The 57218-nt window shown below is 74.2% G+C and carries 57 protein-coding genes, 1 tRNA gene and 1 pseudogene (2 of these 59 only partly in view); 44 read left to right on the forward strand and 15 right to left on the reverse strand.

The window, feature by feature from the left end; all coding sequences use genetic code 11:
- From fdh to serA, 4 genes are all read right to left on the reverse strand, one after another.
- On the reverse strand, window positions 1-2498 hold the 5' portion of the coding sequence (gene fdh, locus H7K62_RS05090) for a formate dehydrogenase (protein WP_255479675.1). 898 nt of this gene lie to the left of the window's left edge; only the first 2498 of its 3396 coding nucleotides appear in the window; it begins with the start codon at window positions 2496-2498; the stop codon falls past the left edge of the window.
- Between the two features lie 339 nt (window positions 2499-2837).
- Window positions 2838-3647, reverse strand: a complete 810-nt coding sequence (locus tag H7K62_RS05100; protein WP_186716842.1) for an ABC transporter permease — start codon at window positions 3645-3647, stop codon at window positions 2838-2840.
- Entirely contained in the window at window positions 3644-6724 is a 3081-nt protein-coding gene (locus H7K62_RS05105; RefSeq protein ID WP_186716843.1) for an alpha/beta fold hydrolase, read from the reverse strand. Before H7K62_RS05105 ends, H7K62_RS05100 begins: the two co-directional genes overlap by 4 nt.
- A 655-nt stretch (window positions 6725-7379) precedes the next feature.
- On the reverse strand, window positions 7380-8606 hold the full coding sequence (serA, locus tag H7K62_RS05110; protein ID WP_370591612.1) for a phosphoglycerate dehydrogenase: 1227 nt from the start codon (window positions 8604-8606) through the stop codon (window positions 7380-7382).
- Between the two features lie 66 nt (window positions 8607-8672).
- On the opposite strand from serA, the gene H7K62_RS05115 reads away from it, so the two are divergent.
- From H7K62_RS05115 to H7K62_RS05130, 4 genes are all read left to right on the forward strand, one after another.
- On the forward strand, window positions 8673-9242 hold the full coding sequence (locus H7K62_RS05115) for a metallophosphoesterase family protein (RefSeq protein ID WP_186716844.1): 570 nt from the start codon (window positions 8673-8675) through the stop codon (window positions 9240-9242).
- Window positions 9243-9365: 123 nt separating this feature from the next.
- A complete protein-coding gene (locus tag H7K62_RS05120) occupies window positions 9366-9746 on the forward strand; it encodes an HNH endonuclease (RefSeq protein ID WP_370591635.1) in 381 nt (126 codons plus the stop codon).
- A complete protein-coding gene (locus H7K62_RS23570) occupies window positions 9743-10978 on the forward strand; it encodes an App1 family protein (protein WP_186716846.1) in 1236 nt (411 codons plus the stop codon). Before H7K62_RS05120 ends, H7K62_RS23570 begins: the two co-directional genes overlap by 4 nt.
- Before the next feature lie 43 nt (window positions 10979-11021).
- Complete coding sequence (locus H7K62_RS05130; RefSeq protein ID WP_370591613.1) at window positions 11022-11669, forward strand: DUF1684 domain-containing protein; 648 nt, start codon at window positions 11022-11024, stop codon at window positions 11667-11669.
- Window positions 11670-11772: 103 nt separating this feature from the next.
- Here H7K62_RS05130 and H7K62_RS05135 read toward each other — a convergent pair whose 3' ends face one another.
- On the reverse strand, window positions 11773-12126 hold the full coding sequence (locus tag H7K62_RS05135; protein WP_186716847.1) for a uracil-DNA glycosylase family protein: 354 nt from the start codon (window positions 12124-12126) through the stop codon (window positions 11773-11775).
- 55 nt (window positions 12127-12181) lie between these two features.
- Here H7K62_RS05135 and H7K62_RS05140 point away from each other — a divergent pair, with 55 nt between their 5' ends.
- From H7K62_RS05140 to H7K62_RS05195, 13 genes are all read left to right on the forward strand, one after another.
- Complete coding sequence (locus H7K62_RS05140; RefSeq protein ID WP_186716848.1) at window positions 12182-13630, forward strand: recombinase family protein; 1449 nt, start codon at window positions 12182-12184, stop codon at window positions 13628-13630.
- Window positions 13631-14254: 624 nt separating this feature from the next.
- The gene (locus H7K62_RS22045) at window positions 14255-14383 is read left to right on the forward strand and encodes a hypothetical protein (RefSeq protein ID WP_255479551.1); all 129 of its coding nucleotides are present in this window, start codon (window positions 14255-14257) and stop codon (window positions 14381-14383) included.
- 790 nt (window positions 14384-15173) lie between these two features.
- Window positions 15174-15371: a hypothetical protein gene (locus H7K62_RS05145; RefSeq protein ID WP_186716849.1), complete on the forward strand. Its 198-nt coding sequence runs from the start codon at window positions 15174-15176 to the stop codon at window positions 15369-15371.
- Window positions 15372-15574: 203 nt separating this feature from the next.
- Complete coding sequence (locus tag H7K62_RS05150; RefSeq protein WP_186716850.1) at window positions 15575-16366, forward strand: hypothetical protein; 792 nt, start codon at window positions 15575-15577, stop codon at window positions 16364-16366.
- Between the two features lie 680 nt (window positions 16367-17046).
- On the forward strand, window positions 17047-17454 hold the full coding sequence (locus H7K62_RS05155; protein WP_186716851.1) for a hypothetical protein: 408 nt from the start codon (window positions 17047-17049) through the stop codon (window positions 17452-17454).
- Complete coding sequence (locus H7K62_RS05160) at window positions 17451-17831, forward strand: hypothetical protein (protein ID WP_186716852.1); 381 nt, start codon at window positions 17451-17453, stop codon at window positions 17829-17831. The genes H7K62_RS05155 and H7K62_RS05160 overlap by 4 nt, the downstream gene beginning before the upstream one ends.
- On the forward strand, window positions 17828-18037 hold the full coding sequence (locus tag H7K62_RS05165; RefSeq protein ID WP_186716853.1) for a hypothetical protein: 210 nt from the start codon (window positions 17828-17830) through the stop codon (window positions 18035-18037). Before H7K62_RS05160 ends, H7K62_RS05165 begins: the two co-directional genes overlap by 4 nt.
- A 103-nt stretch (window positions 18038-18140) precedes the next feature.
- Window positions 18141-18290 (forward strand): hypothetical protein, encoded by a 150-nt coding sequence (locus H7K62_RS05170; RefSeq protein ID WP_186716854.1) that lies wholly within the window; start codon window positions 18141-18143, stop codon window positions 18288-18290.
- 32 nt (window positions 18291-18322) lie between these two features.
- A complete protein-coding gene (locus tag H7K62_RS05175) occupies window positions 18323-19075 on the forward strand; it encodes a hypothetical protein (RefSeq protein WP_186716855.1) in 753 nt (250 codons plus the stop codon).
- Between the two features lie 198 nt (window positions 19076-19273).
- Complete coding sequence (locus H7K62_RS05180) at window positions 19274-19954, forward strand: hypothetical protein (RefSeq protein WP_186716856.1); 681 nt, start codon at window positions 19274-19276, stop codon at window positions 19952-19954.
- A 308-nt stretch (window positions 19955-20262) separates the two neighbouring features.
- Window positions 20263-20514, forward strand: a complete 252-nt coding sequence (locus tag H7K62_RS05185) for a hypothetical protein (protein WP_186716857.1) — start codon at window positions 20263-20265, stop codon at window positions 20512-20514.
- Window positions 20495-21580: an MBL fold metallo-hydrolase gene (locus H7K62_RS05190; protein ID WP_255479552.1), complete on the forward strand. Its 1086-nt coding sequence runs from the start codon at window positions 20495-20497 to the stop codon at window positions 21578-21580. Before H7K62_RS05185 ends, H7K62_RS05190 begins: the two co-directional genes overlap by 20 nt.
- 255 nt (window positions 21581-21835) lie before the next feature.
- Window positions 21836-22186, forward strand: coding sequence for a hypothetical protein (locus tag H7K62_RS05195; protein ID WP_186716859.1), 351 nt, complete (start codon window positions 21836-21838; stop codon window positions 22184-22186).
- A gap of 72 nt (window positions 22187-22258) precedes the next feature.
- On the opposite strand, the gene H7K62_RS05200 is transcribed toward H7K62_RS05195, so the two are convergent.
- The 3 genes and pseudogenes from H7K62_RS05200 to H7K62_RS05210 form a co-directional block, all read right to left on the reverse strand.
- Window positions 22259-22597 carry a hypothetical protein gene (locus H7K62_RS05200; protein ID WP_186716860.1) on the reverse strand — a complete coding sequence of 113 codons (339 nt, stop codon included), beginning with the start codon at window positions 22595-22597 and terminating at the stop codon, window positions 22259-22261.
- A 326-nt stretch (window positions 22598-22923) separates the two neighbouring features.
- Window positions 22924-23602, reverse strand: a pseudogene (locus H7K62_RS05205) (UdgX family uracil-DNA binding protein).
- Window positions 23602-24711 (reverse strand): NAD-dependent epimerase/dehydratase family protein, encoded by a 1110-nt coding sequence (locus tag H7K62_RS05210; RefSeq protein ID WP_186716862.1) that lies wholly within the window; start codon window positions 24709-24711, stop codon window positions 23602-23604. Before H7K62_RS05210 ends, H7K62_RS05205 begins: the two are co-directional and overlap by 1 nt.
- Before the next feature lie 59 nt (window positions 24712-24770).
- Here H7K62_RS05210 and H7K62_RS05215 point away from each other — a divergent pair, with 59 nt between their 5' ends.
- Together H7K62_RS05215 and H7K62_RS05220 are read left to right on the forward strand one after the other, a co-directional pair.
- On the forward strand, window positions 24771-25034 hold the full coding sequence (locus H7K62_RS05215; RefSeq protein ID WP_186716863.1) for a DUF3072 domain-containing protein: 264 nt from the start codon (window positions 24771-24773) through the stop codon (window positions 25032-25034).
- 22 nt (window positions 25035-25056) lie between these two features.
- Window positions 25057-25983, forward strand: a complete 927-nt coding sequence (locus H7K62_RS05220) for a hypothetical protein (RefSeq protein ID WP_186716864.1) — start codon at window positions 25057-25059, stop codon at window positions 25981-25983.
- A 19-nt stretch (window positions 25984-26002) separates the two neighbouring features.
- Here the strand turns inward: H7K62_RS05220 and H7K62_RS05225 are convergent, their stop codons facing one another.
- Window positions 26003-27286, reverse strand: a complete 1284-nt coding sequence (locus H7K62_RS05225) for an ROK family protein (protein ID WP_370591614.1) — start codon at window positions 27284-27286, stop codon at window positions 26003-26005.
- Window positions 27287-27587: 301 nt separating this feature from the next.
- On the opposite strand from H7K62_RS05225, the gene H7K62_RS05230 reads away from it, so the two are divergent.
- The 4 genes from H7K62_RS05230 (at window position 27588) to H7K62_RS05245 (ending at window position 33377) form a co-directional block, all read left to right on the forward strand.
- Window positions 27588-28913, forward strand: coding sequence for an ABC transporter substrate-binding protein (locus tag H7K62_RS05230; protein ID WP_186716865.1), 1326 nt, complete (start codon window positions 27588-27590; stop codon window positions 28911-28913).
- Window positions 28914-29052: 139 nt separating this feature from the next.
- Window positions 29053-30045, forward strand: coding sequence for a carbohydrate ABC transporter permease (locus H7K62_RS05235; RefSeq protein WP_222437103.1), 993 nt, complete (start codon window positions 29053-29055; stop codon window positions 30043-30045).
- Window positions 30042-30998, forward strand: coding sequence for a carbohydrate ABC transporter permease (locus tag H7K62_RS05240; protein ID WP_186716866.1), 957 nt, complete (start codon window positions 30042-30044; stop codon window positions 30996-30998). The genes H7K62_RS05235 and H7K62_RS05240 overlap by 4 nt, the downstream gene beginning before the upstream one ends.
- Window positions 30999-31103: 105 nt before the next feature.
- Entirely contained in the window at window positions 31104-33377 is a 2274-nt protein-coding gene (locus H7K62_RS05245) for an alpha-galactosidase (RefSeq protein ID WP_222437104.1), read from the forward strand.
- 93 nt (window positions 33378-33470) lie between these two features.
- Here H7K62_RS05245 and H7K62_RS05250 read toward each other — a convergent pair whose 3' ends face one another.
- Window positions 33471-34349, reverse strand: coding sequence for a spermidine synthase (locus tag H7K62_RS05250; RefSeq protein WP_222437105.1), 879 nt, complete (start codon window positions 34347-34349; stop codon window positions 33471-33473).
- A gap of 155 nt (window positions 34350-34504) precedes the next feature.
- On the opposite strand from H7K62_RS05250, the gene H7K62_RS05255 reads away from it, so the two are divergent.
- The 7 genes from H7K62_RS05255 (at window position 34505) to H7K62_RS05285 (ending at window position 40765) form a co-directional block, all read left to right on the forward strand.
- Window positions 34505-35578, forward strand: a complete 1074-nt coding sequence (locus H7K62_RS05255) for a site-specific tyrosine recombinase XerD (protein ID WP_370591636.1) — start codon at window positions 34505-34507, stop codon at window positions 35576-35578.
- A 93-nt stretch (window positions 35579-35671) separates the two neighbouring features.
- A complete protein-coding gene (locus H7K62_RS05260) occupies window positions 35672-36559 on the forward strand; it encodes a ParA family protein (protein WP_186716867.1) in 888 nt (295 codons plus the stop codon).
- Window positions 36560-36562: 3 nt separating this feature from the next.
- Window positions 36563-37606 (forward strand): segregation and condensation protein A, encoded by a 1044-nt coding sequence (locus H7K62_RS05265; protein ID WP_222437106.1) that lies wholly within the window; start codon window positions 36563-36565, stop codon window positions 37604-37606.
- Complete coding sequence (scpB, locus tag H7K62_RS05270) at window positions 37603-38178, forward strand: SMC-Scp complex subunit ScpB (protein WP_186716868.1); 576 nt, start codon at window positions 37603-37605, stop codon at window positions 38176-38178. Before H7K62_RS05265 ends, scpB begins: the two co-directional genes overlap by 4 nt.
- Window positions 38179-38203: 25 nt before the next feature.
- A complete protein-coding gene (locus tag H7K62_RS05275) occupies window positions 38204-39208 on the forward strand; it encodes a pseudouridine synthase (RefSeq protein WP_186716869.1) in 1005 nt (334 codons plus the stop codon).
- An 8-nt stretch (window positions 39209-39216) separates the two neighbouring features.
- Complete coding sequence (aroH, locus tag H7K62_RS05280) at window positions 39217-39579, forward strand: chorismate mutase (protein ID WP_186717067.1); 363 nt, start codon at window positions 39217-39219, stop codon at window positions 39577-39579.
- Between the two features lie 49 nt (window positions 39580-39628).
- Window positions 39629-40765, forward strand: a complete 1137-nt coding sequence (locus H7K62_RS05285; RefSeq protein WP_186716870.1) for a prephenate dehydrogenase — start codon at window positions 39629-39631, stop codon at window positions 40763-40765.
- Between the two features lie 72 nt (window positions 40766-40837).
- Here the strand turns inward: H7K62_RS05285 and H7K62_RS05290 are convergent, their stop codons facing one another.
- Window positions 40838-41725, reverse strand: coding sequence for an inositol monophosphatase family protein (locus tag H7K62_RS05290; RefSeq protein ID WP_186716871.1), 888 nt, complete (start codon window positions 41723-41725; stop codon window positions 40838-40840).
- A gap of 63 nt (window positions 41726-41788) precedes the next feature.
- Here H7K62_RS05290 and H7K62_RS05295 point away from each other — a divergent pair, with 63 nt between their 5' ends.
- From H7K62_RS05295 to H7K62_RS05310, 4 genes are all read left to right on the forward strand, one after another.
- Window positions 41789-42613 (forward strand): (d)CMP kinase, encoded by an 825-nt coding sequence (locus tag H7K62_RS05295; protein ID WP_186716872.1) that lies wholly within the window; start codon window positions 41789-41791, stop codon window positions 42611-42613.
- Window positions 42610-44046 (forward strand): ribosome biogenesis GTPase Der, encoded by a 1437-nt coding sequence (der, locus tag H7K62_RS05300; protein WP_186716873.1) that lies wholly within the window; start codon window positions 42610-42612, stop codon window positions 44044-44046. The genes H7K62_RS05295 and der overlap by 4 nt, the downstream gene beginning before the upstream one ends.
- Before the next feature lie 110 nt (window positions 44047-44156).
- A complete protein-coding gene (locus H7K62_RS23575) occupies window positions 44157-45434 on the forward strand; it encodes a tyrosine-type recombinase/integrase (RefSeq protein ID WP_186716874.1) in 1278 nt (425 codons plus the stop codon).
- 46 nt (window positions 45435-45480) lie between these two features.
- Window positions 45481-45554 (forward strand) — tRNA-Pro (locus H7K62_RS05310).
- A gap of 180 nt (window positions 45555-45734) precedes the next feature.
- On the opposite strand, the gene H7K62_RS05315 is transcribed toward H7K62_RS05310, so the two are convergent.
- On the reverse strand, window positions 45735-46787 hold the full coding sequence (locus H7K62_RS05315) for an NADP-dependent oxidoreductase (protein ID WP_186716875.1): 1053 nt from the start codon (window positions 46785-46787) through the stop codon (window positions 45735-45737).
- A gap of 84 nt (window positions 46788-46871) precedes the next feature.
- A complete protein-coding gene (locus H7K62_RS05320; RefSeq protein ID WP_186716876.1) occupies window positions 46872-47264 on the reverse strand; it encodes a DUF1304 domain-containing protein in 393 nt (130 codons plus the stop codon).
- A 91-nt stretch (window positions 47265-47355) separates the two neighbouring features.
- On the opposite strand from H7K62_RS05320, the gene H7K62_RS05325 reads away from it, so the two are divergent.
- The 10 genes from H7K62_RS05325 (at window position 47356) to H7K62_RS05370 (ending at window position 54190) form a co-directional block, all read left to right on the forward strand.
- The gene (locus H7K62_RS05325) at window positions 47356-48021 is read left to right on the forward strand and encodes a TetR/AcrR family transcriptional regulator (RefSeq protein ID WP_186716877.1); all 666 of its coding nucleotides are present in this window, start codon (window positions 47356-47358) and stop codon (window positions 48019-48021) included.
- Window positions 48022-48057: 36 nt separating this feature from the next.
- Window positions 48058-48684: a CDP-alcohol phosphatidyltransferase family protein gene (locus H7K62_RS05330; protein ID WP_370591615.1), complete on the forward strand. Its 627-nt coding sequence runs from the start codon at window positions 48058-48060 to the stop codon at window positions 48682-48684.
- A complete protein-coding gene (locus H7K62_RS05335; RefSeq protein ID WP_186716879.1) occupies window positions 48681-49640 on the forward strand; it encodes a DUF881 domain-containing protein in 960 nt (319 codons plus the stop codon). The genes H7K62_RS05330 and H7K62_RS05335 overlap by 4 nt, the downstream gene beginning before the upstream one ends.
- A 7-nt stretch (window positions 49641-49647) precedes the next feature.
- Window positions 49648-49980, forward strand: coding sequence for a small basic family protein (locus H7K62_RS05340; protein WP_186716880.1), 333 nt, complete (start codon window positions 49648-49650; stop codon window positions 49978-49980).
- Window positions 49977-51041 (forward strand): DUF881 domain-containing protein, encoded by a 1065-nt coding sequence (locus tag H7K62_RS05345; protein ID WP_186716881.1) that lies wholly within the window; start codon window positions 49977-49979, stop codon window positions 51039-51041. The genes H7K62_RS05340 and H7K62_RS05345 overlap by 4 nt, the downstream gene beginning before the upstream one ends.
- 72 nt (window positions 51042-51113) lie before the next feature.
- Complete coding sequence (gcvH, locus tag H7K62_RS05350) at window positions 51114-51503, forward strand: glycine cleavage system protein GcvH (RefSeq protein ID WP_186716882.1); 390 nt, start codon at window positions 51114-51116, stop codon at window positions 51501-51503.
- Window positions 51504-51618: 115 nt separating this feature from the next.
- A complete protein-coding gene (locus H7K62_RS05355) occupies window positions 51619-52020 on the forward strand; it encodes an FHA domain-containing protein (RefSeq protein ID WP_186717068.1) in 402 nt (133 codons plus the stop codon).
- Entirely contained in the window at window positions 52017-52919 is a 903-nt protein-coding gene (gene ftsR, locus H7K62_RS05360) for a transcriptional regulator FtsR (RefSeq protein WP_186716883.1), read from the forward strand. Before H7K62_RS05355 ends, ftsR begins: the two co-directional genes overlap by 4 nt.
- 43 nt (window positions 52920-52962) lie before the next feature.
- Window positions 52963-53481, forward strand: a complete 519-nt coding sequence (locus tag H7K62_RS05365) for a bifunctional nuclease family protein (protein WP_186716884.1) — start codon at window positions 52963-52965, stop codon at window positions 53479-53481.
- A 139-nt stretch (window positions 53482-53620) separates the two neighbouring features.
- Complete coding sequence (locus H7K62_RS05370) at window positions 53621-54190, forward strand: MerR family transcriptional regulator (RefSeq protein ID WP_186716885.1); 570 nt, start codon at window positions 53621-53623, stop codon at window positions 54188-54190.
- Window positions 54191-54193: 3 nt separating this feature from the next.
- Here the strand turns inward: H7K62_RS05370 and H7K62_RS05375 are convergent, their stop codons facing one another.
- Together H7K62_RS05375 and H7K62_RS05380 are read right to left on the reverse strand one after the other, a co-directional pair.
- The gene (locus H7K62_RS05375; protein WP_186716886.1) at window positions 54194-55258 is read right to left on the reverse strand and encodes an aminoglycoside phosphotransferase family protein; all 1065 of its coding nucleotides are present in this window, start codon (window positions 55256-55258) and stop codon (window positions 54194-54196) included.
- A 28-nt stretch (window positions 55259-55286) separates the two neighbouring features.
- Window positions 55287-57218, reverse strand: partial view of an AAA family ATPase gene (locus H7K62_RS05380; protein WP_186716887.1) — the 3' portion only. The gene runs 1251 nt beyond the window's last position; only the last 1932 of its 3183 coding nucleotides appear in the window; its start codon lies beyond the right edge, outside the window; it ends in the stop codon at window positions 55287-55289.

Below are 57218 nucleotides of genomic sequence, written 5' to 3' on the forward strand. Positions count from 1 at the left end.
CGGTTGTACAGCTGGCGCCGGTTGGCGGGCCACGCCCAGCCCCACTCCGCCGCCACCCAGTCCTGCTCGGACCCGGGCTTGCGGCGCGCGGTCTGGTTCACCTCGTCCGCGAAGGCGCCGCAGTAGATCCAGCAGCCCGAGCGCGTGGTCCCGTCGGACTTCAGCTCCGTGTAGGACGACAGGGCGCGGTCGACCACGGTGCCGTCGTCGTCGACGTGGGTCTCGGTGCCGCTGATCTCGCGCAGCACCGCCTCGCCGTCGGGCTCCCAGCTGAGCGGGTCCGACGCCGGGCCGAAGGCCTCCTCCTCCACCGGGTAGTCCCAGGTGAGGTCGAGCAGCGGCCTGTCGCGCGGGTCCGTGGAGGCCGCGAGCTTCTCCCGCAGGATCCGCCCGAGGTGCCAGTAGAACCACAGCTCGCTGCGCGACTCACCCGGCGGCGAGACCGCCTGGTGGCGCCACTGCAGCAGCCGCTGGGTCTGCGTGAACGTGCCGGCCTTCTCGACGTGGCTGGCCGCGGGCAGGAAGAAGACCTCGGTGCCGATGTCCTCGGTGCGCAGCTCACCGGTCTCGATCTCCGGCCCGTCCTTCCAGAACGTGGCCGACTCGATCATCTGCAGGTCGCGCACCACGAGCCACTTGAGGTTGGCCATGCCCAGGCGCTGCAGCCGGGCGTTCGCCGAGCCCACCGCCGGGTTCTGCCCCAGCAGGAAGTACCCGTCGACCTTCCCGTCCACCATGTCCATCACCGTGCGGTACGTGCCGTGGTCGCCGGAGATGCGCGGCAGGTAGTCGAAGGCGAAGTCGTTCTCGGGCTGCGCGGCGTCGCCCCACCACGACTTCAGCAGGCTGACCGAGTAGTCGCGGATGTTGCCCCAGAACCCGGCCAGGTCCTCCGACGTGGCCACGTAGGAGTCGACGTCGTCCTGACCGACCTTGGGCATCGGCAGGTAGCCCGACCACAGGTTGAACAGCGTCGGGATGTCGGTGGAGCCCTGGATGCTCGCGTGCCCGCGCAGCGCCAGGATCCCGCCGCCGGGGCGGCCGATGTTGCCCAGCAGCGTCTGCAGGATCGCCGAGGTGCGGATGTACTGCGCGCCCTGGGAGTGGTGGGTCCAGCCCACCGCGTACGCCAGCGCCGTGGTGCGCTCCCGCCCGGAGTTCTCCACCAGCGCCCGGGCGACCTGGAGGAACGCGTCCTGCGGGGTGCCGCAGATGCGCTCCACCATCTCCGGGGTGTACCGGGCGAAGTGCCGCTTGAGGATCTGGAACACCGTGCGCGGGTGCTGCAGGGTCTCGTCGCGCTCGGGCTTGGACCCGATGGTCGCGCCGCCGCTGCCGTACTGGTCCGCACCCGCTGTCGCCCGGTGCTGAGCGCCGCCGTCGGACGCGTCGTCGTCGTGACGGTCGGACGGGGAGCCCACCGCCTGCGAGCGGTCCCCGGCGGCGGCCGCGTCCTGCGCGCCCTGGTAGGCCCAGCTGGCCGGGTCGTAGCTGCGGGTCTCCTCGTCCCAGCCGGAGAACAGCCCGGTGGGGTCGGTGGACAGCCCGTCCTCGCCGGGGTCCTCGGTGTCGCGGTAGTCCTCGCCGACGATCGAGGCGGCGTTGGTGTACGCCACCACGTAGTCGTGGAAGTACGCGTCGTTGGCGAGCACGTGGTTGACCAGGCCGCCCAGGAAGGCGATGTCCGTGCCCGCGCGCAGCGGCACGTGCAGGTCGGCCACGGCCGAGGTGCGCGTGAACCGCGGGTCGACGTGGATGACCTTCGCGCCGCGGCGCTTGGCCTCCATCACCCACTGGAAGCCCACCGGGTGCGCCTCGGCCATGTTGCTGCCCTGGATGAGGATGCAGTCAGCGTGGACGAGGTCCTGGAGGAAGGTGGTGGCCCCTCCGCGGCCGAACGAGGTCCCCAGACCGGGGACGGTGGAGGAGTGTCATATCCGGGCCTGGTTCTCGATCTGCACAGCGCCCAGGGCGGTGTACAGCTTCTTCATGAGGTAGTTCTCTTCGTTGTCGAGCGTCGCGCCGCCCAGGCTCGCGAAGCCCAGCGTCCGGCGGAGCTTGCGGCCCTTCTCGTCCAGCTCCTGCCAGCCGTCGCGGCGGGCCTGCAGGACGCGGTCGGCGATCATGTCCATCGCCGTCGCCAGCGGCAGGTCCTCCCAGTCGGTGCCGCCCGGGCGCCGGTAGCGCACCGTGGTGACGCGGGTGGGGGAGGTGACCAGGCTCTTGCTGGCGCTGCCCTTGGGGCACAGCCGGCCGCGGCTGATGGGGGAGTCGGGGTCGCCCTCGATCTGGACGACCTTCTCGTCCTTGACGTACACGTCCTGGCCGCAGCCCACCGCGCAGAAGGGGCAGACGCTCTTGACCACGCGGTCGGCGGTCTCGGTGCGGGCGGTGGTCGCGTCGGTGTGCGCCGTGCGGACCGCGGCGCCGTGAGCGGTCTTGTCGCTGCCCGTCACCTGGCGCAGCACGGGCCACAGCCCGGTCACGCGCTGTCCCAGCGAGCGCGCCCGTCCTTGCGGCGGAGTGCTCGCCCGACGTCCCTCGTCGATGGCCACGCGCACAGCAGAACACGCGTCCGCCCGCGCGGCAACGCCACCCCCCCCCACCTGACGCGCGACGATCAAGCACCACCGCGCCACATCCCGACCGCGGCGACCCCGGGTGAGACGCTCAGGTCCTTGATCGTCGTGCTGAGTGGGCAGGCCCAGTTCCGGTGGGCAGGCTGACGTCCGGGTCAGGGCCTTGAAGCGGACGCCAGCCTGCCCAGCGGGTGCCAGCTTCCCGACCGGCCGCTGCGTGGTGGCGCGGAGGTGCTTGACCGTGGCTGGGGCTCGGGATCAGCTGGTGATGTCCTTGCGCTCGAAGCCGACCACCGCGAGCACCCCGAACACCACGGTGAGGACCAGCGAGGTCGCCAGCCCGCGCACCATGTCGTCCCACACCACGCCCGGCTGCAGCAGCGCCGTCCAGGCGCCGGCGTCGTAGGTGGGCAGCCACGTGCGCAGGTCACCGAGCGCCGTGATGGACGCCAGGATCGCCGAGAGGATGTTGGCCAGCACCGCCCCGCCCACCGCGCCCAGCGGGGCGTCGGTGCGGGTGCCCAGCCAGAACGCCAGCGCCCCCACCCAGGACAGCTGGACGACGACGTACGCCGTGGCCAGTCCCAGCCGCCCCAGCGCCTCCCAGGCGCCCAGGGCGTCGCCCAGCGGGCTGGTCAGCGGGCCCCAGCCGTAGGCGACCGCGCCGACCGCCAGGCACACGAGGATGAAGGCGACGATCCCCAGCGTCGCCGACGCCGACGCCACCACCGCCTTGACCGCCAGCAGACGCCGCCGCCCCACGGGCGCCGCGAGCAGGTAGCGCAGCGAGGACCAGCTGGCCTCGGCCGCCACGGTGTCACCCGCGAACAGCGCCACGAGGACGACGAAGAGGAAGCCCGAGGCCGCCAGCAGCGCGAACACCGCGAAGTTCACCGCGCTGGAGGTGGCCAGGTCAACGAAGGAGGTGCCGCCGCCGTCGTCGCTGCCCAGCGCGAACGCTCCGACCAGCAGCAGCGGCAGCGCCACCACCAGCACGCCCACCCAGCGGGTGCGCCGCCGCGAGAGCTGGCGCGCCACCTCCACGCGCAGCGGCAGCGCCCCGCTCACGGGGCGGCCACCAGCTCGAGGAAGACCTCCTCCAGGTGCCGCTGCGGCACCACGAGGTCCACCTGCACGCCCTCGGCGACCAGCGCGGCCACCAGGGGGCCGGTCCCGGACGCCCCGGGCGCCACGAGCACGCCGCCGTCGCGCGCGCCGAGCACGCGCCCGCCGTCGTCGTCGCGACCCAGCACCTCGCGCAGCACCGCCGCGGCCCGGTCCACCTGTCCCTCGCCCACCCTGACCAGCACCTCTCCCGACCCGGCCACCAGCTCCGCCACGGACCCCGCCGCCAGCACCTTCCCGCGCGCCATGACCACCGCGTGGCTGCAGGTGGCCTCGACCTCCGAGAGCAGGTGGGAGGACACGAGCACGGTGCGGCCGGTGGCGGCGTAGTCGCGCAGCACCTGGCGCATGGCGGTGATCTGCGGCGGGTCGAGGCCGTTGGTCGGCTCGTCGAGCACGAGCAGGTCGGGGAACCCGAGCATCGCCTGGGCGATGCCGAGCCGCTGCCGCATGCCCTGGCTGTAGCCGCGCACGCGCCGGTGCACGGCGTCACCGAGCCCGGCGACCTCCAGGGCCTCCTCGAAGCGCGCGTCGGCCTCGGGTCGGCCGGTGGAGGCCCAGAACAGCCGCAGGTTGGCCATGCCCGACAGGTGCGGCAGGAAGCCCGGCCCCTCCACCAGCGCCCCCACCCGCGCCAGCACCGGCGACCCGGGCCGCACCCGCTGCCCCAGCACCTCCAGCGACCCGGCGCTCGGGCGCAGCAGCCCCATGAGCATGCGCAGCGTGGTGGTCTTGCCCGCGCCGTTGGGCCCGAGCAGGCCCACCACCTGCCCGCGGCGCACCGTGAACGACACCCCGTCCACCGCGCGGAACCCGTCGCCGTAGACCTTCTCCAGGTCCCTGACCTGCAGCACCACGTCGTCCGGTGCCGCCTGCGGCTCAGGGGCGGCAGCGGCGCCAGCAGCAGGAGGACGACGACGACGGCGGACCGCGTCGACCAGCGCCAGCGCCAGCGCCGCGAGCACCACACCGGCGAGGGTGAGCACGTGCGCCCAGGGGACGGCCACGGAGTCACCGGAGCGCTCGGCGGCCGCGGCGGGAGCGGCGGCCACCGACAGCTGCCCGCCGCCCGTGCCGCCCGTGCCGCCGGCCAGGCCGATCGCGTAGACGCGCGGGTCGGTGGGCACGGCGTAGGCGGAGTCGGTGGTGGCCACCACCAGGCGCAGCCGGTGCCCGGCCGCGACGTCGCGCACCACGGCGGGCAGCGTGACGTCCACGGAGGTGGGCCGCCCGGGCGTGGTGGACACCCGCACCGGCGCCACCAGCCCCGACGGCAGCGCGGAGCTGCCGTCGGGGCTGACGTCGGACAGGGAGGCGAAGAGCACGGCGTCGGTGGTGTTCGACGTCACCGACAGCCGCACCGACGAGGAGCCGAGCAGCGTCAGCGGCGCCGCCAGCGGCGCGGTCTCGAAGACGGCGGCCTGACCGGGCAGCACCGCGGTGCTGAACCCGCCGCCGGCGGCCAGGCCCACCAGGGAGGCGACGTCGCCGATGCCCGGCAGCGCCGTCATCGCCGCCGGACGCCCGCCGGCGGGGGAGAGCACCACCTGCTGGCCCTGCTGGGCGCTCTGCTGGCCCTGCTGGGCGTCCTGCTGCTGGCCGGACCGGTCACCCGAGGGGCTCGCCGGTGACAGCGCCAGCTGCTGGCCCGTGCCCCCGAGCGCGGGCACGGCGTCGAGCGTGCGCTCCGCGGGCGCCGACCCGCCGCTGCCCCCGCTGCCACCACCCTGTCCGCCGCCGCCGCGGCCGCCGAAGAGGCTCTGCTGGGGCACCGCCACCGAGAACGCCGCTGTCGTCGAGCCGGTGGAGCTGGTCCGCTCGCCCTCACCGCCGGCCTGCGGGCGCAGGTGCTGGTCGAACCAGGTCTTCGCGCGGGACTCGAAGGCCGCGCCGTCGAAGCCGCCGTCGTGGCCGCCGCCCACCCAGGCCACCGAGACCGGGGCGCCCGAGCGCTGCGCGGCCTGGGCGTTGGCCAGGGAGTCGCCCAGGCCGAAGAGGGAGTCGCCCTCGCCCTGCACGAGCAGCACCGCGGCGCGGCTGGACGGCAGCACGGCGGCCGGTGCCGAGCGCGCCAGCTGCGCGCGGAGCCCGTCCGGCACCACGCCGGTCTCGGCGGCCTGCAGGTAGCCGCGGCACAGGTCCGCGGCGAGGCGCCCGCACGCCGCCATCGACGCGTCGAGACCGCTGGCCGCGGAGCCGCTCGACGCGGAGCCGGTCGCCGAGGCACTCCCCGAGGCGCCGCCCGTCGTGCTCGAGCGGGCCCCCTGGAGGGCGCTGCCGGTGAGGCTGGTCAGCAGCTGCGAAGCCCATCCCGCCTTGAAGACCCCACCGGGCTGGCCCTGGGCGCCCTGCGGGTCGAGCGCCGAGGACAGGTCCGACCACGTGATGCCCGAGGCCACGGCGTCGACCCGCGGGTCCGTGCCCGCCAGCAGCAGGCCCACGGCGCCCCCGTAGGAGGCTCCGGCCACCCCGACGCGCGGGTCCCCGGGGCCGTCCTGCTCGACCTCGGGGCGCTGGGCGAGCAGGTCCACCAGGGCGCGGGCGTCGGCGACCTCGTAGTCGGGGTCGTCCAGGTGCACGGACCCGCCGGAGGCGCCGAACCCGCGCGCCGTGTACGCCAGAGCGACGTACCCCGCCTGCGCCAGCGAGCGGCCCTGCCCGGCGAGGTCGGCCTTGGAGCCTCCGAAGCCGTGCGCCAGGACCACGGCGGGCGCGGGTGAGGCCTGGCTGGCGGTGTCGGGCACGTAGAGCGTCGCGTCGAGGGAGACCTGCTGGCCGCCGGGCTCGGGGCCCACCGGCACCGAGAGCACGTCCTCGCGCACCCCCTCGGCGCTCGCGCTGCCGCTGGCGCGCGCGCTGCCGCTGGCGCTCGCGGAGGTGGCCGCCGCCGCGGGGGCGGTCACGGCGGAGGCGCCGAGCGCTCCCGCCAGCAGCCCGCCCACCGCGACCAGCGCCGCAGTCCGGGCGCGCACCTTCTCCAGGGGCCCGCGGACGCGGCCCCCGAGCGACGTTCGAGACACCTCGTGAGCATGCCCTGCGATCGCGGGTGCGGCGCGCAGGGCCCGCCGGGCGCTCACCCGCCCGCCGGGCGGCGTCCGGGGCCCGCGGGTGGGCTGCGGGCCAGGTCGTCGCCATGTGGTCACGCTGGGTCACTGGCTGTCACCGGATGCCTGTGACGTCTGCCACGTCCGGCCTGCTGCGGCCCCGGATCCGGCGCGGGGGGTGGCGGGTCGGTGCGATCACGGTCACGATGGGTCACCTGGCAGCACCGCCGGTCGGTCGACCGGGCGACAGGGGAACAACCGCTGGCGCGCAGGCGCTGTCCAGGCATCGGACCCACCGTGGAGCCGGCGAGACCCGCCGGCCCTGCGGCAGTCCCACCGAACCCGCCGCTGGACCACCCGCTCCCAGGAGGCACGACATGGCACCCACCACCGCCACCACCACCCCGGCTGACGAGACCCGCACCGACGAGGCCGCGGTCGAGCAGCACCCGGACTGGACGCCGCTGGCCAACCCCCGCCGCGTCCGCATCTGACACCCCCGCACACCCCCTGCGGCAGGTCCCACGACCGGCGGCAGGCGCCTCCACCGGCCCGGACGGGCCGGCGCTGACGAAGGGCCCCGAGCGCTGCTGCGCCCGGGGCCCTCGTCGTCGTCAGACCGCGCGGGGCGTCACGACAGCACCCGCAGGCGCACCGTCTCCGGCATCGCCTCCAGCTCGGCCAGCACCGCGGCCTCCACGGCGCTGCCGATGTCCGTCACCACGTAGCCCAGCTGGCCGCGGGTGGTGAGCGACTGCCCGACGATGTTCACGCCGTGGCGCGCCAGCACCGAGTTGACCGTGGCGAGCACGCCGGGGACGTTCTGGTGCAGGTGGCCCAGCCGGGTGCCGTGGCCCGCGTCGGTGATGACCTGCGGCAGGTTCACCGCCAGCGACGTGCTGCCGTGCGCGGCGTAGTCGCGCAGCTTGCCCGCCACGAACCTGCCGATGTCCTCCTGGGCCTCCTCGGTGGAGCCGCCGACGTGCGGCGTGAGGATCGTGTTGGGCAGGCCGCGCAGCCGGGAGTCGAACGGGTCGCCGTTGCGGCGCGGCTCGTTGGCGAACACGTCGACCGCCGCACCGGCCAGGTGCCCCGAGACCAGGTGGTCGCGCAGGGCGCCGTGGTCCACCACGAAGCCGCGGGAGAGGTTGAGGAAGATCGCGCCGGGCTTCATGGCCGCGAACTGCTCGGCGCCGAACAGGCCCCCGTTGCCGGCGCGCCCGTCCACGTGGAGGGTCACGACGTCGGCGACGGCGAGCACCTCCTCCATGCTCGACAGGCGCACGGCGTTGCCCATCGCCAGCTTCTCGGCGGTGTCGTAGAACACCACGCGCATGCCGAGGGCCTCGGCCACCACGGACAGCTGGCTGCCGATGTTGCCGTAGCCGACGATCCCCAGCGTCCGGCCGCGCACCTCGTGCGAGCCCGCTGCCGACTTCTGCCACACCCCGGCGTGCAGGGCGCTGTCGAACACCGTCAGCTGGCGGGTCAGCGCGATGACCTCCGCGATGACCAGCTCCACCACGGACCGGGTGTTGGAGAACGGGGCGTTGAACACCGCCACCCCGCGGGCGGCCGCCGCCTCGAGGTCGATCTGGTTGGTGCCGATGCAGAACGCCCCGATGGCCTCCAGGTCGGGGGCGGCGTCCAGCACGGCCTCGGTGACGTGGGTGGTGGAGCGGATGCCCAGCAGCTTCACGCCGGGCAGCGCCTGCACCAGCTCGGCCTCGGACAGCGCCCCGGGGCGCTGCTGCACCGAGACCCCGGCGCGCCCGAGGACGTCGACGGCGAGGGGGTGGATGTTCTCCAGCAGGAGCGCGCTGGCGGGGCTGCCGGGGCTGCCGGGGATGCTGCTCACGGGCGTCCATCCTGCCGCACCGGCGCCGGCGCCCCGTCGGGGAGAGCGTCGGGGAGAGCATGGCGGGTGCCCACCCGCCTGCTGCTGCTCGCCGACACCCACGTGCCGGTCCGCGCCCGCGCCCTGCCGCCGCAGGTCCTCGCGGCCCTCGACGAGGCCGACCTCGTGGTGCACGCGGGTGACTGGGTGGGCGAGGCCGTGCTCGACGAGCTGGCGGCCCGCTGCGCGTCCGCCGGCGCCCGCCTGCTCGGCGTGGCCGGCAACAACGACGGTCCCGCGCTGCACGCCCGGCTGCCCGAGGTGGCCCACCACGACGTCGAGGGGCTGCGCCTCACCGTGGTCCACGAGACCGGGCCGGCCAGCGGGCGCGAGCGCCGCTGCGCCGCCGCCCACGGCAGCGGCGACCGCCCCGCCGACGTCCTCGTCTTCGGGCACAGCCACGTCCCCTGGGACTCCACCACCACCCGTCCCGACGGCGGCGCGCTGCGGCTGCTCAACCCCGGCTCGCCCACGGACCGCCGCCGCCAGCCGGCCTGCACCTACCTGACCGCCGTCGTGGACGGCCGCCGCCCGGACCCGCTGCACGACGTGGTCCTGCACGCCCTCCCGCTGCGTGGGGCACCCGGCGCCGGGTAGGGACAGCCCGTGGGAGCACCGGCCCGGCGCGGCGAGCGGACCAGCGCCGGGGCGCAGCCGTCCCAGCAGCCGTCCCAGCAGCCGTCCCAGCAGCCCGGGCGCGCCGAGCGGCTCGCGCTCGCGGTGGACCGGCAGGGCGGGTGCTGCCTGTGGTGCGGGCGCTCCTTCGGCCCGCTGGTGCGGGCCACCACCGACCACCTGGTGCCGCGCGTCAAGGGCGGGCCGAGCTGGCCGGAGAACGAGGTGGCGGCGTGCTCGCGCTGCAACGGCCAGCGCGGCCACACCACGCCCGCCGACTGGTACGCCGAGTGCCGCGGGCGCGGCTGGGAGCCGGACGCCGGTGCGCTGCGGGCGGCCCTGGACTCCCTCGACGCCGCCGTCACCGCCCGCGGCGGCCAGCGCCGCGCCCGCCCCTACCTGGCCGCCCAGCGCCGCCGGCTGGCCCGAGCGGCCCCCGTCGACGCGCCCCGCGGGGGTGCGGGCTGGCAGACTCCCCGACCGTGAGCCCGGCACCCTCCCGCCCCGAGCACCGGCCGGAGCACGCCCGCACGCGCCACACCGCGGCCCGGGTTGAGGACCGCCTCAACAAGCTGCTCGCGGCGCACCTGCGGCGCCGCGGCTGGACGCCCCGGGTCCTGGGCTACGCCTCCTACGGCGGGCAGGGCTGGGTGCGCGTGCTGGGCCGCGTGCTGGCCACCCGTCCGCCCGAGCACGACGAGGACGACGCGGGCGCGCCCGTCCCGCAGGGCCCGTACGACCCGGTGGCCCTGCGCGACTGGGTGGGCCCGTACGACCGCGACCAGCTGAAGGAGCGCGCGCTGACGGCGCTGCGCGGGTGGCGGGCGTTCATCTCCGCGCCGGTGGAGGGCACGGCCGTGTGGGTCACGGTGGGCGAGCGGGTGCACCGGCTGGTCTCCGAGCGCGGCGGCTACCTCGACGCGCGCCTGCCCTCGGACCTGCCGCCCGGCGTGCACGACGTCACCTTCTCCACCGCGCCGCCCGGTGAGGACGACGCCGACGAGCGCACCGGGTCCCCGTCCACCGCCCGGATCACGGTGATCGGCGACGACCAGCGCGACGGCGTGGTCTCCGACATCGACGACACCGTCATGGTGACCTCGCTGCCGCGCCCGTTCATCGCGGCGTGGAACACCTTCGTGCTGCACGAGCAGGCGCGCAGCCCCGTGCCGGGCATGGCCGACCTGCTCACCGCGGCGGTCGAGGCCCACGAGGGCACCCCGGTGCTCTACCTGTCCACGGGGGCGTGGAACGCGGCGCCCACCATCACCCGCTTCATGCTGCGCCACGGCTACCCGGCCGGTCCGCTGCTGCTCACCGACTGGGGACCCACCAACACCGGGTGGTTCCGCAGCGGGCAGGAGCACAAGCGCGCGGCGCTGCGGCGCCTGGCCGAGGAGCTGCCGCACGTGCGGTGGCTGCTGGTCGGCGACGACGGCCAGCACGACCCGGAGATCTACGGCGAGTTCGCCCGGGAGCAGCCGACGCACGTGCGCGCCGTGGCCATCCGCCAGCTGACGGCCGCCGAGCAGGTGCTCTCGCACGTGCTGCCGGTGCCGGTGTCGGGGTCGGCGCGCTCGGGGCTGGTCGCCGCGGTGCCCGAGGTCCGCGCGCCCGACGGCGTGGGCCTGGCCCACCAGCTGCGCCAGGCCGGCGTGCCGCTGGCCCGCCAGGTGTGGCTGCCCCCAGGCGAGACGGCCCCGACCTCCTCGTCCTGACTCCGGTCGTGATCATGGGCGGTCGACCACCACAGTGGTCGGTGTGGGAACCGGATCGCTGAGCCTGCTCGACTACCGGCGGCGGGTGTCGCAGCTGTACGCCGACGTCCGGGAGGCGGCCGCGCGCCGCGGTCCCCGCGAGGCGCACGAGCTGTGGCGCACCGCGCGCGACGAGCTGTACGCCAGCCACGTCGACTCCCCGCTCCTGCTCGACGACCCCCGCCGGCGCACCGGCCTGCCGGTGGCCCCCTACGACCCGGACCTGCGCTTCACCGCACCCGTCGAGACCGCTGACCCGGACGAGCCCGGACACGAGCTGCGCGTCACCACGGGCACCGACGGCGAGGTCGTCTTCACGCGCCTCGGACGGGCCGCCACCCCGCTGGGGACCCTCGACCTGTGGTGGCTGTCCGGGTACGGCGGCGGCGTGTGGCTGCCCGTGCGGGACGGCTCCAGCGGCACCAGCAGCTACGGCGGCGGCAGGTACCTGCTCGACACGGTCAAGGGCGCTGACCTCGGCGCGGTGGACGCCGACGACGACGAGCAGCGCCAGCAGGGCCAGCAGCGCCTCGTGCTCGACCTCAACTTCCTCTACAACCCCTCGTGCGCGTACGACCCGGAGTGGGCCTGCCCGCTCGCCCCGCCGGGGAACCGCCTCGAGGCGCCCGTCGAGGCGGGCGAACTGGTGTGACCGGGTGGTGAGGTGCCCGCTGGGTGGCGTGGTGCCCGGGGACGCAGCCCCCACCCGGGCACCAGGGCACCCAGCGGGCACGGGGGCACCCACCCCGCTGCATTCAGGAGCCGCTGACCAGCCCCGCCACCGCGCGCAGGTCGGCCACGAGGGCCGCGTAGGCGGCGTCGCGGGCGTCCTCGGGGGTGCGCAGCACCGCCGAGGGGTGGGTGGTGACGAAGAAGGTCTTGGTGCCCCGGGTCGTCTCGCGCTCGATGGGGTGGCCGCGGTCCTTGCCGATGCGGACCGCGGGCCCCAGCAGCGCCTTCGCGGCCGTCGCCCCCAGCAGGACGACGACGCGCGGGTCCACCAGGCGCAGCTCCTCGGCCAGCCACGGCTTGCAGGCGGTGATGTGCGCGGCCTCGGGGGTCGCGTGGATGCGGCGGTTCCCGCGCGGGGTGAAGCGGAAGTGCTTCACCGCATAGTTCTAGATAGGTGGACACGGCGGCGTGGGCGCTCTACCGTCCCCGTCCATGAGCCCACGCAGCGCGTCTGCCCTGCCGACGACCCGTGCCGTGATCTACACGCGGGCATCGCTCGACGCCACGGGCGAGCGTGCGTCAGTGCTCAGGCAGGAGGAAGCGTGCCGCGGGCTCGCCCTCGCACGCGGCTGGACCGTGACGGAAGTGCTGACGGACAACTCGATTGGTGCACGTGGGGACCGCGAGCGTCCCGCGTGGCAAGCCGTGCTCGACCGCGTGGCAACGGGCGCCGCCGACGTCGTTGTGGCGTGGCACATGGACCGCTGTACGCGGAACATGGCCGACTTAGAGGAATTGATCTTACTCTGCAACGACACTGGCGTGGGCCTCGCTACCGCAACGGGCGACATCGACCTCACCACCGATACGGGTCGCATGGTTGCGCGCATTCTTGCGGCGGTCGCGGCGGCCGAGGTGGAGCGCAAGGCGGCCCGGCAGCGGCTGGCAAATCAGGACCGTGCCACGCAGGGGAAGCCAAACACGGGCGGCGCCCGCGCGTTCGGGTACGCGGCCAACCATGTTGACGTGGTGCCCGAGGAGGCCGACGCGATTCGGTGGGGTGCTGAGCAAGCGCTCGCCGGCGCGAGCATGCGGTCGATAGCCGAGGAGTGGACCGCCCGCGGGCTCGGGTCGAGCCGGTGGAAAGAGATGGGGGCGCGGCAGCAGTGGTCGGCGCGCGGAGTGCGCGGGGTGCTCACCTCGCCGCGCTACATCGGGGTGCGCGTCTACAACGGGGAGCGCATGGACGCGCCGGGCACGTGGCCGGCCATCCTTACGGCTGAGCAGCACGAGCAGTTGACGGCGCTGCTCAACGACGAGTCGCGAACCGCGGGGACCATCAAGTTGGGGCGCACCCCGTCTAACTTGCTCACGGCCATTGCGGAGTGTGGGTCGTGCGGCTGCACCGTGAACGCGTCAAAGTCCCGCGGCAGGGACGTGTACGTGTGCCGGTCGGAGTCGTGCACGTCGCGCGTGAAGGTGGAGCGCGCCCCGGCTGACGCGGCGGTGGCCGCTGCCGTCATCGCAAGGCTGACCATGCTCGCCGCCGGTACTGACCCGGCCGCCTCGGACGACGCGGACGCGGACGCGGCAGAGGCACGTAGGCGCGCGGCGGACGCACGGCAACGGAAGGCCGAGGCGGCGGCGCTGTTCGCGGAAGGGACCATCGACCGAGAGCAGTTGGGGACGATCAGCCGGCGCATGACCGCGGTTTTGGTGGAGTGCGAGGAGGTGACCCGGCGTGCACGGCGCTCTCCCGTCCTCGCGGACCTGCTAAGCGCACGCAACGTCGCGCACGCGTGGAGCGCTCTGCCGCTTGACCGGCAGCGCGCCGTGACGCAGGTGCTCTTCTCGGTGCAACTCCTGCGAGTGGGGGAGCGAGGGTGGGTTGCTGACTGGACTGCAGATGACGGGCTGAGCCTTGAGGCACTAGCCGCATAGCCTCTAGGCGGCGGCTGCAGGCACGGCGGTGGCCGTGAGAATCGTCTGCGCGGCGGGGCCCAGCGCGCGGCGCAGCGCTGCCTCTCGGGCCGGGCTGAGGGGCGGCGGCGCGGAGGCGAGGAGGCGCTGCAGCGCAGCAGCGATCAGGGAGTCCTCGGGCGCGGGTACGGACGTGGGTGTCATGCTCCGCACGTGGGGCGGTCGTGCGTCGGTTACCCGCGCCGTGTGGGCGATGCCGACGGCCGGCGGGCACGTCTGACGGACACTCTTGCTCCGCGAAATGCCGCGACGTCTCACATGCTGAGGCTGTGATGCACGTCATGGTCACAGCTCTGATCAGCACCGATGTCGGCGCCAAGACCGTCTGAGCGCGTGAGAACGGCTTCTAGTGGCTTCAGACGGCTGGCGCGGTGGAACGCCGCCCAACGTGTAGGTGACGGCGCAGCATGCGCCCATCGCCCACACCCGCGGAGGGACGCCGTGCCATCGACCACCACTGCGCGCTGCGACGTCTGCCGCGAGCCGTTCGACCGGCTCGACGGGCTGCCGCACCCGCGGCGCACGTGCTCTGAGCCGTGCCGGCGCGCGCGGGACGCTGCCTACATGGCCGCGTGGCGCAGGGGCGTGAGCCTCGGTCCCATCGCGCCGGCCGTGGGCGCCGCAGCAGCGCTGCAGCGCCTCGCGGACAGCCTCAGCGACGACGACGTGCGCGCCCTCGTGGAGCGCGCCGCATCCGTCGCTCTGCGCGCCTAGCGCGCCTCTCGTACCTCCCTCGCGCCCCGGTCGGCGTGAGGGCGCTGGTGCTCGCTCACGCCCGGTGCGGAGTAGGTCCCAGCACGCGGCGTGCCCTGACGCCGCGTTGCGGCTCCGGCGCCGCCGTCCTCTCCTACGCGAACGGCCTGGGACGGCGGTGCTGTCGAGCGTTTACCGACCCCCTCGTGTCGTCGCATGAGGGTGCGCTTCCGCGCCGCTGCCTGTTCCTGCTCGGGGGCGGCGGCGCGGTTGAGCCACCTGCCGCACGCGCGGCTGACGGTTCCGGGCTCGTCACCCGGTGGGCTGAGGGATTGGACCCCCCTGTCGTGGTTGGGGTGCGAGAGCCGGTGACCCGCATGGGTCGCCGGCTCTTGCTGTATCCGGCCCTGCCGCGCGAGGTGCGTCTGGCCCGTCATCGGCCTCTGTAGGTGGCTACCGAGTGCTATCTCTTGTTTCCTGCTATAAGAACACACACTCTTATACATGTAATAAGGGACGGGGAAGCGTAGCCACCTACAGAGGCCGATGACGCACAGGACCCCCCTTGAGCCTCACCTGAGACGGGAAAGCCCAGCCGCGCAGAAGGCGGGTAATCGCACCGGAACTGCCCCACGTACTAGGCATGACCGTCATCGCGCTCCCCGTTCGCCGTGCGGCGGCTCCTGCCGTTGCCCTCGCCCCGGCCGTAGACGTTGTGCCGGCCGTGCGCCCCCGCCGCGATTGCGACTGCGGGCAGGCATCCTGCCTCTCGTATCAGGACGCTATTGATATCGCACACACCATCATTAGCATGTATGTCGCTTCCGACGATGTGGCAGCCGAGCGCATCCGCGCCAGCGTCGGCATCGACGACAGCCCGCGTCCCGAGGGCGCCGCGCTGCGCTGGTATCAGTCCTGGTCCGGCGACCTGTCCGACGTGCTGACTGAGCGCATGCATCCCGCGGCTCGCGCCGTGCTCGCTGACGAGCAAGTGCGCCGCTGCGCTTAACCAAAGAACTTCCGACGCTGGCCTGTGGAGCCTGTCAGCGCCGGCGCGCCGTCCTCGGGTCGCTCCCGCCCGGCGCTGAATGGCCCGACCCCCGCTATGGGGGCCGGGCCATTCGTATATCTAGGCTCCGATACTGCGAAAGGCTCCCGATCATAATGTCTACGAATCGACGTGAGATCGTCCTGCAAGCCACGGTCGCCAGCGTGTTTGCGCTCGCTGCCGCTGAGGCTCCGACTACCTGGCCCTACGAGTACGTGCGCGTTGACCGGCAGGCGTTCTACACCAGCGTCATCAATCTTGTGTCGCCCCTGCTGTCCAAGCCGGCGTCGCTGCACGACGTCCTCACGGCGCTGCGCGTGCTTGAGCGTGAGGGCGTGGTCACCACGGTGTCCGCCCACGGCGGCAGCGGCACGCACCTGCGCGTCACCCTCGCGTCCCGCGACCCCGGCGCCTGGCACGACTTCACGCGCGAGGTGCTGCACCTCGGCACCCCTCGTGGCATCGACGGCGCCGAGGGTTACGCGCTGCACTCAGCACCTCACCTGCGCTCGCTAGCCGAGCAGTTCGGGGTAGTCGTCCCCGAGCAGCACGACGTGGCGACCATGCTGATGACCCGACGAGAGGCCACCACCGTGGCCGCGCGGGAGGCACAGGCGCAGGACCGAGCCTGCACGCGCTGCCGCGTCGTCCAGCCGGCGAGCGAGTTCCGCCCGCGCTGGGGCGGCGACCTCGGACCCCGGCGCAGCGACTGCAAGACCTGCGAGCGCACGCGACGCGAGGAGTACGCGCAGGCCGCAGAGCAGGTGACCGCGCGCACGGGCAAGCGCTGCTACCGCTGCGGACACACCCTCCCCCTCGACATGTTCGCCCCGCGCACCGAGTCCGCGGACGGGCTGTCCTCCCGGTGCACCGAGTGCGACGCCCCGTCCGAGCCCGACACCGCCGGCCCATCGATGGGCACCCCGGCGTACGCCGCGCTCAGTACCCCCCGGTGACGTGGTGGCAGGGCCGCTGCACGGGTTCCTGAGCCACCGGCACTGCTCACCCCTGCCCCGCACCTGCCCCCGCTGCCGACCCCGGCAGCGGAGTTCCTGGCCCCACCCGCGACCCACGTGACGCCCGCGTGCGCTGCCTTGCCGAGAAGCGCAGCGCACGCGCTGGCCGCGACCACGAGAGGAACACCGACAAGTGAATGAGTGGGTCAACGGCTGTGCGCCGACGACCGCTGGCGAACTGCTCGTGCTCGACGACGCGTGGCGCGACGAACTGGTGAACCACCGAGATCAGTGCCGATGCACCGCGGCTCGACCGAGGAACCGGCGTAATTCAGACGGGCGCTGCAACTACTCAGCCGCGGTCGTGGTGCCGGTGGACGGCGCCCACGACTACCGCGCCGTATCTGCATGGCAATCGCTCTGCTATTCGCACCATTACGGAATGTTGCACCCTGAAATGTAGAACGATCTAGCAGCCGCTGACGCGGACGCCTCAGTCGTTTTTATCGACCTCGCCCCTGATAACGCAGCGTGACGAGTCGCTGGACCCCAGGGGGTGACCCCCTCACCGGTGGATCACCAGGGGTCGGAGAGGGGCTGCGGCTCCCACTCTGGATGCCCAGCATGCCGCTGTTTTGCCTAGTCTGATTACTCAGGGTTATAGCGAATGAGAGTAGGATATGACCGATACTGAGCCGGCCTCGCCGCCGACTTCCGAGCGGGACCCGCTGACCCCGCCGCTACCGTTGGAAGGCGCCGCGTTTGCGCTGTGGCAGGGGTTTATCGGGGACGCGGCCGATAATGACCTAGAGCCCGATTCCCGAGAACTCGCGCTGCTTTATCGAGCCTGTTCGGCGCTCACGCACGTGGAGCGCTTGCAGCGCGAGGTAGCGGCGCTGCCCTCGCTGGTGACCACGGGATCGGCCGGCCAGGTGGTGAGTCACCCCCTGCTCGCCACGCTCGCGGCCGCGGAAGCCACCGCCCTCGCCTCGCTGCGCGCCCTGGCCGTGAGCCCCGACGCGAGCGCTGCAGCCTCCGCGAAGGCCAGTAAGCGCTGGCACGGCCCCGCCGTGGTCAACCTGCGGTGAGGCCCCGCCGTCGTCCCCCGGCCCCGGCCCTGCCGCCGGCCACTGTCGCTGACGGGCTGCCGGCCCTGCACAGCGCCGAGTTCATCGCCGCCGTGGACGCCGCGGTCACGGCGCAGAGCAACCCCCGCGTGCTGCCCCGGCCCTGGGAGGTGCTGCGCGATGCGTACACCGGCCGCACCGCTGAGCAGCACGCCGATGCGTTCGCGGCCGGTGAGCCGCCGTCAGAGGCGCTGCTCGCCCTCACGTTCTACGCGTCGGCCCGTGAGCGTTTGCACCGCGCTGAAGACCCCGCCGGCACGGCCGGCGCTTCCCCTGAGCGCGTGGCGTGGCGCTGGACCGCGTTCCGCCCCCCGTACGACGCCGAGAGGACCACATGAGCACCCCACCCACGCCGCAGGACATTGAGGGCGCCTACACCGAGGCTGCTTCCGCGGCCCGCGCGCTGACCGAGGCGCAGGCCGCGGTGGCGAATCTCGTGACCCTGCTGCCCGAACGACAGCGCAGCGCGGAGGCTGCAGAACTCCGTCTGACCGCGGCCCGAGCCCGCGTTCGCGACCTAGAGGCCCGTGCGGTGGCCGCGTGAGCCACGACGTCGCCCGTGCCCTGTTATCCGAGATCGACGCGCTGCGCGAGGCCATAGAGCACCTCCGCGGACGCGTCGTCGCCCTGATTGGAAAGGAGGTCCCATGACCACCCCCGAGCCCTGGACGCCGCCGGCGTTCCTCAGCACCCCGCCGATTGAACAGCCGATGCAGCCCGTCGCCATCACGGACGGCCTGAGCCCGATGCAGCGAGCGATGGCCGAGGCGCATAACGCGCGCTTGACCAGCGCCTGACCAGCTACCTCCCGCCAGGAGAAAGAGTTACTATGCCCATGCAGTTCACCGCCGAGTCCGTGCCCGCCCTAAGCGCGTCCCCGATTCCCGAGATCGCGCGGAGCGCCGAGGCGTATGAGCGCGCCCTGCGCGACTACCGCGCCGCGGGCGCTGACCGTGCGCGCTTCGCACAGACACTGCAGAACGCCGACCATGACGACGCGGTGGCGCTTGAGAGGGCGCTTACGGCTGGGCGCCCGGCCCCTGCGCCCATCGACCGGGACATGCTGGAAGTGCAGCGTGCTGAGGCCGCAGCACGCGAAGCCGCCACTTACCGGATTGCGCAGCGCGCATTTCACGCCGCCATCGCTGTGGCTCTTGATCACGCTGAGGCGTGGTCCGAGGCGCTTGACAGCGAGCACGAAGCCGCGCGCAGCGACCTTGCTGACGCGCTGAACAGCGTGCGCGCGGCCACACAGCGCCTCGACGAGATCGACGGCGCATCGGCCGCCGCGCACCACTTGCTCACCTCGCCCCACGATCTTCGGGGCAAGTTCCTCCGCGGCGGGGTGCGCTTTGGTTCCCACCTGACGTATCAGGACCGGGTGACCACGGCTGACGAACTGCTCGACGGCCTGTCGCGCTACCAGCAGCGCAGTCCCGGCCAGAAGATCGCAGACCAGCGCACCGAGCAAGGGCGCCCGCGGGCGTTGGCCTCCCCGGTGAGCCGTGCCTTTGAGGGTGGGGACCGCTGGCCTGACGCGAGGGTCGGTGGCTCGCTAGGCGGGCTGGTCCGCGGGTGGTGATTACGCGAGGCGACGACACGAGACGCTGGCCCCCTGGACGGTCCAGCCGCTGGCGCTCTGCCAACGACCGTCCCATCTGTGCCACACTCCGCACCCACTGACCGAGCATGTGAGGCGGGGCGGGAGCATGGATACATGGCCCTAGTCCGTGAGTACTCATCCACGGCGGTTGTCGTCAAGTGCCCAGTGCCGCCAGGCATGCTCACAGCGGCCTGGGCTGCTCGCCACAACATCATTGATGCGTCACAGCTGCCCGATGTTGAGTATCAAGAGGTAAGCGCTGATGCGATCACCTGGCGAAGCGAGTGGCTGATTTTCACCGCGACCTCAGATTCGCTGCAATTGTTGACAGACAATGAAGCTCAGGTGGGGCCGCTGCGAGACGTTGCCATTGCCGTCCTGCGCAGCCTGCCCGACACTCCGGTCATCGCGCTGGGAATCAACTACGCCATACATTTCGCAGTCGGCGGTCGCGAGAATGCTCACAAATTGGCGGACACCATTGCCCCAAAGGATATCTGGGGTGATGCATTACCGCTCGGCGGCCTTCTGGGTCTCACTTTACAGTCCAACAGACCAGGCTTGGATGCAGGCCGAGTAACTACTCGGATAGAGCCGTCAACCCTTATACCGCCTAATGGCTTTTTCGTCACCGTAAACGATCATTATGACCTATGGAGACTCGAAGAGCCGATTCTAAGCCGAGATGACGTCCCCTCGGCGCCCGCGCCCCCTACAACCATCGAGGCACAGTGGGAATTGGGGCAGGGGGCGCGGGTCGTTGCCATAGAGGTGTTGGAGCGAGTTTGGAACGACTCCAACCGGCGAGCAACGGAGATATTTGAGAAGGCATATTCCTTCACCGGGCAACGTCCATGACAAACCTTCTGGCCGTCAAGGGCGATTCAACGCCGACAGTTGACAACTGGCGATCCGCCAACACGCAAGAAGGCGCCCCGGCACCCACTTCTACGGAGCCCCGACTAGTTGATGGTGCTCGCCTTGACCCCGTTCCCCTACGGACGGAGCAACCACCGACGAACGGGCGCGACGAGCAGCAGTCACCCAGGACTAAATCGTCGCCTCGACAGGTCGATACCAAGAGGGTGCGCGTCCGCAACCTTCGCCGCTGGGACGGCACGGTTGTCTCGGTGGACCGCACAAGCTTCACTGTGACTCTGAACCCCGTGGACCATGACGCGCCGATGCTTGATGTGGAATTTGCACTCGACATCCTCTCCGACGCGGAGCGCGCGAGCATCGCTGTTGGCTCAGCTGTGTACGTGACGTCGAGAAGCGTCCTCAATAATTCGGACCTACCGGAGCGCACGGTGGCGGTTCGATTGCGCCGCCTCTTTGCAAAGTCAACCGACGAGATTGAGCGTATCGACAAGAAGGCGCGCGCATTGAGAGAAAGACTTGACTCGCTGGCCGAGTGATCCGCCCGCGTCTACGGACGTTGAGGTATCACTTTTCGGCCCAGGGCGGGGCGAATGCTGCCTGGTGCACCTGGGTAGCGGCAGGTGGATGGTCGTTGATTCATGCATTGATCAGCGGACCGGTCGCGTCCCCGCACTTGATTACCTAGACGCCATCGGCGTGGATGCTGCAACGTCCGTCGATCTTGTCATTGGTACTCATGCACACCAAGATCACATAGCTGGCCTGGCGTCAGTCTATGAACGATGCGCCTCAGCTCGCTTCGTGATACCACAAGCGCTTAGGAATGATGATTACTTTGCGCTCTTGCAGGAAGAATCGGGCCCAATCGCCAGCCGTGGAACCTACAACGAGTACAGTCGCATTTTTGACATGGTGCGCCACCGTCCTCTTACTATTCCCCCATATATCAAGTTCGCCATAGCCGATCGATACCTACTGGAGAGGTCGGCGGGCGCACCGGCCGACGTACGTGTGCTGGCGCCCAGCGATGAGGCGGTCACGCGTGCAATCAAGGCCATTGCTGCCGTAAGGGTCGCGAACGACGCGGGACGCCCTCCACCAAGATCGAATGCGAACGAGACATCTATTGCGCTCTGGATTGATGCTGGCTCGACGCGCTTGCTCCTCGGAGGCGATGTCGAGCGCGGTCCCGCCAACTGCGGATGGGCTGCTGTAGTCGATGGCTTCACGCCGATAAGCCGGGCGGCCTACTTCAAGGTGCCGCACCATGGCTCCCCGAATGCCCACTTGGATGCGGTCTGGAACACCCTTTTGGAGCCGAACGTCATATCGACTTTAGCTCCGTTTCGCCTAGGTAAAAACGCCCGACCTAATGCCACCGATAGACAGCGAATCAAAGAGGCATCGGGCGAAGCATATGCCACTGCTGCTACCAAGCGGCCAGCCTTGAGCAAGCAGGCGAAGGAAGAAGTTCTGCACTTCGGCAATCTCGCTCGCTCGGTCCACGACCCATACGGCGCGTGCGGGCAAGTACGTGCCCGCCACACGGCCGAGACCAACCGCTGGACGGTCCAAACTTACGGCCAGGCATACAAGATGTGAGATCATGAAAAGCACGCGGTGTGTCGGTGCCGTCCACCTCATCGACAGGCCACACCTTCGCGCCGGCGCGGCGTACAGGCTGGAGAGCGACGCCCGAAGGGCCACGCCAGTGGGTTGTGGGAATCGTCCCCGTCACCACGCGGGCGCTGCCACCGTAGGCTCATGCGACCAGCCTCACATTGGGATGCGTGAGATATGCCCGGCAATCGGCCCTCAGCGTTCGGGCAGGATGAAGCACTCAACTTCCTCGTCCGTATGATCGAAGACGAGCCCGATGAAGCGGTGATGCTCGTCATGGTGGTCAATGGCGCCATCCTCTCGGGGCGCCTGATCCCCCGGGAGGCATGGGCCTCGCGCATCATTAACCCCGACGATCCGCAGTCTGAGCCGTGGGTGCGCCGGTTGCTCAAGATGCCGACAGCGCCCAGCGCTCTTGACGCCGACGATGGCTTTGACGGCGAGGCGGAAGTCAGTGGGCGTTTCGCTCACCTGGCCCAAGTCGAGTTCGTTCTAGGCAACTTCCGGTCGCAGATCGGGTCGATGCGTATCCGCACTGATTCAGTGAGTGCCTGGACGACCGGCGAACTCCCACGCTCCCTCCGGTGAGCAGCACAGCGCTCCCGGCCTCCTCCCATCAGGGGAGGGCGCCGGGGGTGCCGTCGTCGTTTCGGGGAATTACTAGGGGGCGCTGAGCGTGTCGAGGTAAGCGTTCGCGCGCCGCAGGTCGTCTGCGGACGTCTCGCCGGCTTGCCAGTAATGGCGGAGTTTCACAGGACGTGTCAGTAGATATCCGGTAGACAGGTTGCGTAGTGCTTGCACGAACGTGATGTGCGCGACCACCTGCGCCGGTAGCACCGTGGCACCGTCCTCGCCCAGAACGTGTACGTCGGCATGGACGACCTGCCGCGGCGTGGTGTCGTCCCCGACCTTGAGCCGGGCGACTCGCAACGGTCGAAAGATCAGCAGGGCGTCTGCGTACTGGCTGACGTTAAAGACGCCAGCGGGTACAGCGGTCATGCCACAGCCCTGGCGGCTCGGCGCAGCGCTGCGCATGTCGCTGCCGTCTCCCCGAATGCCCACCGCGCCTCGGCTGCGGCGCTGAGCGCCATGAAGATCGCTTCTGCGGCAGCGTCCTCGACGAGGCGGCAGTCGTGGGCCGGTGAAGGCTCGACGGGGCGGTAGGCAACGTTGCCAATTGTCATGGCACGTACCTGCTAAATCAGATGGGAGTCCCCCCTCGTCACCGCCTGGACCGGGGTGGCGGGCGCCTCGCTGTTGCGAGGTGCCACGGACGGTAGGCATGGCGTCGCAGGCGTGCAACCAAAACTTGGGGCTGTTCTCGGTTACTGCGGCAGCAGTTCACGCACGGCGCGCAGATCGTCCACTAATCCGGTGTACGCCGCCTCGCGTGCATCCTCGGGAGTCCGTAGCACCGCCGACGGGTGCGTCGTCACAAAGAACGTTCGCACCCCCCGCGACGTCTCACGCTCAATCGCGTGCCCCCGGGTCTGCGCCCACGCGCACCGACGGCCCTAGCAGCGCCTTTGCCGCAGTGGCGCCCAGAAGGACGATGACCTGCGGGTCAACTAGCCGCAGTTCCTCGGTCAGCCACGGGCGGCAAGCCGTGACGTGTGCGCCGGTCGGGGTGGCATGGATGCGTCGGTTGCCGCGTGCACTGAAATGAAAGTGCTTGACGGCGTTGGTCACGTAGACCTGGTCGCGGGCGAGCCCGGCCTCCTCCAGGGCCCGCTGCAGCAGCTGCCCGGCGGGACCGACGAAGGGGATGCCGCGCCGGTCCTCCTGGTCACCGGGCTGCTCGCCGACCAGCGCCACGGACGCGTGCGGGTTGCCCGCGGAGAACACCACCTGCGTAGCGGGCTCCCACAGCTCGCAGCCCTGACACGAGGGCGCCGCCGCGCGCAGCGCGTCCACACCGTCGGCGTGCTCCGGCACCCACTGCTGCGCCCCCGGCCGCTCCGGCCCAGCCGCCGGCCGCTCCCCGTCCGTCGTCGTCGCCGCCATCAGACAGCGACCCTCCCGTGCAGCGCACCGCGCGGCGCGAGGGCGGGCGTCCCGGCGCCCTCGCCCGCGCGCATCCCGGACACGAGGCCGTCCAGGGCCGCCCGCGCCGTCGTCGTCGGCCTCCAGCCGAGAGCTGTGAGGCGGGAGCAGTCGAGCAGCGGCGCGCCCGCGGCGAGGTCCACCCACCCGGGGTCGGTGGGCTGCAGGCGGGCGCGCCAGGAGGCGTCGGCCGCCGAGCGCAGCAGGGAGACGGGGGCGGCCACGCGGCGGCGGGCGCCGAGGGCGGCGGCGATGTCGTCCGGGTCGAGCGCGTCGTCCGCGGCGACGTTGTAGGCGCCGCTCGCGCGCTGCGGGCCCGCGGCGAGCAGGTGCCACACGGCGTCGGCGAGGTCGTCGGCGTGCACCACCGGCACGACGAACGCGTCCGGCAGCGGCAGCACCGGCAGCACGCGGACGCGTCGTCGACCGGCGCCTCCCAGCAGGCCCGCGGGCAGCAGCGGGCCGCCGAAGTAGCGGGCGATCTCCGCCCCGGCCTCCCGCTGGAGCACCAGGCCGGGGCGCACCCGGGCGACCACCGGCGAGGAGCCGCCCGCCTCGAAGGCGTCGAGGAGGTCCTCCGCGGCCACCTTGTCGCGGCTGTACGCGGAGGTCGGCACCCCCGTGCGGGGCCAGCGCTCGTCCACCCGGTGCTTGTGCGCCGGGTCGGGCGCGGGCGCGTAGACGCCGACCGAGGAGGCGTGCACGAGGTGCGGCACGTGCGCCTCGCGGGCGGCGTCGAGCACCGCTCGCGTGCCCTCGACGTTGACCGCGCGCATCGCGGCGCGGTCAGCCGACGACCTGCTCGGCTGGATCCGCCAGGCGAGGTGGACGACGGCGTCAGCGCCCTCCATCGCCTCGCGCAGCGCGCCGGCCGCCCACGAGGCCGCCAGGTCGATGCCGTGCCAGCGGACCGGCGCGGCGAGGGAGCGCTCCGCCTCGGGGTGCTGCGCGGGGGTGCGGCGCGCGACGCCGGAGACGCTCACCCCCTCGCGCGCGAGCCGCCGCAGCAGCGCGGTGCCGACGTTGCCCGTGGCGCCCGTGACCAGCACGCGCCGGGGGGAAGAGCCCATGCGGTCGAGCCGACCACGTCGACGGGCGGACCGCGACCCGGCGCCCTAGGTTCGGACACATGACCGAGAACGCGTCCTCCCACTCGCACTCCCAGACCGAGGCCGACCAGGCCGGCACCGGCTCCCAGACCGACCCGACCGCGGTCAAGGACCCCGAGACCTGGGTGACCGGCGACGAGCCCGCCACCGGTGCGCAGCTCAGCTACCTGCGCACCCTGGCCACCGAGGCCGGCGAGCAGGTCCCCGACGACCTCACCAAGGCGCACGCCTCGGAGATGATCGACGAGCTCAAGTCCCGCAGCGCCCGGGTCTCCGAGGGCTGACGCGCGTGGCAGGCTCGCCGTCGTGACCTCGACGACGACGGCGCGCGCCCTGCGCGACACCGGCCTGCAGTGGCGCCCCGCGAAGGGCGACAGGTTCGTCATCCCCGACGTGGAGATGGACGACGTCGTCTTCGTGGTCTCGGACATGACCATCGAGGCGCACGACCTGCCCTCGGGGCAGGTGCTGGGCTTCAACGGCACCACCGAGTGGGCCCTGGACAGCGTGGACGCCGCCGAGGTGCTGTGGCTGCCCCGCGAGGGGCAGCTGCGCGAGCACCTGGTGGCGGCGGGCGAGGCGATGGTGGCCCTGACGCCGTCCGGCCCGCTGTGGGCCGTCACCACCCGGCGGGGGTCCGGCGCCGAGGCCACCACCCTCGCCGAGGACGCCGAGGAGGCCTACGCCCTCGCCCTCCTGGCGCTGCGCGCCACCACCGCCCGCCAGCTGCTGCCCGTGGCGGCCGGCGGGCTCGCCGCGGTGCTCGCGCCCCTGCCCGCCGCCAGCTGGACGACGACGGCGCCGGGCGGCGCGCTGACCGTGGCCGACGTCGTCGCCGGGGCGGTCGGAGGGCTCGGCGCCGACCCCGCCACCGGCTGGCGCGAGGCGCTCGTGACGCTGCTCGAGGCGTGGACGCGCTCGCTGGAGGCCGGTGACGGCGAGGGCACCGCCGGCGCCGGCGACGCCGCCGCCGATGCCGCGCAGGTCGCCGAGGCCGGCGCGGACGGCGTGCTCGTGGACCTCGTCGGCGCCACCTGGGACGTGGCCGTGGCCACCGGGCTGCGGACCCCGGCGGCCGCGCTCGACCCCGCCGTCGTCGACCGGGCCCTCGCGCACGTCCGCTCCTGGCCCACCTCCGGCCCGCGCGAGGCCCCCGTCGAGGCGGCGGGGGAGCACGACGCGCTCGCGGAGCTGCTGGAGCTCACCGGCCGCCAGCCGGCCCCCACCCGCTGACCGTCCACCCGCTACCCGCTCAGCCGGCCTCGGCGGCCTCCACGGTGAACCACCCGGGGCTGGAGACGTAGGCCTGCACGGCCATCCCGGCCGCGCCCCGGCCCCAGGCGGAGGAGTCGTCCGAGCGGACCACGAGGTCCACCGGGGAGGCCTCGGGGTCCCGGGCGGCGTGGACGCCCTCGGCCAGCGCCCCGCGGCCGACGGTCGCCACGGCGGCGGCGTCCCCGGTGAGCATGATCCGCTCGACCATGGTGAAGCCGGCGACGGCGGCCACGAGGGTCCCGAGGTGGCGGGCGGCGTCGTCGACCACGACCTGCGCCAGCGGGTCACCCGCTGACGCCTCCGCCAGCAGCTGCGCGGCCGTGGTCGGGTGGCCCAGCGCCAGCCCGCCCGCCGCCTCCAGGGCCCGCAGGGTGAGCAGGGAGGCGGCGCAGCCGCGGTGCCCGACCGGGCAGCGGGGGCCGGAGCTGTCCAGCGGCAGGTGGGTCAGCAGGTGCAGCCCCGAGTCGGGCGTCTCCACCACCGCGTCGTGCATGACGAGGCCGTACCCGATGCCGGTGCCGACGGCGAGCACCGCGAAGGAGCTGGTGCTGCGCCCTTCGCCGAACCAGTGCTCGGTCTGGGTGAAGGCGTGCATGCCGTTGCCGACGACGACGCGCCGGCCGAGGCGCTCCTCCAGCGCCGAGGTGACGTCCACGGGACCCGACCACCCCAGCGGCAGGGCGCGGCGCACCACGCCGGAGGCGTCGACGTAGCCGTCGAGCGTGACGCCCACCTCGTCGACGGTGCTGACGCCACCCGTCCGGGCCGCCAGGGAGGTCACCAGCCGCGAGACGGCGTCGACCACGGTGGCGGGGGAGCGGTCGGCCAGCGGCACGTCCTGGCGGGCCACCACCTGGGCTCGCAGGTCGGTGAGGACGCCCCAGGCGGCGCCGGGGGCGACGTCCACCCCGACGAACCGGTGCCGGTCCGCGGGCACGTCGAGCGGGCGGGTGGGGCGGCGCGTCTCGGGGTCCGCGGCGGGCGGGGCCTCGATGAGCAGGCCGCTGGCGATGAGCGGCTTGGACAGGCGGGTCAGGCTGCCGGCCGAGAGCCCGAGCCGGCGGGCGAGCTGGCTGCGGGGGAGCGGGCCGTGGCGGAGCACCTCGACGGCGACGTCGTGGGCGGCTCCGGGTGCCCCGGCCGCGCTGGCCGCGACGTCGGACGCGTCCGGCGCGTCCGGGACGGGCGCGGTCAGGGGTTCCCGCGAGCTGCCGGGGGGTGCCGGGGGCGCCGGACGGGCGGCCCTGCTGTGACTGTCCACGGACCTCCTCGTCCCTTCGCGGCGGGGACAAGGTGCCAGCGCGGACCGCGCCGGGTCAACCGCGCCCGAGGCACCGGTGGACACGGTCTGGACACGGGGAGGTCACGGGAAGGTCACGAACAGGCGGTTCCGCACCGAAACCCACAGACCCGAACACGCCGCGCCACGGCTCGTTCGGATCTGCGGTTGACGCGCCGGAGCATCTGGGGCAAAACTCTGCGCCTAGTGGCGGGCGTGAGCCCGCCGACGGGGCCCGCAGGTCGGTGCGGTGCCCTCCCCGGTGGACGAAGGAGCCCACGCAATGCGCATCAGGTCACGTCAGGGTCGCGCCGTCGGCGCGCTGCTCACCGCCGGTCTGGTCACGGTCCTCACGGCCGGCTGCCTCAGCAGCGGCGGGAGCGGTGGCGGCACGGCCAGCGGCGGAGCCACCGCCGCGGCGGGCGGCACCGTGGAGATCATGTACGGCTTCACGGACTCGAGCTCGGACCAGTTCCAGGCGGAGATCAACAAGTTCGCCAGCGCGAATGGCATCAAGGTGAAGTTCTCGCCCACGCCGGACTTCAACACCCTGATCTCCACCCGCGTCTCCGGCAACAACGCGCCGGACATCGCGATCTTCCCGCAGCCCGGCATCATGAAGTCGTTCCAGAAGCAGCTCGCGCCGCTGACGGACATCGTCGACAAGTCCAACCTCGACGCCATGGTCCCCGGCATCGTCGAGGCCGGGCAGGTGGACGGCACGCAGTACGCGCTGCCGATGAGCCTGAACGTCAAGTCGATCGTCTTCTACCCCAAGGGCCCGTTCGACCAGGCCGGCTACAAGGCGCCCGACACCCTGGACGGGCTGAAGCAGCTGACCAGCCAGATCAAGAGCTCGGGCACCGCTCCGTGGTGCTTCGGCATCGAGTCGGGCTCGGCCACCGGCTGGCCGGCCACCGACTGGATCGAGAACCTGCTCCTCATCCAGTCCGGGGCCGACACCTACAACCAGTGGGTCCAGCACAAGATCCCCTTCAACGACCCCGCTGTCGTGAAGGCCGCGGACACCATGAACGAGCTGCTGCTGACCGACGGCAACGTCTACGGCGGACGGTCCTCGATCGCGAGCACCAACTTCGCCACGGCGGCCAACCCGATGTTCGAGAACCCGCCCAAGTGCTTCATGTACCGCCAGGGCAACTTCGTGGCCCGCAGCGGCGGCTTCCCCGACACCGTGCTCCAGAACCTGGACAGCACCGTGGGCGTCTTCCCGATGCCGGGCCTGACCGCCTCGGACAAGCCCGTCGAGGGCGGCGGTGACCTCGCGTCGGTCTTCAAGAAGTCCGACGGCGCCACCAAGCTCATGAACTACATGGCGTCCGCCGACTTCGGCAAGGACTGGGCCAAGGCCAACGGGTTCATCTCGCCCCGCAAGGACTTCGACCAGTCCAACTACCCGAACGAGCTGACCAAGCAGATCGCGGACATCGCCTACAAGTCCACCTCGTTCGTGTTCGACGGATCCGACCAGATGCCCGGCGCCGTGGGCTCCGGCACCTTCTGGACCCAGATGACCGCCTGGATCGCCGGCCAGGAGGACGAGAAGACCGCGCTCGCCAACATCGAGGCCAGCTGGCCCGCGAGCTGACGCTCCGACACCGCCCGCCGACGCCGGGCTCCTGCACCAGGAGCCCGGCGTCGTCGGGTCTGAGGGGCCGGTGGCGCGCCACGCCCTGGCCCACCACACTCAGCCACCAGTCATCTGGCCGAGCGGACGTGGAGGTCCCGTGAGCCCGATCACCGTCACCATCTTGAACGCCCTCATCGCCGTCGTCGGCGGAGTCGCCGGCGCCGTCGTCCTGTTCTGGATCCTCAACAAGGTCACCGAGCTGCTGCCCAGCAAGCCGCAGGAGCTCATCAAGCCCTACGTCTTCATCCTCCCGGCCTTCGCGGCCCTGGGCCTGTACCTCGTCTACCCGTTCTTCCAGACGCTGGTGTACAGCTTCGCGAACAGCGACAGCACCGCGTTCATCGGCTTCAAGAACTACCAGGTGCTGCTGTCCTCGCCCAGCTTCCAGACCACGCTGTTCAACACGTTCCTCTGGATCCTCATCGTCCCGACGTTTGCGATCGTCTTCGGCCTGCTCATCGCCACGCTGGCGGACCGGCTCCGGCCCACCGGCGAGAAGCTCTCCAAGACGCTGATCTTCCTGCCGCTGGCCATCAGCGCCGTCGGCTCGGTCGCGATCTTCCGGCTGATCTACAACGCGGGCGCCGCGACCGGCGGCCAGACGGGCCTGCTCAACGCGATCGTCGTCGCCTTCGGCGGGGACCCCATCGCGTGGCTGCAGCAGTCCGGCTTCAAGCTCAACAGCCTGCTGCTCATGGTCATCCTCATCTGGACCCAGGCCGGCTTCGCGATGGTGCTGCTGTCCGCCGCCATCAAGGGCGTCCCCACGGACACCCTCGAGGCCGCCCGGATCGACGGTGCCGGCGAGGGGAAGATCTTCTTCTCCATCGTCATCCCGCAGATCCGCGGCACGCTCATCACGGTGTTCATCACCGTGCTCATCGGGGTGCTCAAGACCTTCGACGTGGTGTACGTGGCCACCAACGGCGGCTTCGGCACCAACATCATCGCCCTGAACTTCTTCCAGGAGCTGTACGTCAACCGCAACGCGGGGGCCGCGGCGGCCATCGTCGTCCTGCTGATGCTGGTGATCGTGCCGTTCCTCGTCTACCAGATCCGCCAGTTCCGGGCCGAGGAGGCAGCGCGATGAGCCAGTCCACCACCGTCCCCCCGGTGTCCAACCCCGGCCAGACCAAGGACCCGGGCCTGACCGCCATCCGGTCGCGCAAGCGCAAGGAGAGCGGCGGCCACGGCGAGGACTCCGGGGCCCCGGCGCCGCTGTGGGTGAAGATCGCCATCACGCTGCTGTGCCTGCTGTGGGTGCTGCCGGTGTTCGGCCTCGCGGTGACCTCGCTGCGCGAGCGCACCGACGCCGCCGCCAGCGGCTGGTGGACCGTGTTCACCGGTCCCTCGCAGCTCAGCCGCCTCACGGTGCAGAACTACGTCGAGGTGTTCGACAAGGCGCCGATGGCGCAGGCCTTCGTCAACTCCCTGGCCATCTCCATCCCGGCCACGATCATCCCGATCCTCATCGCGGCGTTCGCGGCCTACGCGTTCACCTTCATGGAGTTCCCGTTCCGCAACCTCCTGCTGGTGCTCATCGTGGCGCTGCTCGTGGTGCCCAACCAGGTGGCGTTCGCGCCGCTGCTCAACATCTACGGGCAGCTGGGCCTCAACGGCCAGTTCATCGCCGTGTGGGGTGCGCACATCGGCTTCGGCATGGCGCTGGCGATCTACCTGATCCGCAACTACATGGCCACCCTGCCCAAGGAGGTCATCGAGTCCGCCAAGATCGACGGCGCCTCGCACTTCCAGACCTTCTGGAAGCTCATCATCCCGATGTCCACCCCGGCGCTGGCGTCGTTCGCGATCTTCCAGTTCCTCTGGGTGTGGAACGACCTGCTGGTGGCCCTGATCTTCATCGGCCCCGGTGACAACCAGCCGCTGACCATCGCGCTGGTCTCCCTCCTCGGCCAGCAGGGCCAGGGCGACCAGCTGCTCACCGCCGGCGCGTTCTTCACGATGATCCTGCCGATCCTCGTGTTCCTCTCGCTCCAGCGGTACTTCGTGCGCGGCCTCACGGCGGGCTCCGTCAAGGGCTGAGCCGCCCCACCCCGCAGCGGCGCCGCACCGGTCTCCGGTGCGGCGCCGCCGTCGTGACACCGTGCTGCCGACCGTCCCGTCCGCAGCCCCACCCGGAAGGACCCCGTGCCCGCTCACCCCAGCGCCGTCCTGCTGACCCGCCCCGACGCCGGACCCGAGGCCGCCGCCCTGGCGCTCGCCGTCCCTGCTGACGGCTCGCTGCCCCGCACCGTCTGGTGGGGCCCGGCCTCGCAGGTGGCCGGCGCCTCCGCCGACGACGTCGTGGCCGTGCGCCGGGGCCTGCTCGGCGTGCAGGGCCTGGCGGTGCTGCCCGAGCACTCCACCGGCCGCTACACCCGGCCCGCGCTGCGCGGTCACCGCCCGGCGCCGGCGTCCACGGACACCAGTGTGGAGGACCCGGCCTGGTCGACCGCCTTCCGCCTGGTCGACCTGCACCTCGACGCCGACGACGCCGCCTCCGGCGCGGCGGTCAGCACGGCGCGCGTCGTCGTCGTCGCCGAGGACGCCGCGGCGGGCCTGGGCCTGCGCACCGAGCTGGAGGCGCTGGCGGGCGGGCTGCTGCGCGCTCGGCACACCCTCACCAACGCGGGGGCCTCGCCGTACGCCCTGGAGGGCCTGGAGGTGTTGGTCCCGCTGCCCGACGAGGCCGCCGAGGTGCTGGACCACACCGGCGGCTGGCTGCACGAGCGGGTGCCGCAGCGCGCGCCCGTGCGCGACGGGCTGTGGCTGCGGGAGAACCGCACGGGCAAGACCGGGCACGACGCCGCGGGCGACGTCGTCGTCGGCGTCCCCGGCTTCTCCTTCGGCGAGGGCGAGGTGCGCAGCGCCGCCGTCGGCTGGAGCGGCAACACCGTGCAGCGCCTGGAGCGCTCGCCGTCCACCCAGACCACGCTCGGCGGGGGTGAGCTGCTGCTGCCCGGGGAGACCGCGCTGGCCCCGGGGGAGTCGTACACGACGCCGTGGCTGTACCTGGGCGCGTCCACCCGCGGGCTGGACGGGCTCGCGGCGGCGAACCACGCCTTCCTGCGCGCCGCCGGCGAGGCCACGGGGGCGGCGCCGCGGCGCCCGGTGCCGGTGACGCTCAACGTGTGGGAGGCGGTCTGGTTCGACCACGACCTGCCCCACCTGCTGCGCCTGGCCGAGCTGGCCGCCTCGGTGGGGGTGGAGCGGTTCGTGCTGGACGACGGCTGGTTCGGCGCCCGCCGCGACGACACCGCGGGCCTGGGCGACTGGACCGTCTCGCCCGACGCCTGGCCCGACGCCGAGGGCGGCCTGGGCGCCCTGGCCGACGCCGTGCACGGCCACGGCATGCAGTTCGGGCTGTGGTTCGAGCCGGAGATGGTCAACCCCGACTCCGACCTCTTCCGCGCCCACCCCGACTGGGTGCTGTCCGCCCGCGGCACCACGCCCACCCTCGAGCGGAACCAGCTGGTGCTGGACCTCTCGCGCGACGAGGTGCGCGAGCACGTGCGAGACGCGGTCTCGGCGGTGCTCAGCGCCGTGCCCGTCGACTACGTGAAGTGGGACCACAACCGCGACCTGCTCGAGGCCGGCGGTGCGATCGCCGGTGGTCGTCCCGTGGTCAGCGCCCACACCGCGGGGTTCTACCGCCTGCTCGACGAGCTGCGCGCGCTGCACCCGCAGGTGGAGTGGGAGAGCTGCGCCTCCGGCGGCGGTCGCGTGGACCTGGAGGTGCTGCAGCACGTCCAGCGGGTGTGGACCTCCGACATGACCGACGCGGTGGCCCGGCAGGACATCCAGCGGTGGATGGTCCAGCAGGCCCCGCCGGAGCACCTGGGCGCGCACGTCTCGGCGCCGGTCTCGCACCAGACGCACCGCAGCATCCCGCTGGACTTCCGCGCCGCCACGGCGCTGTTCGGGGCGTTCGGCATCGAGTGGGACGTCTCGACGGCGTCCGAGGAGGACCGCGCGCGGCTGGCGCACTGGGTGGCGGTCTACAAGGAGCACCGCGGGCTGCTGCACTCCGGGCGCACCTGGCGCGCCGACTCCCCGGACCCGGCGGTGCGCAGCCACGGCGTGGTGGCGCTCGACGGGTCGCAGGCGCTGGTGGCGCAGGTGCAGATGGGCGAGTCGTGGGTGGAGCACCCGGTGCCGGTCCGGCTGCCGGTGGCGTGGAACCCCGGTGACCCCGGCCTGGAGCCGGAGCTGCGCTACCGCGCCCGCTGGGTGGGCCCGGTGCCCGAGGCCGACCGCGGCGCCCGCGCCAACCTGGCGCTCGGCTGGCGCTCCGGCGACGTCGACGCGGCCGGCCCGCTGGGTGCCGCGGCGCTGCCCGGGTCCGTGCTCGGGTCGGTCGGGCTGGTGCTGCCGCGCCGGTTCCCGTGGAGCATCACCCTGGTGCACCTGCAGGCCGTCTGACCCGCTGCTGAGCCGCTGCTGAGCCGCTCCGTCGACGGGGCCGACCGCCCATGATCACGCACGACCGTCCGTGATCATGGGCGGTCGGCCACCTCAGAGCGCCGGAGCCGGGGCCGGGGCGGGGGCGGGGGCGGCGGGCGCGGGGTCCAGCACCACGTGCGCGCCGGCGGCGTACTGCTCCAGCGCCTCGCCGTGCAGCAGCCTCGCCGGCGCGGCACCCGCGCCCAGCACCCGGGTCAGCGCCGCCACCGGCAGCGGCGACCGGCTGCCCAGCAGCACCGCGTTGCCGTGCCGCCGGCCGCGCAGCACCCCGGGCTCCAGCGCGGCGGCCGTGTGGGGGAAGGCGTCCCGCAGGGTCGCCACCTCGGCCTTGATCCCCACCGGCGAGGTCCGGTCCACGGTGTTGGCCAGGTAGAGGCCGCCGGGGGCCAGCACGCGGTCCACGTCGCGGAGGAACTCCGCCGTGCTCACGTGCCGCGGCGTGGAGTCCCCGGCGAAGACGTCGCGCACCACGAGGTCCGCCGAGGCGTCCCGGCGCGAGGCGAGGCCCGCGCGGGCGTCACCGGTCTGGATCCGCAGCTCGGGGGAGCGCGGCAGGTCCACCCACTCGCGCACCCGGGTGGCCAGCTCGGCGTCGAGCTCCACCACCACCTGCCGGACCGGCTGCCCGGCCTCGCGCCGCACCGCGGACAGGTGGCGCGGCAGCGCGCACGCGCCCCCGCCGAGGTGCACCGCCCGCAGCGGCGCGTCCGGGGTCGGCTCCAGCACCAGCCGGACCACGTCGGCCATCCACTGCAGGTACTCGAAGTCGAGCGCGGCCGGGTCCCCCACGCGCACGGGGGAGCTGGGCACGCCGTTGACGTACAGCGTCCACGAGCCGTCGTGCTCGGGGACCCAGGCGGCCTGCCCGGTGGAGGTGGTGAAGGCGCCCTCGACGGGGGCTGAGGTGTCGGGTCGCCCGGAGGGGCGCACGACGGAGCGCCCATGACGTCGTTCTCGCACACCCACAGCCTGCACCCGTCCGGCCGCGGCGCCGCCCTACAGTGAGGCACGTGGGGGCTGAGGTGCTCGTTCCGCCGTCGGAACAGGCGGTGCGACAGGTCCCGGACGCCCCGGCCGCCCCGGACGTGCAGCCCGCCGTCGTCGTCGACGCCCTGTCCCGCGCCCTGTCGCAGTACCTCGCGCACCTGCGGGTGGAGCGCGGCCTGGCCGAGAACACCCTCGCCGCCTACCGGCGCGACCTGGAGCGCTACGCCACCTGGCTGCGCCGCCGCGGCCGCACCGACCTCGCCGAGGTGGGCGAGGAGGACGTCGCCGCCCACCTGCAGGACCTGCGCACCGGCGCCGCGACGGCACCGGCCACCGCACCCGCCGGCGAGCTCGGCCCGCCGCTGTCGGCCTCCTCGGCCGCCCGCGCCGTGGTCGCCGTGCGCGGCTGGCACCGCTTCCTGGCCCTCGAGGGCGCCACCCCCGCCGACCCCGCCGCCGCCGTCCGCCCGCCCGCCACCCCGCGCCGCCTGCCCAAGGCCGTGCCCGTCGCGGACGTCCTGGCGCTGCTGGAGGCCTCCGGACTCGGGGAGGGCCCCGTGCCCGTGCGCGACCGAGCCCTGCTGGAGGTGCTCTACGGCACCGGGGCGCGCATCTCCGAGGCCGTCGGCCTCGACGTCGACGACCTGCCCGCCGAGGTCCTCGGACCCCTCACCGGGGGGCACGACGACGGCGACGCTCCTGCCGAGGGCCGGGCCGCGCTGCTGCGCCTGCGCGGCAAGGGCGGCAAGGAGCGCGTGGTGCCGCTGGGCTCCTACGCCGTGCAGGCCCTGTCCGCCTACCTCGTGCGCGCCCGGCCCGCGCTGGCCGCCGCCGGCGGCCCTGCGGCCCCCCTGACCACGGGCGGCCGCAGCGCCTCGGCGGGGGCGGTGTTCCTCAACAGCCGCGGCGCCCGCCTGTCCCGGCAGAGCGCCTGGGCCGTGCTGCGCACCGCCGCCGAGCGCGCCGGCGTCGGCAGCCCGGAGCACCCCGTCTCCCCGCACACGCTGCGGCACTCCTTCGCGACCCACCTGCTCGAGGGTGGCGCGGACGTCCGCGTGGTGCAGGAGCTGCTCGGCCACGCCAGCGTGACCACCACGCAGATCTACACGATGGTCACCGCCGACGCCCTGCGCGAGGTCTACGCCGCCGCCCACCCCCGCGCCCTGGGCTGACGCGCCGGCCGTTCACGCTGCGTGCCCGCCGCGCGCCGCCAGCCCCGCTCGGTCACCCGCTCGGCGCACACCCCTGGGGTAGTCTCCCCACCCATGACGAGCGACCTGCAGGCCCGCGGTGCGCAGGGCGCGCAGCACGGTCTGCTCGGTCCCACCGGGCGCCCCCTGGTCGACTTCCCGGTCCCGCAGGCCCTGTCCGGCCACGGCCCCGCCCGCGTCATCGCCATGTGCAACCAGAAGGGCGGGGTGGGCAAGACCACCACCACCATCAACCTGGGCGCGGCGCTCGCGGAGTACGGGCGCAAGGTGCTCCTGGTCGACTTCGACCCGCAGGGCGCGCTGTCGGTGGGCCTCGGCGTCAACCCGCACGAGCTGCAGCACAGCGTCTACACGCTGCTCATGGACCGGCGCGTCACCGTGGCCGACGTCGTCGTCCCCACCCGGCTGCCGGGGGTGGACATCCTGCCGGCCAACATCGACCTGTCGGCCGCGGAGGTGCAGCTGGTCGGCGAGGTGGCGCGCGAGCAGGCCCTCTCGCGCGCGCTGCGCACCGGCACGGACGACTACGACGTCGTCCTGGTCGACTGCCAGCCCTCCCTGGGCCTGCTGACCGTCAACGCGCTCACCGCCGCGCACGGCGTGCTCATCCCGCTGGAGTGCGAGTTCTTCGCGCTGCGCGGTGTGGCGCTGCTGGTGGAGACCATCGAGAAGGTGCAGGACCGGCTCAATCCGGCCCTGGCCATCGACGGCATCCTCGCCACCATGTACGACGCCCGCACGCTGCACTCCCGCGAGGTCATCGCCCGCGTCGTGGAGGCGTTCGGGTCCACGCTGTTCGACACCGTCATCGGCCGCACCGTGAAGTTCCCCGACGCCTCGGTGGCGGGGGAGCCGATCACCACGTACGCGCCCGAGCACTCCGGCGCGGAGTCCTACCGCCGCCTCGCGCGCGAGCTGGTCGCGCGCGGCGCCGCTGCCTGAGCCGTGCTCCCGGCGCCCCGCGCCGCAGGCGCCGCTGAGTCCACGGCCGCACCCGCCGCGGCGGCGGTCACCCCGGCGGTGCCCGGCGGCGTCCTCACCGACCGGGACGCGCCCGCCTTCGACGTCCACCTGGACAACTTCACCGGCCCGTTCGACCTGCTGCTGGGGCTGATCTCCCGGCGCCGGCTGGAGATCACCGAGGTGGCGCTGGCCGCCGTGACCGACGAGTTCATCGCGCACCTGCGGCGCATGCTCGCCGCCGTCGACGCCGAGCCCGTCGAGGACGACGACGGCGGCGGGGGCGCGCGGGCCGCCGCGAAGGCCGAGGTGGCCGCGCTCGGGCAGGCCAGCGGGTTCCTCGTGGTGGCCGCCACCCTGCTCGACCTCAAGGTGGCGCGGCTGCTGCCGAGCGAGGAGACCGACGAGCTCGACGCCGAGGGCCTGGCCCTGGTGGAGGCCCGGGACCTGCTGTTCGCCCGGCTGCTGCAGCACCGCGCCTACGCGCAGGTGGCGGGGCTGCTGGCCGACCGGCTGGCCGAGGGCGCGCTGAGCACGCCGCGCCCCGGGGGGACCGGTGCCGCCGACCCGCTGGTGGAGCGGGCGCTGCCCGAGCTGGTGCTGGCCACCACGCCCGACCAGCTGGCCGCGCTGGCCGCCGCCGCGATCGCCGCGCCGGTGGCGGGCCGCAGGGGGCTGCCCGCCCGGGTGGACGTCGAGCACCTGCACGCCCCCGCGGTCAGCCTGCCCGAGCAGGTGGCGCTGCTGCGGGCGAGGCTGGTGGCCCGCTTCGCCGAGCGCGGCGCGGAGGCGGTGGGCTTCGCCGAGCTCATCGCCGACGTGGGCGGGGCCACCGGGGACGGCGTGGACGGCGGGGACGGTCGGGCCGCGGTGGTGCACGTGGTGGGGCGCTTCCTGGCGGTGCTGGAGCTGTACCGCCGCGGCGAGCTCGACCTGGACCAGGCCGACCCGGCGCAGCCGCTGCAGGTCCGCTGGCGCGGCACGATCGACCTCACCGACCAGCCCGACCAGCCCGAGGACGCCGCATGAGCAGCACCGACCTGCCCGGGGGGCTGCGCGCGGCGCTGGAGGCCGTGCTCATGGTGGTGGACGCGCCGGTCTCCACCGACGACCTCGCCGAGGGCCTGGAGGTGCCGGTCGAGGAGGTCGGGCGGGCCCTGGCCGCGCTGGCGCAGGAGTACGCCGAGCAGCGGCGCGGCTTCGAGCTGCGCGCGGCCGCGGGCGGCTGGCGGATCTGGAGCCGCCCCGACGCCGCGGACCTCGTGGCCCGCTTCACCGGGGAGGCCGCCTCGGCGCGGCTGTCCAAGGCGGCGCTGGAGACCCTCGCCGTCATCGCCTACACCCAGCCGGTCACCCGGGCGCGGGTCGCGGCGGTGCGCGGGGTGGACGTCGACTCGGTGGTGCGGACCCTGCTCACCCGCGGTCTGGTGACCGAGGCGGGCAAGGAGGGCCCCGGGGGTGGGACCCTGTACCGGACGACCACGGCCTTCCTGGAGAAGATCGGGGTCGACAGCCTCGAGGACCTCCCTCCGCTGGCGCCGCACCTGCCGGACGACACGGAGATCGACGCGCTCCTCGACGCCCTCGACGACGGGCCGTGACCAGCGGCGGAGCAGGAGACCACCAGTGAGCCAGCAGCGAGACCAGCACTCCCGGCACGACGAGCACGACGTGCACGACCCCGACGGCGTGCGCCTGCAGAAGGTGCTGGCCGGGGCCGGCCTGGGCTCGCGGCGCGCCTGCGAGGACCTCATCGCCCGCGGGCGGGTGCGCGTGGACGGGAAGGTCGTCACCGAGCTCGGCGTCCGCGTCGACACCGCCACCGCGCAGGTCGAGGTGGACGGCATGCTCCTCCAGCTCGACACCACCAAGGTCTACCTGGCCATGAACAAGCCCCGCGGGTACCTCTCGGCGATGTCCGACGCCGAGGGCCGCCTGACGCTGGCCGACATCCTCGACGACCGCACCGAGCAGGGCGTGCGCCTGTTCCACGTCGGCCGCCTCGACGTCGACACCGAGGGCCTGATCCTGCTGACCAACGACGGGGACCTCGCGCACCGCCTGCAGCACCCCTCCTTCGAGGTGCCCCGCACCTACGTCGCCGAGGTCCACGGCCCGGTGGAGCGCGGCATCGGCAAGCGCCTGCGCGACGGGGTGGAGCTGGAGGACGGTCTGGCCAAGGCTGACTCCTTCCGCCTTGTCGACTCCGCGCCCGGCAAGGCGTTCGTGGAGATCGTCCTGCACGAGGGCCGCAAGCACGTGGTGCGCCGCATGCTCGAGGAGGTCGGCTACCCCGTCATCCGGCTGGCGCGCACCGCCATCGGCCCGATCCACCTGGGAGACCTGCGCCCCGGCGTGACCCGCTCGCTGACCCGCGAGGAGGTGTCCACGCTGCGCAGCGCCGGGCCGGGCTCGCAGCCGTCCGCGCGCACGCCGCGCCCCAAGGGCCAGCGCCCGGTGGCGAAGGCACCGGACCGCAAGGGCATCCAGATGGTCACGGGCGCGGCGCGGCGCACGGCGGCGTCGTCGAAGTCCACGAGGGCGGCCAAGAACGCCAAGGCCGCGCGCACCCGGGGCGGTGCGGGCCAGCAGGGGCAGCAGCGCCAGCAGCGGCGCCAGGGCGGGCGCTGATGGCCGAGCTGGCCGTCAGGGCCGTCAGGGGGGCGGTCCAGCTCGACGCCGACGAGCGCGAGCACCTGCTCGCGAGCACCCGCGAGCTGGTGACGGCCGTGCTGGAGGCCAACCGGCTCTCCGCCGCGGACCTGGTCAGCATCATGTTCACCTGCACCCCCGACCTGACCAGCGAGTTCCCGGCCGTCGCCGCGCGCGAGCTGGGCCTGGGCGACGTGCCGCTGATGTGCGCCGTCGAGGTGGACGTGGTCGGCGCCATGCCGCGCGTGGTGCGCCTCATGGCGCTGGTCGAGACGGACCTGGCGCGCGCCGAGGTGCAGCACGTGTACCTGCGCGGCGCCACCGCGCTGCGCCGCGACATCGCCCAGTGACCCCCGCCCTGACCAGCAGGACGACGACGATGACGGGACGGACCCGCCGATGACCACCCTGCACGCGCGCACGCGCGGTCCCGTCCACGTGGTCGGCACGGGCCTGCTGGGCACCAGCGCCGCGCTGGCGCTGCGCGCCCGCGGTGTCGAGACCACCCTGGCCGACCCCTCGCCGACCGCGGCCGCCCTGGCCCGCGACCTCGGGGCGGGGCGGCTGCGCCAGCCCGGCGACACGCCGCCGGCGCTCGTCGTCGTCGCCGCTCCGCCGGACGTCACCGCCTCGGTGGTGGCTGAGCAGCTGGCCCGCTGGCCGGACGCCGTGGTCACGGACGTGGCCAGCGTCAAGCTCACGGTGCTGCACGAGCTGCGGCGCCTGGTGCGGGACCCGGGCGCGCTCGCGCGCTACGTGGGCAGCCACCCCCTGGCCGGGCGGGAGCGCTCCGGGGCGGTGGCCGCCCGCGGGACGCTCTTCGCGGGGCGTCCGTGGGTGCTGTGCCCCACGCCCGCCTCCGCCCCGGCGGCGGTGGCCGCCGTGCGAGACCTCGCCGACGACCTGGGCGGCGTGCCCGTGGCGATGGAGGCCGGGGCGCACGACGAGGCCGTGGCGCTGGTCTCGCACGTGCCGCAGGTGGCGGCCTCCCTCGTGGCCGCGCGGCTGCGCGAGGCGCCCGAGCCCGCGGTCGAGCTGGCCGGGCAGGGACTGCGCGACGTCACGCGCATCGCCGAGTCCGACCCGGCGCTGTGGGTGCAGATCCTCGGAGCGAACGCCGGACCGGTGGCCGCGGTGCTGCGGGACCTGCGCGCCGACCTCGACGCCGTGCTCGCCGCCCTGGAGCAGCTGGACCGGGTGGAGGACGCCCACGACGCGGCGGCGAAGTCGCCCGGTGCGCTGGCCGCGGTGGCGCAGCTCATCGCCGACGGCGGTGCCGGCCGCGCCCGGGTGCCGGGCAAGCACGGCGCCCCGCCGACGTCCTACGCGGTGGTCACGGTGCTCGTGCCCGACGCCCCCGGGGAGCTGGCGCGGCTCCTGCACGACGTCGGCGCGGCCGGCGTCAACCTCGAGGACCTGCGCATCGAGCACTCCCCGGGCCAGCCCGTGGGCCTGGCGGAGGTGTCCGTGCTCCCCGCGGCGCGGACGGTGCTGGAGGCGGCGTTGCGCGACCTGGGCTGGGCCCTGCTCGACTGACGGGGGAGGGCCGGGCAGGGCCCCGCTCGGCCGCGCCGCCACCGACCTCGGCCAGCGCCGGACGTGGTGGCCTCAGTCGGCGGGGCCCTCGACCGGCAGGTTCGCCGTGGCCAGGGCCACGAGGCCGTCCACGGCTCCGGGGTGGGCCAGCACGAGCGAGCGGCTCACCCCGGACAGCGGCTCGCCGTCCAGAGGCACCACCGCGCCGCCGGCCTCGGCGACCAGCAGCGCCGGGCCGTGCAGGTCGCGGCGGTCGCCGCCCAGGCGCAGCGTCCCCATGACGCGGCCGTCGGCGATGGAGACCACCTCGGCGGCGGAGCTCTCCACCACCTTGGCCAGCCAGCCGGACTCCTTGACGGCGCCGAGCACGCCGGCGCCGGCGCGGACCACCCCGCCGGGCTCCGCCTGGCCCTCCAGGTGCAGGCGGCGCGGCTCGGCGTCCGGACCGCCGACCCTGACGAACGCCCCCCGGCCGGCCACCGCCGTGTACAGGTGGCCTCCGGTCCACACGGCCACGGACTCCACCTGCGGGCGCTCGCGCGGACCGCGCCACGCGGACGCCACCACCGACCACGGTCCGAGGCGGCGCGCGTAGTTGAGGGTGCCGTCGATCGGGTCGACCACCCACGTGCGTCCGGTCTCCGGGTCCGCCGGGGGCCGGTCCGCGCCCTCCTCGCCGATGATCCCGTCCGCCGGGAAGCGCTCGCGCAGCGCCTCGTCGACGGCGCGCTCGGTGTCGAGGTCGACGTCGGTGACCACCGAACCGGTCAGCGCCGCGGCCGGCTTGCGCTGCTCCACCGCGTCGAGCTGGCGGCGGGTGGCCTCCTCCCCGAGGCGCGTGACGAGCGCCGCGACGAACTCGAGGGCCTCGGCGGCCTCCCGGGCCCGCTCGTCGACCTGCTCGTCTACCGGCTGGTCGACCGGCTCGGGGGTGCTGGCGGATCGGGGTGCGGTGGCCACACGACCAGGCTAGTGACCTCGCTGGTGGCAGGGCCCGTCGCCGCCGGCCACTACCCTCGGGGGGTGCACGCTCCACCCGAACACCCCTCCCCGTCCAGCGCGCGGCCCCGCGCTCGCGGGCTCGTCGTCGCCGTCGACGGTCCCTCCGGCTCCGGCAAGTCCACGCTGTGCCGCCGCACGGCTGCCGCCCTCGGCGCCGGCTACCTCGACACCGGCGCCTACTACCGCGCCGTGTGCTGGGCTGCCCTGGAGGACGGGTTCGACCTCGCGGGCGCGTCGTCGTCCGCGGCGGCGGGGGAGCGCGACCACGGCCTGGACGAGGCCGTCAGCAGCCTCGCCCGCGGGCTGGACCTGCGCGTCGGCACCGACCCGGAGCGGCCCTACGTCATCGTGCGCGGCACCGACGTCACCGCCGCCATCCGCGAGAGCCGCATCTCCGCGGCCGTGAGCGTCGTGGCCACCAACCTCGAGGTCCGCGCCGAGCTCATCGCGCGCCAGCGCGCCGCCATCGCCGCCCAGGCCGCCCAGCGCGGCGTGGTGGCCGAGGGCCGCGACCTCACCACCGTGGTCGCCCCCGACGCCGCCGTGCGCGTGCTGGTGGTGGTCGACGAGGAGCGCCGCCTCGCGCGCCGCGCCCTGGAGCTGCACGGCAGCGCCGACGCCGCCGCCGTGGACCGCACCCGTGACGAGGTGGTCCGCCGCGACCGGGACGACTCCACCGTCGCCGCGTTCACCGAGGCCGCCGACGGCGTCACCGTGCTGGACAACTCCGGCACCCTGGAGAAGGGCGTCGAGGCGCTGCTGGCGCTGGTGGGCGCCGCGCTGCCCGTCCGCACCTCCTCCTCGGGCGCCCAGACCGCCCACGACCAGGCAGGAGCCCGCGCGTGAGCGAGGAGCTGGACCCGACCCGCGCGCTGCGCGTCGGGCTGGAGGACTACGAGCTGTCCGAGGAGGACCTCGCCGTCCTCGACGGCGAGCACACCGACCACGGCGTCGACGACGAGGGCGTCCTGCCCGTCGTCGCGATCATCGGCCGGCCCAACGTCGGCAAGTCCACGCTGGTCAACCGCGTGCTCGGCCGCCGCGAGGCGGTGGTGCAGGACGTGCCCGGCGTCACCCGCGACCGGGTCCGGTACACCACCGAGTGGGCGGGCACGCCGTTCGTCGTCGTCGACACCGGCGGGTGGGAGGTCGACGTCCACGGGCTCGACGCCCGCGTGGCCGAGCAGGCCGAGATCGCCATCGAGCTGGCCGACGTCGTCGTCTTCGTGGTCGACGCCTCCGTGGGGGCCACCGGCACCGACGAGGCCGTGGTGAAGCTCATCCGCCGCTCGGGCAAGCCCGTGGTGCTCGCGGCGAACAAGGTGGACGACGAGCGCACCGAGGCCGACGCCGCGATGCTCTGGTCGCTCGGCCTGGGCGAGCCGCACCCGGTGTCCGCTCTGCACGGGCGCGGATCGGGCGACCTGCTCGACGCCGTGCTCAAGGCCGTCCCCGACCAGCTGGTGGGAGAGCGCGAGACCGTCGGCGGGCCGCGCCGCGTGGCGCTGCTGGGGCGTCCGAACGTCGGCAAGTCGAGCCTGCTCAACAAGCTGGTCGGCTCCGAGCGCGTCGTCGTCGACTCCACCGCCGGCACCACCCGCGACCCGGTCGACGAGCTCGTCGAGCTGGGCGGGCGCGAGTGGCGCTTCGTGGACACCGCCGGCATCCGCCGCCGCGTGCACCAGACCTCCGGCGCTGACTACTACGCGTCCCTGCGCACGCAGGCCGCCCTGGAGCGCGCCGAGGTGGCCGTGGTGCTGCTGGAGGCCTCCGAGCGCCTCACCGAGCAGGACACCCGCATCATCACCACGGTGGTGGAGTCCGGGCGGGCGCTGGTGCTGGCGTTCAACAAGTGGGACCTCACCGACGAGGAGCGCCGCCACTACCTCGAGCGCGAGATCGAGACCGACCTCGCGCAGGTGGCCTGGGCGCCGCGGGTGAACATCTCCGCGCGCACCGGGCGCCACGTGGAGAAGCTGGTGCCCGCGCTCGACGTGGCGCTGGACAGCTGGGACACCCGCGTGCCCACCGGCCGGCTGAACCAGTTCCTCTCCGAGGTCGTGCAGGCCCACCCGCACCCGCTGCGGGGCGGCAAGCAGCCGCGCATCCTCTTCGGCACGCAGGCGTCCACGCGGCCGCCGCGGTTCGTGCTGTTCGCCTCCGGGTTCCTCGAGGCGCAGTACCGCCGGTTCCTGGAGCGGCGCCTGCGCGAGCAGTTCGGCTTCGAGGGGTCCCCGGTGGAGGTCAGCGTGCGCGTGCGGGAGAAGCGCCGCCGCTGAGGTCCTGACGACGACGGGGGCGGGTGGCTGCCAGGTGCAGCCGCCCGCCCCGTGCTGTCAGGGCCGGCTGTCAGGGCCGGCTGTCAGTGCCGGGCGCCATGATCGGCCGCGTGGAGACCACCACGCCCGCGGCCGAGGGGGCACCCGTGGCACTGACCGTCGACCTCGCCTGGGAGGGCTACGTCGCCGGCGCGACGGTCGACCCCAAGACCATGTCGGTCTACGACGGGGTGTTCCGCCGCCACGTCTCTCCCGTGCTGGGGGGCGTGCCGGTGGTCGACGTGACCCCTGAGGACGTGGTCCGGCTGCTCGACGGGCTGAGGGCCCGCGGCAGCAGCGCCTCGCTCGTGCGGCTGTCGCGGGTCGTCCTGTCGGCGGCGTGCCGGTACGCGCAGGCGCAGCGCGTCATCGGCGTCCTCCCCACCGACGGGGTGCGCGCGCCGCGGTCCGAGACCGTGCTGACGCGGGTGCTCACCCCCGAGGAGTTCGTCCTGGTCCGAGAGCACCTCCCGACCACCGGCGCCCAGCTGCTGGCCGACCTGCTGGTCCGCAGCGGCCTGAGGATCGGCGAGGCGCTCGCCCTGCAGCGCCACGACCTGCAGCAGGGGCAGGTGCTGGTGCGCCGGGCCCTGTCCGAGCCCGGCCGGCGCTTCTCGGCCGGTGGCGAGCGGTTCGTCCTGCGGCCCTCCACCAAGAACGGCGAGCCGCGGCGGGTGCAGGTGGGTGAGGACTTCGAAGACCGCCTGCAGGTGTGGTGCGACGCCGCCGGCCTGGAGGGTGGTGACCTGCTGTTCCCTGCGCGCCTCGTGCTGCCCGCACCCTCGGGGCGGACCTTCCCCCGCCCCGTCCACACCGAGCCGCTGACCGAGGAGCGCCTGGCGCGGCTCGGGTCCTTCACGGGTCCCAATGGCAGGGTCTACCAGCACGGGACGATGAACGGCTACGTCACCGGCAGATGTCGTGAGGCCTGCTGCCGCCAGGCCATCTCGGAGTACTCCGCGCGGAAGAGGCGCGAGCGGAGGGACGCCCGGCGCGGCGACGCGGTCCCCCGACGCGCCCGCGTGGAGGGCGGAGCCCTCCCGGCGGACTCGGCGGCCGCCTCGGGGGTGCCGGGGATCGGTGCGGTGAGCCACCAGGGGTGGAGCGCTCTGTGGGACGCGGCCGTGCGCTCCGCAGGGCTCGACTTCCGCCCCCTGGCGCGGCACACGCGGCACGTGCACGCGTCGTGGCTGAACGGGGGTGGGGTGAGCGTGGAGAAGATCTCAGAGCGGCTCGGTCACCGCGACGACCGCTCCACCAGGGGCTACGTGCGACCGGTGGGCCGTGAGGCGGATCCCGTGGCCGTGCTGGACGCACTGCTCGACCAGGAGGCGCCACCTCGCGGCTGAGCCCCGTCGAGGGACCTGTAAGGTGTTCCACGGTCCTGAGGGATCGCGGGCTGTGGCGCAGCTTGGTAGCGCACGTGACTGGGGGTCACGGGGTCGCAGGTTCAAATCCTGTCAGCCCGACAGACAGGCCCTGGTGAGCACCGCTCACCAGGGCCTTCGTCGTCGTGGCGGAGGGTCTCGCGCGGGTGTCGCCCGTCCTGCTCCGCAGTGGGCAGCACCCCGGAGGGGGCTCCGGACGCCGGGGGCTCCTCCGCGTGGTGGATGCTCGTGAGCAGCGGGGCGCCGGAGCCCGCGGGGACCTCAGCCGACGCGGACGACCATCTTGCCGGTGTTGCCGCCGCGCATCATGGACAGGAACGCCTCGAAGGTGTTCTCCACCCCGTCCACCACGGTCTCGTCGTGCTCGAGCTGTCCGGCGGCGAACCACTCCGAGAGCTTGGCCGTGGCCTCGGGCAGCAGGGAGGCGAAGTCGCCCAGGGTGAACCCCCGCAGCGTCAGGCTGCGGGTGATGGCGTTGGCGAGGTTGTCGGGACCGGCCGGCCCGGGGTGGGAGGGGCTGGCGTTGTAGCCCGAGATCGCCCCGCACAGGGCCAGGCGCCCGCCGCGGTTCATGACGTCGAGCGCTGCCTGCAGGTGGTCCCCGCCGACGTTGTCGAAGTACACGTCCACGCCGTCCGGCACCAGTGCGGGCAGCTGCTCGCGCACCGGGGCGGCCTTGTAGTCGAGGGCGGCGTCGAAGCCGAAGCGCTCGCGCAGCCGCGCCACCTTCTGCGGGCCGCCGGCGGAGCCGACCACGCGGGAGGCGCCCAGCAGGCGCGCCACCTGGCCGACGGCGGTGCCGACGGCACCCGCGGCGCCGGAGACGAACACCGTCTCGCCCGGCTGCAGGTGCGCCACGGCGGTGAGCCCGGCGTAGGCGGTCTGGCCGGTGAGCCCCAGGATCCCCAGGTGCACCGAGGAGGGCACGGGTGCGCCGTCGCGGGAGACCTCGGGCACGGCGCGGAAGCCGCCAGCGTCACCCTGGGCGACGTCGCGCCAGCCCTGCTGGTGCACCACGAGGGTGCCCACGGGCAGCGCGGGCGCGGTCGACTCGACCACCCGGCCGACGGCTCCGCCGTTCATCGACTCGCCGAGGCCGAAGGGCGGCACGTAGCTCTTGGTGTCGTTCATGCGGCCGCGCATGTACGGGTCCACCGAGACGAACTCGTTGGCCACGCGCACCTGGCCGGGGCCGAGGTCGGGCAGGGCCACCTCGACCAGGCGGACGTCGGCGGTGGTCGGCTCACCGACGGGGCGGGCGGTGAGCTGCCACTGCCGGCTGGTCGAGCTGCTGGTGCTGGTGGTGCTGGTCATGGGGATCTCCAGGGGGTTGCGGGAGGACGGTGCTGGACTGGCTGATGGACCTGCTGGTGGACTTGCCTGTCTGCGAGGCGGCGGTCAGGCGGTGACCAGGCCGACCACGAGCGCGACGACACCGAGCAGGGGGAAGGTCCCCTGCGCCGCCGCTGCGCGCAGCTTGCTGCGGTCGGACAGGGCCAGCACGAGGGCCGCGGCGGCCATCGAGCCCGCCCCGGCCAGGGCCAGCGCCGCACCGACGCCCACCGGCCCACCGCGGAGCAGGACGACGACGCCGGCGGCCGCCACCACGGCGAGGAAGAGGTTGTAGAAGCCCTGGTTGAAGGCCATCTGCCGGGTGGCCTCCGCCTGCTCGCGCGTCAGCCCGAAGGTGCGGCGCGCCCGCGGACTGGTCCACGCCAGTGACTCGAGCACGAAGATCCACACGTGCAGGAGGGCGGCGGCAGCGATGAGGACGAGCCCGGCGATGACCACGAGCAGGTACTGTAACGCTCGTTGCAGAACATCTGCACGTCGCGTCCGCGCCGCCGCTCGCGGCGGGCGGACAGGGGAGGGAGAGGGGTCCGTGGGGCGACCAGCCGGCTTCGAGGAGGCCACCGCCGTGCGCGCCGCGCGCCGCGTCTTCTGGCAGCACGGCTACGAGCAGGCCTCGGTGCCCGACCTCGAGCGCGCCACCGGCCTGGGACGCTCGAGCCTCTACCACGCCTTCGGCAGCAAGCGCGGCCTCTACGACGCCGCCCTCGCCAGCTACCTCGACGAAGTGGTCCGCCCCCGCCTGCGGCCCCTCCAGACGCCCCCCGTCGCGGCGGGCGCCCTCGCCGGCTACCTGGAACGGCTCCTCACCGCGGTGTCCGCGGTGTCCACCGCCGGCTCGCGCCCGCCCGGTCACGAGGACGACGACCGCGGCGACGCCCTCCACGGCTGCCTGCTGCTCAACGCCGCCGCCGCCCCCATCGGCCAGGACGAGACCGTCCGCGCCGTCGTCGCCGCCTACCGGCGGGAGCTGCGCGCGGCCGTGGCCGACGGCCTGGCCGCCGCCCGCCCCGACCTGGCCGAGGACGCCCGCGAGCAGCTGGGCGAGTCCGTCACCGCTCTCGTCGTCGCCGCCCTCGCCCTGGTCCGGGTGGACCCGCAGGCCGCCGGTGACAGCCTGCGCGCCGCCCTCGCCACCGCCCGACCCGATCCCCGACCCGAACCCCGACCCGGGCGGCAGGACCATCCCCGGGGCTGAGGCCGGTCGCCGCGCGGGGCTGCGATGCTGGACGGCGTGAGGAGCGCCGGGCCGGTGGGCACCGCCGAGCACCCCGGCGTCGCCGTGCTCACGCTGCCCAACGCCCTCTCGGCGCTGCGGGTGCTGCTGGTGCCCGTCTTCGCCGCGCTCATCCTGACCGGGCACGACCTGTGGGCGCTCGCGGTGCTCGCCGCCTCCGGGGCCAGCGACTGGCTGGACGGCCGCCTGGCCCGCCGCTGGCAGCAGGTCACCCGCCTCGGGCAGGTGCTGGACCCGGCGGCGGACCGGCTCTTCATCCTCGCGGCGCTGCTGGGCATGGCCCTGCGCGACCTCGTGCCGTGGTGGCTGGTGGCGGTCGTGGTGGGGCGGGACCTGCTCCTGCTCGCCCTGGGGCCGCCGCTGGCCCGGATGGGCCACGGCCCGCTGCCCGTCAGCGACCTCGGCAAGGCCGCCACCTTCGCGCTGCTGTACGCCTTCCCGCTGATCCTGCTGTCCTCGGTGGGCGGCCCGGTCGGCGCGGTGGCCCGCCCGCTCGGCTGGGCGTTCGCCCTCTGGGGGGCCTGCCTGTACTGGTGGGCCGGTCTGCGCTACGCCGCCCAGGTCCGCGCGCTGCTGCGCGCCCGCGACGCGCAGCGGGCGGCCAGCCCCGGAGCCGCCTCGTGAGCGCGCCCACCCGTCCGCGCCGACCCGACGCGTCCATGACGCTGCTGGTCGAGGTGCTGGAGCGACCGCTGGACCCCGGCTACGCGGCTGCCGCCGAGCGCCGTCGCGCCGAGGCCGCCGCCGCTCCCGGTGGGCAGCTCCCCGCACCCCGGACGCGCCGCCGCCGCGCTCTCACCGCGCTGCTGGCCGCCGTCACCGGGCTGGTGGTCACCGGCGCCGTCCTGGCGCTGCAGGCGCCGTCCAACCCCTCCGACCGCTCCCAGCTGGTCGCCGACATCCAGCGGCGCACCACCGAGGCGGACGCCCTCGCCGTCCGCGCCTCCCAGCTGCGCGCCCAGGTCCAGTCCGAGCAGGAGGCCGTGCTCGGCGGGGAGCCCGGCGCCCCCGCCGCCGACGACGGCGTGCTGGTGGCCTCCGGCACCACCGAGGTCCGGGGCCCGGGGCTGGTGGTCACCCTCACCGACGGCCGCGGCGCCGCGCAGGGCCAGACCGACCCCCGCGACGTCGACCCGGCCGCGGACGCCCGCGTGCAGGACGGTGACCTGCAGCGCGTGGCCAACGGCCTGTGGAGCTCGGGCGCGGAGGCGGTGGCCGTCAACGGCCAGCGGCTCACCGCCGCCACCGCCATCCGCAGCGCCGGCGGTGCGGTGCTGGTGAACTTCCGGCCGCTGTCGCCGCCGTACCGCGTGGAGGCGATCGGGTCACCCAACGCGCTCGCCGCGTCGTTCGCGCTGACGCCCGCCGCGCGCTGGCTGCAGGCCCTCCAGGACCAGTACGGCATCGGCGTGCAGGTCAGCACCTCCGACGGGCTGGACCTGCCCGCGCTCGACGCGCAGCGCCTCTACAGTGCTCGCGTCCCCTCGAGCACCTCGAGCCCCTCCAGCACCGCCACGGGCTCGCGCCCGGCCAGCACCGCGCCCTCAGCCGCCCCTGAGCAGCAGGAGTCCTCACCGTGATCGCCCCGTGATCGCCGCCCTCGGCCTCGTCGTCGGCATCGTGCTGGGCCTCGTCCTGGACCCCACCGTGCCGGCCTGGCTGCAGCCCTACCTGCCGATCGCCGTGGTGGCCGCCCTGGACGCCGTCTTCGGCGGCTTCCGCGCCGCCCTCGACGGGCTCTTCGACGACCGCGTCTTCGTGGTCTCGTTCCTGTCCAACGTGGTGGTGGCGGCGCTGATCGTCTACCTCGGCGACCAGCTGGGCGTGGGCAGCCAGCTGTCCACCGGCGTCATCGTGGTGCTGGGCATCCGGATCTTCTCCAACGTCGCCTCCATCCGGCGGCACCTGTTCAAGGCATGAGCACGCCCGGCAGCACGTCCAGCAGCACCCCGGACCCGGCGCCCGAGCCGGACCGGACGGGTGAGCCCGCAGCGCCCGGCCCCGGGCAGCTGGCCCTGGACCTGCCGCCCTCGGCGGACCAGCTCCTCCTCGACCTGCCCGCCGATGACGACCAGCACGCCCCGCAGGGACCGCAGGACGACGACGAGCGCCGCAGCGAGCCGCCGGCCTCGGTCCCCGAGCCCGCTGCGACCCCGGAAGCCGCTGCGACCCCGGAAGCCGCTGCGACCCCGGAAGCCGCCGCCGCTCCCGTGGCCGCTGCAGAGGGGGCGAGGCCCCGTCCCCGCCGGGGCCTGCGCCACGCCCTCGCCCCGCGCGCCACCCGCGGTCAGCTGGTGGTGGGCGTGCTCTGCCTGCTCCTCGGCCTCGCGGCAGCCGTCCAGGTGCAGCAGCGCACCGGCGCCGACCTGGCGGCGCTCCCGCAGCCGGAGCTGCTGGGCCTGCTCGACGACGCGACGGACCGCTCCGAGCGCCTCCAGCGCGAGATCAGCGACCTCGAGAGCTCCCAGCAGGAGCTGCGGGCCAGCGGTGACCAGCGCGCCGCGGCGCGCGAGCTCGCGCAGCAGCGCGTGGACACCCTGGGCATCCTCGCGGGCACCCTGCCCGCCACCGGCCCGGGGATCCGGCTCACCGTGCAGGTGCCCAACGGCTCGACCCCGAGCGCGGCCACGCTGCTGCTGGGCGCGGTGCAGGAGCTGCGGGACGCCGGCGCCGAGGCGATCCAGATCGGCGACGCCCGCGTCATCGCCAGCACCGCCTTCACCGACGGCGCCGACGGGTCGGTCTCCGTGGGCACCTCGGGCTCGCAGGTGCAGGTCAGGGCCCCGTTCACCGTGCTCGCCATCGGCGGCTCCCAGACCCTGGCCAGCGCCATGGAGTTCCCCGACGGGGTGGGGCCGACGGTCCGCCGGGTCGGCGGGTCGATCTCCGTGGAGCAGCTCGACAGGGTGGACGTGACGGCGTTGCAGGCCGCGGGCGCGCCTGCGTACGCTCGCCCGGTCGCCCCCAGCGGCACGGGCTGACCCGCCCGGCCGCCGTCGTCGTCCCCCCCTCGCCCGCCCTGCAGCCCCGCCTGCTCCCCGTCTGGAGGCCCCATGTCCGACGTCGAGGTCCCCGAGGAGCTGCGCTACACCGCCGAGCACGAGTGGGTGGCCACCGCGGACGGCGGGGTCGTGAGGATCGGCATCACCGCCTACGCGCAGGGCGAGCTGGGCGACATCGTCTACGTCTCCCTGCCGGCGGTGGGCGACCGCGTGGAGGCCGGTGCCTCCTGCGGCGAGCTGGAGTCCACCAAGAGCGTCAGCGACCTGTACGCCCCGGTGACCGGCGAGGTCACCGCCCGCAACGACAGCCTGGACGGCAGCCCGGAGCTGGTGAACTCCGACCCGTACGGGGAGGGGTGGGTGCTGGAGGTCCGCCTGGACGACCCCGCCACCGTCGAGGGCCTCCTGGACGCCGCGGGCTACCGGGACCACATCTCGTGATCCAGCGGCCCGGGCGCGGGTGCGGCGGCCCTGCCGGCGCCACGGGCGCGGCGGCTAGGGTGGCCCCGTGAGCGAGCGCGAGGAGCCGGGCAGGCGGGGCGGTTCGGACACGACGATGTCCTTCCCGGCCATCTCGGTGCCGGAGGTCGAGACCTCGTCCGACACGCCCCCGGGGCTGACGTCGGACCAGCAGCGCGCCGTCGACGCCCTGCCCGAGGGCTGCGCGCTGCTCGTCGTGCAGCGGGGTCCCAACGCCGGGGCCCGCTTCCTCCTCGACGACGACCGCACCACCGCTGGGCGCCAGCCCAGCAGCGACATCTTCCTCGACGACGTCACCGTCTCCCGCAAGCACGCCGAGTTCGTGCGCGACGGCCAGCGCTTCCGGGTGCGCGACGTCGGCAGCCTCAACGGCACCTACGTCAACCGCGACCGCGTCGACGACGTCGTGCTCACCAACGGTGACGAGGTGCAGATCGGCAAGTACCGCCTGACGTTCCACTCCTTCCGCGCGCGGTGAGCGAGCGGGCCGCGTCCCCCGCCCGCCGCGCGCCGCAGGTGCCCCCCGCACCGGCCGAGCAGGAGCCGCTGCTCACCATCGGCGAGCTGCTGGCCCGCTTGGCGCCGGAGTTCGCCGACGTCACCCACTCCAAGGTCCGCTTCCTCGAGGACCGCGGGCTGGTCTCCCCGCAGCGCACCCCGAGCGGCTACCGCAAGTTCACCACCGCGGACGTCGAGCGCCTGCGGACGGTGCTGCGGCTGCAGCGGGACCAGTACATGCCGCTGCGCGTCATCCGGGAGCACCTCGCAGCCCTCGACGCCGACCCTGGGGCCGGCACTGCTGCCTCCGCTGCTCCCGCCACGGCAGCCGAGCCCGCAGCCGAGCCGGCAGTCGAGCCGGCAGTCGAGCCTGCTGACCAGCCCGCGGTCGAGCCCCCTGCCGGAGCGGTGACCGACCCCGCCGCGCGGTCCGCCGTCCCGGCGTCCCCGCCGGCTCCGGCCCCCGCGGGGGTGCACCGCCTCGAGCGCGGTCCTGTCGACCGCGCGCAGGTGCTCGAGCAGGCCCGCGGCTCCGCCGCCCTGCTGGAGGCCCTGGAGGACCACGGGCTGCTGCCGCGCGAGCGCGCCGGGCTCTACCCGCGCTCCGCGCTGGACCTGGTCCGCGCGGCCGGGGTGCTCGCCGACCACGGCATCGAGCCGCGGCACCTGCGGGCCCTGCGCACCGCGGTGGGCGCTGAGGCGACCCTCGTCGAGCAGGTGGTGGGGCCGCTGCGCCGGGCCCGCCCGGGGGAGCGGCCCGAGCGCGCCGACGAGCGCGCCGAGGACGCCGAGCGGGTCGCGCTGGAGCTGGTCGCGTCCCTGCTGTCCGTGCACGCCGCGGCCCTGGGATGCGCCCTGGACGAGGTCGGCCCGGTCTGAGCCCACCGGTGGACGGCGGCGGCCTCGGCGTTACGGTGGTCGGGTGCGCGAGCTCGACGTCGTGGGGGTCAGGGTGGAGATGCCCTCGAACAACCCCATCGTGCTGCTGCGGGAGCGCGAGGGCGACCGCATGCTCCCGATCTGGATCGGCGCCCCCGAGGCGAGCGCCATCGCGTTCGCCCAGCAGGGCGTGGTCCCCCCGCGCCCCCTCACCCACGACCTCCTCAAGGACGTCCTGGCGGCGGTCGGGCGGACGCTGGTGGAGGTGCGCATCGTCACGGTGGTGGACGGCATCTACCACGCCGAGCTCGTCCTCGACGGCGGAACGACCGTGAGCGCCCGCTCCTCGGACGCCATCGCGCTGGCGCTGCGCACCGGCTCGCCCATCCTCGGCGCCGAGGAGGTGCTCTCCTCGGCGAGCGTCCCGGTCCCCGACCAGGACGAGGACGAGGTGGAGAAGTTCCGCGAGTTCCTCGACCACGTCAGTGCCGAGGACTTCGAGGGTGACCCGCCCAGCGAGCCCGGTGACGACACGCCGGGCCGCGACACGCCGGAGCGCTGAGCCTCTCCTTCGTTGACGGGGCGCCTGCCCGGCCCTACCGTCATGAGGACGCCCTGCACCGGAGCTGCCGGCGGTCCGTGACTCGCCTCGAGCCGCGGTCCCGCGCCGGCCCGGTGCCGGCGCACGACAGGAGGACCGCGTGAGGGGCACGGGAGACGGCGGGAGCGGTCGCACCGCAGCTGCGCAGAGCCTGCTCTTCACCGACGCGCTGCCGGCGCTCGACCGTGAGGCCGGCTACCGCGGGCCCACGGCGTGCAAGGCGGCCGGCATCACCTACCGCCAGCTCGACTACTGGGCCCGCACCGGCCTGGTGGAGCCGAGCGTGCGCCCGGCCAGCGGGTCCGGCACGCAGCGCCTGTACGGCTTCCGCGACATCCTCGTGCTCAAGGTGGTCAAGCGCCTGCTCGACACCGGCGTCTCGCTGCAGCAGATCCGCTCGGCCGTCGGGCACCTGCACGAGCGCGAGGTCGAGGACCTGGCCCAGATCACCCTCATGAGCGACGGCGCCAGCGTCTACGAGTGCACCTCCGCCGAGGAGGTCGTCGACCTCGTGCAGGGCGGCCAGGGCGTGTTCGGCATCGCCGTCGGGCGGGTCTGGCGCGAGGTCGAGGCCTCGCTGGCCACCCTGCCGAGCGAGAAGGTCGACGGCGGCTCCTCGGCCACCGACGAGCTCGCGGCGCGCCGCGCCGCCCGCCGCACCGCCGGCTGAGTGTCAGCCCGCCAGCCGCTCGGCGACGGCGAGGACGTGCCGCACGTCCTCGGGCGCCGGCGTGTCGGCGTCGTGTCCGCTGAGGGACCACACGGCGGACAGCACCGCCTGCACGAGGGCCCAGCCGCGCACCCTGTCGGCGGGCAGCTGCGCCGCCTGCGCCAGCCGCTCGCACCGCACCGCCGCCCGCCCGGCTGCCAGCCCTCCCAGGTCGAACGGGTTGTACACCGCGGCGGCGACCTCGTAGGCGGGCTCACCGACCACGCCGTGCGGGTCGATGACCACCCAGCGGTCCGCGCCGTCCCCGTCGCCGTCCCCGTCGCCGTCCCCGTCGCTCAGGACGTTGCCGTGGTGGAGGTCGCCGTGCAGCAGCGCGTCGGGCTGGCCCTGCTCGGCTGCTGACGCGAGGAGCTGCCGGCCCTGCGCCGCGGCCCGCTCGACCAGGCCGGCCGGCAGCAGCAGCCGGTGCCGCGGGTCGCGGTGCTCGGCGACGGCGAAGAGCTCGCGCAGGTGTCCGTCCACGGACGCCAGGGCGGCGCGGCCGGCGGGGTCGGCGCGCTCGTCGTCGTCCTGGGGGGTGGGGGCGGGACGGCGCACGGCGAGGGCAGCGCTCCCCAGGACGTCGCAGGCGGCGTCGTCGGCGGCCGCGAACCTCGCCGTGCCCGCGGCGGCGAGCAGCCTGTCGGCCAGCGGCTCCCCGGGCCGGACGAGCTCGAGGAGCTGGGCGCCAGCGGCGGGGTCGGCGTCCAGGAGGCGCACCGCGCGCGCACCGGCGGCCGCGTCCTGCGGGGACCGCGCGGTGCGGCGCAGCCATTGCGCCTCGGCGAGCGGCTGCGGGGCCCCCGGCACCGCCAGCTTGAGCACGCAGCCCTGCCCGTCCTCGCGCTCGCCCCGTCCGACCCAGTGGATGCTCGCCGGCAGCTCGGTCAAGGGACCCAGGCGCCAGTGGCGCCGCCAGCGGGCGACGACGGCCGGCAGGTCGTCCACCCACGCCGCGGCGCGGGCGAGGTGCTCGGGGCCCGCCTCGGCGGCGGCGGCGAGGACGCGCTGCGAGAAGGCCCGTTCCACGGGCCCACCGTGCCAGGCGGGTCGCGCCTCAGGCGAGCACCGTGGACAGCCGTGACCCGGCGGCCGTTCGCAGCACCTCCAGCCGGGCGGGCACCCGGGTGCGCAGCTCCGGGACGTGGCTGACCAGGCCGACCGCCCTGCCCCCGGCGCGCAGCTGCTCCAGCACGCCCATGACCTCCTCCAGGGACTCCGGGTCCAGCGTGCCGAACCCCTCGTCCACGAAGAGGGTCTCCACGGGTGCGCCGCCGCCCTCGGCGCGCACCACGTCGGCCAGGCCCAGGGTAAGGGCCAGGGACGCCATGAAGGTCTCCCCACCGGACAGGGTGGCGACGTCGCGCTCGACGCCGGTCCACGCGTCGAGCACCCGCAGGCCCAGCCCGGACCCGGCGCCGCGGCGCTCGAGGGCGTCGGTGTGCACCAGCCGGTAGCGGCCGTCGCTCATGACCTCCAGGCGCTCGCTGGCGGCGGCGGCGACCTGCTCCAGGCGGGCGGCGAGCACGTACGTGGACAGCTTCATCCGGCGGGCGTTCCCGCCGCCGGTGCCCTCGGCGCAGCGGGCGAGGTCACCGGTGACCTCGGCCTGGCGGGCCAGGGGCTCCAGCGCGGCGCCCGCTCGCGCGGCCTCGGCCTCCACCTGCTCGAGCTGCGCGGCCGCCGTGGCCGCTCGCTCCGCGGACCGCACCGCGCCCTCCGCGGCCGCCTCGGCCTCGACGCGCGCGGCGGAGGCGGCCGCCAGGGCGGCGAGCGCGTCGTCGAGGTCGGCCACCTCCCCTGAGCCGTCGTCCTGGGCGCGGGCCAGCTCGGCCAGCTCGGCCAGCTCGGCCAGCTCGGTCAGCTCGGTCAGCTCGGTCAGCTGCGCGTCGAGCGCGGCCGCGGCCCGCTCGTGCGCGGTGACCGCGGCCTGCAGCGCCGTGCGCTGCGCGGCCGTGCGCTGCGCGGTGCGGGCCGCTGCGAGGTCGGCGAAGCCCGCGGTGCCGGCGGCGGCCCGGGCGGCCTCCTCGGCGCTGCGGGCGCTCGAGCGGGCAGCGGCCTCGGCCTCCCCGGCCGAGGCGAGGGTCTCCGCGGCCAGCGCGAGCGCCGCGAGGCGCTCGCTGCGCGCGGTCAGGCCTTCGCCGCCGCCGGCCGCCTGGAGCCGGGCCCTGTCGGTCTGCAGGGACGCCGCCAGCTGCTCGGCGCGCTCGGTGAGCCGCACGAGGGAGGCGGAGACCTCTTCCAGCGCGGTGGCCTCGGCGAACTCGGCGGCCTGCAGCGCCGCGAGCTCGGTGCGCACGGCGTCCAGCTCGGCCCGCGCAGCGCTGGCGCGGACTGCCCGCCGGCGCGCCTGGTCGACCAGCTCGCGGGCGCGGGCGGGAGTGGTGCCCTCGGCGCGGGCGGCAGACGCGGCGGTGTCGCGCTCGAGGGTGGCCAGCTGCTGCTGGGCGGCGCGGGCTGCCGCGTCGGCGCGCTCGAAGGCCGCCTGGGCCGCCTCCTCGGTGGCCGCTGCGGCTGACGCGCTGGCCGGGGCCGCACCCACCGGTTCGTTGGTTGAGTCGTCGGTGGAGTCGTCGGTGGAGTCGCTGGTGGAGTCGCTGCCCGCGGGCGCGGGGTGCTCGCACGCGCCGCACACGGGGCAGGGCGCCCCGGGCTGCAGCCGGGCCGCCAGCTCTGCGGCGACTCCCTCCCAGCGCGCCTGGCGGGCGTCGAGCCACCGGCTGCGCGCGTCCAGCGCCTCTCGGTCAGCTGCCGTCGCAGCGCCGCGAGCGTCCTCGCGGTCCAGCGCCAGGCGCTCGGCGGCGCTGGCGTGGACGAGGACCTCCTCGGCGCGGGCGAGCACCGCGGCGGCCTCCTCGGCCCCCGCGGCCTCGGAGGTGGCGGCGTCGGCGCGCTGGGCCAGGGCGCTGCGTTCTGCGGCCGCCCGCCCGAGGCGCTCGCGCAGCCGGGCCTGCTCCTGGGCCAGCGCGTCGTGCTCGGCGGCGACCCG

It is taken from the genome of Quadrisphaera sp. RL12-1S (assembly GCF_014270065.1).
GTDB lineage: Bacteria > Actinomycetota > Actinomycetes > Actinomycetales > Quadrisphaeraceae > Quadrisphaera.

Excerpts from the sequence above, each read along its gene's own strand:
- H7K62_RS05140 (WP_186716848.1), top strand. The coding sequence starts at position 12,182 with ATGAGCCCACGCAGCGCGTCTGCCCTGCCGACGACCCGTGCCGTGATC.
- H7K62_RS05145 (WP_186716849.1), top strand. The coding sequence starts at position 15,174 with ATGTATGTCGCTTCCGACGATGTGGCAGCCGAGCGCATCCGCGCCAGC.
- H7K62_RS05155 (WP_186716851.1), top strand. The coding sequence starts at position 17,047 with ATGACCGATACTGAGCCGGCCTCGCCGCCGACTTCCGAGCGGGACCCG.
- H7K62_RS05165 (WP_186716853.1), top strand. The coding sequence starts at position 17,828 with ATGAGCACCCCACCCACGCCGCAGGACATTGAGGGCGCCTACACCGAG.
- H7K62_RS05170 (WP_186716854.1), top strand. The coding sequence starts at position 18,141 with ATGACCACCCCCGAGCCCTGGACGCCGCCGGCGTTCCTCAGCACCCCG.
- H7K62_RS05175 (WP_186716855.1), top strand. The coding sequence starts at position 18,323 with ATGCCCATGCAGTTCACCGCCGAGTCCGTGCCCGCCCTAAGCGCGTCC.
- H7K62_RS05180 (WP_186716856.1), top strand. The coding sequence starts at position 19,274 with ATGCTCACAGCGGCCTGGGCTGCTCGCCACAACATCATTGATGCGTCA.
- H7K62_RS05195 (WP_186716859.1), top strand. The coding sequence starts at position 21,836 with ATGATCGAAGACGAGCCCGATGAAGCGGTGATGCTCGTCATGGTGGTC.
- H7K62_RS05200 (WP_186716860.1), bottom strand. The coding sequence starts at position 22,597 with ATGACCGCTGTACCCGCTGGCGTCTTTAACGTCAGCCAGTACGCAGAC.
- H7K62_RS05210 (WP_186716862.1), bottom strand. The coding sequence starts at position 24,711 with ATGGGCTCTTCCCCCCGGCGCGTGCTGGTCACGGGCGCCACGGGCAAC.
- H7K62_RS05215 (WP_186716863.1), top strand. The coding sequence starts at position 24,771 with ATGACCGAGAACGCGTCCTCCCACTCGCACTCCCAGACCGAGGCCGAC.
- H7K62_RS05230 (WP_186716865.1), top strand. The coding sequence starts at position 27,588 with ATGCGCATCAGGTCACGTCAGGGTCGCGCCGTCGGCGCGCTGCTCACC.
- H7K62_RS05240 (WP_186716866.1), top strand. The coding sequence starts at position 30,042 with ATGAGCCAGTCCACCACCGTCCCCCCGGTGTCCAACCCCGGCCAGACC.
- H7K62_RS05260 (WP_186716867.1), top strand. The coding sequence starts at position 35,672 with ATGACGAGCGACCTGCAGGCCCGCGGTGCGCAGGGCGCGCAGCACGGT.
- scpB (WP_186716868.1), top strand. The coding sequence starts at position 37,603 with ATGAGCAGCACCGACCTGCCCGGGGGGCTGCGCGCGGCGCTGGAGGCC.
- H7K62_RS05285 (WP_186716870.1), top strand. The coding sequence starts at position 39,629 with ATGACCACCCTGCACGCGCGCACGCGCGGTCCCGTCCACGTGGTCGGC.
- H7K62_RS05315 (WP_186716875.1), bottom strand. The coding sequence starts at position 46,787 with ATGACCAGCACCACCAGCACCAGCAGCTCGACCAGCCGGCAGTGGCAG.
- H7K62_RS05345 (WP_186716881.1), top strand. The coding sequence starts at position 49,977 with ATGAGCACGCCCGGCAGCACGTCCAGCAGCACCCCGGACCCGGCGCCC.
- gcvH (WP_186716882.1), top strand. The coding sequence starts at position 51,114 with ATGTCCGACGTCGAGGTCCCCGAGGAGCTGCGCTACACCGCCGAGCAC.
- H7K62_RS05355 (WP_186717068.1), top strand. The coding sequence starts at position 51,619 with ATGTCCTTCCCGGCCATCTCGGTGCCGGAGGTCGAGACCTCGTCCGAC.